Source organism: Herbaspirillum rhizosphaerae (assembly GCF_001189965.1).
GTDB lineage: Bacteria > Pseudomonadota > Gammaproteobacteria > Burkholderiales > Burkholderiaceae_D > Herbaspirillum > Herbaspirillum rhizosphaerae.
On record NZ_LFLU01000003.1, the window covers coordinates 56,445 to 113,417 of the forward strand.

Genomic DNA, 56,973 nt, shown 5'->3' on the forward strand with positions numbered 1-56,973 from the left:
TCGTCAGCGACCTGAGCGATGCGCAGAAGAAGGAATTGAAGGTTGAGAACGGCGTGCTGGTTGAATCGTCCGTCGGTGTCGCGGCAGCGGCAGGCTTGCGTGCCGGCGACGTTGTTCAGCGTCTCAACGACATCGATATCAAAGACGCCAAGCAATTCAACGGCCTGGTCGCCAAGCTGGATCCGAAGAAGCGCGCGGCCGTGTTGGTGCGTCGCGGCGATTCCTCGCAATTCGTTCCGCTGCGGCCCAGCACCAGCGGCAACTAAGCCGGGCAGCCAAGGCTGATCCAAGGTTTGTCTGGCAAAGGCTGCATGCTTCACGGCATGCAGCCTTTTATCTGTAATGTGCAGTGCAGATCGAGGCGTTTGATGTCACTCACTCATTTCGTTGTGTATTCCCGTTCCTACTGTCATTTGTGCGAAGACATGGTGCATGCGCTGGAGGTATTTCGCGCCGATCACGACTTTACCGTCGAGATGATTGATGTCGACGCCGACGAAGCATTGATCGCTCGCTATGACGAGCTGGTGCCGGTCCTGGTGGGGCAAAAGGACGGGAAACCGGCGAGGCAGCTTTGTCATTACTTCCTGGATGTGGCGGGCGTAAAACAATTCTTGCTTGAGGGAAATTAACAGCCTTGTGCGGATTTTTCATCGCCGCCCGGGGGGGGGGGGCTGTCATTGACGGATTTACGCCATAAGCCGCCCATCGACGGCAAACAGCCTCAGGTGAGGGAAAGAATCTGCACTGATGACAGCTCGTCAATGGGGATTCGGGTTTTGGCCCCTGAAATCCGGTAGAATGCTGGGTTGTACAAAAGCTGTTGTAAAGGCGCTCACTTGGGAGACGCTCCCATTCTGGAGCGCCTTTTTTCATCGTTTTCCGCAATTTAATGAACAATATCCGTAACTTCTCGATCATTGCCCATATTGACCACGGCAAATCCACGCTTGCTGATCGCATCATCCAGCTCTGCGGCGGCCTCTCCAATCGCGAGATGGAGGCTCAGGTGCTCGACTCGATGGACATCGAACGCGAGCGTGGCATTACGATCAAGGCGCAAACCGCCGCGCTGCAGTACAAGGCGCTTGACGGCAACATCTATAACCTCAACCTGATCGATACGCCGGGCCACGTCGACTTCAGCTATGAAGTCAGCCGCTCGCTGTCCGCCTGCGAAGGCGCGCTGCTGGTTGTGGATGCCTCGCAAGGCGTGGAAGCGCAGACCGTCGCCAACTGCTACACCGCGCTGGAACTGGGCGTCGAAGTGGTGCCGGTCCTGAACAAGATCGACTTGCCGTCGGCCGACCCCGACAACGCCAAGAGCGAGATTGAAGAAGTCATCGGCATCGACGCTTCCGACGCGACGCCGTGCTCGGCCAAGACCGGCCTGGGCGTGCAAGACGTCATCGAAGCCTTGATCGCCAAGGTGCCGCCGCCGAAGGGCGATCCCAACGCGCCGCTGCAGGCGCTGATCATCGACTCCTGGTTCGACAACTATGTCGGCGTGGTCATGCTGGTGCGCATCGTCAACGGCACCCTGCGTCCGAAGGAAAAGATTTTCCTGATGGCGACGGAATCCACCCACCTGACCGAAAGCATCGGCGTCTTTACGCCCAAGTCGCAATCGCGCGAGACGCTTTCGGCGGGGCAGGTCGGCTTCATCATCGCCGGCATCAAGGAATTGAAAGCAGCCAAGGTCGGCGACACCGTCACGCTGGCGGCGAACAAGGCAGCAGAGCCGCTGCCGGGCTTCAAGGAAGTCCAGCCGCAGGTGTTCGCCGGCTTGTTCCCGGTCGAGGCGAATCAGTACGACGCCTTGCGCGACTCGCTGGAAAAACTCAAGCTCAACGACGCCGCATTGCAGTACGAACCGGAAGTCTCGCAAGCGCTGGGCTTCGGCTTCCGCTGCGGTTTCCTCGGTTTGTTGCACATGGAAATCGTGCAGGAACGCCTTGAGCGCGAATTCGACATGGACCTGATCACGACGGCGCCGACCGTGGTGTATGAAGTCGTGTTGCGCGACGGCGAAGGCACCATCCTGATGGTCGACAATCCGTCGAAGATGCCGGAGCCGTCCCGGATCGAAGAGGTGCGCGAGCCTATCGTCACCGTCAATCTCTACATGCCGCAGGAATACGTCGGCTCGGTCATCACGCTGTGTACGCAAAAGCGCGGCGTGCAGATCAACATGAGCTACCACGGCAAGCAGGTGCAGCTGACCTACGAAATGCCGATGGCGGAAATCGTGCTGGACTTCTTCGATCGCCTGAAGTCGACCTCGCGCGGCTATGCGTCGATGGACTATGAGTTCAAGGAATATCGTTCGGCCGACGTGGTCAAGGTCGACATGCTGATCAACAGCGAAAAGGTCGATGCGCTGGCGATCATCGTGCACCGCGCCAACAGCCAGTTCCGCGGCCGCGCCGTGGCGGCCAAGATGCGCGAACTGATTCCGCGCCAGATGTTCGACGTGGCGATTCAGGCGGCCATCGGCGCCACTATCATCTCGCGTGAAAACGTCAAGGCGCTGCGCAAGAACGTGTTGGCCAAGTGCTACGGCGGCGACATCAGCCGCAAGCGCAAGCTGCTCGAAAAGCAGAAGGCCGGTAAGAAACGCATGAAGCAAGTCGGCTCGGTGGAAATTCCGCAGGAAGCCTTCCTGGCAATTTTACAAGTGGATGAAAAATGAACCTGCAGTCTCTCTTAGGCAATTTCGCACTGATTCTGTTTGTCCTGATGATCGTGACCGGCGTGATCTGGTTTCTCGATGTGTTCTTCTGGTCCAAGCAACGCCGCGCCAAGGCCGATGCTGCGCTGGCAGAGTTCGATGCACGCGTCGCCAAGCTGAGCGGCGAAGGCATCAAGAGCGACACCAACGGCCGCGCTGCGCTGGAAGCGAGCCTGTTGCGCCAGCCTACCTGGATTGAATATTCGGGCAGCTTCTTTCCGGTCATCGCGCTGGTGTTTTTCCTGCGTTCGTTCCTCTATGAGCCGTTCAAGATTCCGTCGAGCTCGATGGTGCCGACGCTGCTGGTCGGCGACCTGATCCTGGTGAACAAATACACCTACGGCATTCGCCTGCCGATCATTAACAAAAAAATCATCAACGTGAATGATCCGCAGCGCGGCGACGTCATGGTCTTCAAATATCCGGAAGATACCTCGGTCGACTACATCAAGCGCGTGGTAGGCGTGCCAGGTGATAAAATAGTCTATAAAAACAAGCGTCTAACGGTAAATGGTAATGAAGTTTCTTATAAAGCATTGCCAGATTATCTCGATGATGGGAATCTGACGTACTATAAGCAATGGCAGGAGAGCCTGACCGGCGTGGAGCACAACATACTGACCGACGAGCGGGCCCCGAATTTCGTGCCTGATCCGCATCAGTACCCCAAGCGAGACCTGTGCTCGTACAACGCAGAAGGGTTTGCCTGCACGGTGCCGACCGGTGAGTACTTCATGATGGGCGACAACCGCGACAACAGCCTGGACAGCCGCTATTGGGGCTTTGTACCGGATGAAAACATTGTCGGAAAAGCATTCTTTGTCTGGATGAATCTGGGTAATTTGAAGCGTATTGGCAGTTTTCATTAAGTTTCTGTCAGGCATCATCTTTTTGGAGCAAGGGAGAAAAAGCCTCTTCCCGGCATTTTTCTCCAGTCCAGGAAAATCCTACTGCCGGCTGGCCGTCGTGTTTTGGTAACGATATTGCGGTTGGTTGCAGATAACGGGCCGGGTGGCCTGAGAGGTCGGGCGCATGCGTTGCGGGCGGGTAGCCGGACGCATCCGGGTTCGGACTTCTAAGCGACGGATGAATAAATGGATCCATTAGTATTGCAAAATCGGCTGGGGCACACGTTCAAGGACGCTACGTTACTGCAGCAGGCCTTGACGCATCGTAGCCATAGCAGCTTGCATAACGAACGCCTGGAGTTCCTCGGCGACTCGATTCTTAACTGCGTCGTTGCCTCTCTGTTGTTTGACCGTTACAGCAAGATCGACGAAGGCGATTTGTCGCGCCTGCGCGCCAATCTCGTCAAACAGCAATCCCTTTACGAAATCGCCCAGCGCCTCGATCTGTCGCAGTTCCTGCGGCTCGGCGAGGGCGAATTGAAGTCCGGCGGATTCCGCCGTCCGTCGATCCTGGCCGATACGCTGGAAGCGCTGTTCGGCGCCATTTTCCTGGATGCGGGGTTCAACGCCGCGCGCGACGTGATTCGCTCGCTGTATATCCCGATTCTCGACACGGTCGATCCCAAGACGCTGGGCAAGGACGCGAAGACCTTGCTGCAGGAATATCTGCAAGGAAAGAAAATTCCCTTGCCGCAATACAACGTGGTCGCCACGCACGGCGCGGCGCATAATCAGGAATTCGAGATCGAATGCCTGGTGCCCAAGCTGGAGATCCAGGTCTTCGGCACCGGCGGCAGCCGGCGTGCAGGCGAACAGGCTGCCGCCAAGCTGGCGCTGGAAGCCGTGCAGGCTGCGCTGGTCAAGGCGCCGGCGTCTGCCCGCAAACCGCGCACGCGCACCACGCAGCTTAAACTGGCGGGTATCGCGACGATACAGCCGGATGCACCGAACGAGGAACTGCCCTTGCTGGCGGAGCCGGCTGCGCCTAAAGCGGAACACAAGGTGGAAAAGCCCGTCTCGATCAAGGCCGCCAAGACCGACGCCGCAAAAAGCGACGCCAAGGCCGACAGCAAGACCGATAGCAAAATCGACGGCAAAGCAGAAACAAAGCACGACAAGACCGAAGCAAAAAGCGACAGCAAGAGCGACCATAAAGCGCCACTGGCTGCCGCCGATCTGAACGACAACCGAAGCGAGGCTCCGGCCTCTGCACCACCCGTTACACAAAGTAAAACCGCATGACAGACACCACAGCTCCTTCCGACGCATCGAACGATTACCGATGCGGATACATCGCCATTGTCGGTCGCCCGAACGTCGGCAAATCGACATTGATGAATGTGCTGGTCGGCGCCAAAGTCAGCATCACTTCACGCAAGGCGCAAACCACGCGCCATCGCATCACCGGCATCCAGACGATCGAAAACACCCAGTATGTCTACATCGACACGCCGGGCTTCCAGACACGTCACAGCAACGCCCTGAACAAGACGCTCAACCGCACCGTCACCACTACGCTGACGGCAGTCGACGTGATCTTGTACGTGATCGAAGCCGGTACGTTCGGCCCGGCCGACAAGCAGGTCATGGCGCTGCTGCCGGCCAACGTGCCGTGCATACTGGTGATGAACAAGTCCGATCGCAACAAGGACAAATCGGTGCTGATGCCGTTCGCGCAGGAAGTCGCTTCGCAGCACAACTTCGCCGCCGTCGTTCCGGTCTCGGCCAAGCAACGCTTCCAGCTGGATCAGCTGCAGGAAGAAATCCGCAAGCTGCTGCCGAACAATCCGCCGATGTTCGACAAAGACGACATCACCGACCGCAGCGAGAAATTCCTGGCGTCGGAAATCGTCCGCGAAAAAGTCTTCCGTTTCGTCGGCGAAGAACTGCCCTACACCAGCACTGTCCTGATCGAAAAATTCGAGCAGGAAGGCGATTTGCGCCGCGTCTTCGCCGCCATCCTGGTGGAGCGCGACGGGCACAAGGCCATGGTGATCGGCAACAAGGGTGCGCGCCTCAAGGAAATTTCCACCCAGGCGCGGCTGGACATGGAGCGCCTGTTCGGCGGTCCGGTTTATCTCGAAATCTGGGTCAAGGTCAAATCCGGCTGGGCTGACAACGAAGCCGGGTTGCGTGCCTACGGCTACGAATAGACATATACACCACACATACACCTATGGCTGAGATCACCGCCGATACCGCAGTTGGTCAGACACTCGATGCAGAAGCACTGAGCGCTGCGGCGACGCAGTCTGCGCTGGACAATGCCAAGAATGCCGCCGCACCCAAGCGCGGTACGCGCGCATCGGCAACGCCGCGCCGCCCAAGGGCGCAGGAAAAAGAAACCCGCATCCAGGCCCAGCCCGGCTTCGTGCTGCACAGCTATCCCTATAAAGAAACCAGCCTGATCGTCGATGTGTTTTCACGCGATCACGGCCGCGTCGCACTGGTCGCCAAAGGCGCCAAGCGTCCGCATTCCGCATTGCGCGGCGTGCTGCAAACCTTTCAGCCCTTGTCGGTCAGCTGGGCCGGCAAGTCCGAAGTACGCACCCTGACCGTCGCCGAATGGGTCGGCGGCATGCTGCCGCTGGAAAAATCGGCGCTGCTGTGCGGCTTCTATCTCAACGAATTGCTGGTCAAGCTGCTGGCGCGCGACGATGCGCATCCGGCGCTGTTCGATCATTACGTGTCGACGCTGAATCAGCTCGCGCACGGCGAGTCCGCACCTATCGTGCTGCGCAAGTTCGAGCGCGCCTTGCTCAAGGAAACCGGCGTGGCCGGCGACTGGACCAGGTGCATCACCAACGGCAAAGCGGTTGCGCCGGAAGAGACCTATGTCGTCGATCCGGAGCAGGGCGTGCGCTTCCCGCGCCTGTCCGACGCGTGGCCCAAAGTCTCCGGCAAGACCTTGCTCGACATGGACAAGGAAGACTACAGCGACCTCAACACGCAGACGCAGAGCAAACTCCTGATGCGCTCCTTGCTGTCGCATCATCTGGGCGGCGCGCAATTGAATACGCGGCAGATTCTGATCGATCTGACGCAGCTCTGAGACGCCAGGGATTCCCGTGTTGAAAGATTTTTCCTGGTCGGGCATGGCGGCAGGCTTCGTCGCCGTCCTCATCGGCTTTACCAGTTCCGCCGCCATCATCTTCCAGGCCGCCGCCGCTGCCGGCGCGACGCCAACCCAGATCAGCTCATGGATTTTTGCGCTCGGCCTGGGCATGGGCGTGACCTGCATCGGTCTTTCGCTCTACTACCGCACACCCGTCGTCACCGCCTGGTCCACGCCCGGCGCGGCCTTGCTGATCACCGGACTGGCCGGCCTCTCGATGCCGCAGGCGATCGGCGTGTTCATGTTTTCGGCGGCGCTGGTCACCATTTGCGGCGTCACCGGCCTGTTCGCAAGGGCGATGAATCGTATCCCGATTTCGATTGCCGCCGCCATGCTGGCCGGCATCCTGGCGCGTTTCGGCATGGATGTCTTCGTCGCCATGAAGCTGGAGTTTGCGCTGGTGTTGCTGATGTTTGCGGTGTACCTGGTCGCCAAACGCTTCTCGCCGCGCTACGCCATCATCATCGTCCTGGCGCTCGGTACGGCCTTTGCCGGCGCGCAGGGATTGCTGAAATTTGAAAGCTTCCACGCAAGCCTCGCCACGCCGGAATTCGTCATGCCCGAATTCGCCTGGACCAGTCTGCTCGGCGTCGGCATACCGCTTTTCGTTGTGACCATGGCGTCGCAAAACGCGCCCGGCGTGGCGATCATGCGCGCCTCCGGCTACCAGACGCCGGTGTCGCCGCTGATGACCTGGACCGGGCTGACGACCCTGATGCTGGCGCCTTTCGGCTGCTTTTCGATTTGTCTTGCGGCCATTACTGCCGCCATCTGCATGGGCAAGGAAGCGCATGAAGACGCCTCCAAGCGCTACATGGCCAGCGTGGCGGCCGGCGTCTTTTACCTGGTGGCAGGCATCTTCGGCGCCACCGTGGTGGCGCTGTTCTCTGCGTTCCCCAAGGCGCTGATCATGGCAATTGCCGGGCTGGCGCTGTTCGGCACCATCGCCAACGGCCTGACTGTCGCCATGTCGAATGAAACGCAGCGCGAAGCGGCATTGATTACCTTTCTGGTCACCGCGTCGGGCGTTTCCCTGTTCGGCATCGGCGCCGCATTCTGGGGGCTGGTTGCCGGTGGTCTGGCGATGCTGGTCTTCAACGGGAAATGGAAAACTGCTTCCGCGACACAAGCGACGCCGGAAACAATGCACGATAAAATTCCAGCCTCGCATTCTCAATCACCTCACAGCGCACAGCGATAATGTCATGAGCTTTCTCAATCCTGTCGGTCCGGCCATCGAGCTGGGCATCAATATCGATCACGTCGCCACCTTGCGCAACGCGCGCGGCACGACTTATCCCGATCCTATCCAGGCTGCATTGCAGGCCGAAGAGGCGGGCGCCGATGCGATCACCTTGCACCTGCGCGAAGATCGCCGCCACATCCGCGACGCCGACGTCGAAGCGATCCGTCCCTTGCTGCGCACGCGCATGAATCTGGAAGCCGCCGTCACCAGCGAGATGATCGATTTTTCTTGCCGTATCAGGCCGCAGGATTCCTGCCTCGTGCCGGAGAAGCGTACCGAAATCACCACCGAAGGCGGCCTCGACGTCGTCACGCATTTTGCCCAAGTGCAGGCGGCGGTGAAGCAGTTGCAGGCCGAAGGCATCCGCGTGAGCCTGTTCATCGATCCGGACGACGAGCAGATCAAGGCTGCCGCCGAAACCGGTGCACCCGTGATCGAACTGCACACCGGCCGCTATGCCGAAGCGCACGACCAGGCCGAGCAGGAAAAAGAACTGGAACGCGTCAAGGCCAGCGTGCTGGAAGGCATCCGCCGCGGGCTCAAAGTCAACGCCGGCCACGGTTTGCACTACACCAACGTACAGGCGATCGCCGCTATCCCGCATATCGCCGAACTCAACATCGGCCATGCCATCGTCGCGCAAGCGGTGTTTGTCGGCTGGCAAAAAGCGGTCAGCGACATGAAGGCGATCATGCTCAAGGCGCGCCTGGACGCTGCCGGAAAACATTGATAACGAAAGCTTGACCATGATCTACGGCATCGGTACCGACATTCTCCAGATATCACGTCTCAAGGCCACGCTGGAACGGCGCGGCGACCGCTTTGCGGAAAAGATCCTGGGGCCGGAGGAAATGGTCAAATACCTCAGCCGCAAAGCCAAGGTCGAAGCGCGCGGCATCAGTTTCCTGGCGACGCGCTTTGCCGCCAAGGAAGCGTTTTCCAAGGCCATCGGGCTGGGCATGCGCATGCCGATGACCTGGCGCTCGATGCAAACGCTCAATGCGCCCAGCGGCAAACCGATCGTCGTGTGCAGCGGCAAACTGAAAACATGGATGGAAGAGCAGGGCCTGACCGCGCAAGTCTCGATCACCGATGAGGTGGAGTACGCGGTCGCATTTGTCATAGCGGAGAAAACATGAAGTCAGCAGCTCAATCGGATCAAGCGAAACAGGCCTTGGGCCCCGTCATGCTCGACGTGGTCGGCACCAGCCTGACGGCGGAAGACATCCGCCGCATCCGGCATCCGCTGACCGGCGGCGTGATCCTGTTCGCGCGCAACTATGAAAACCGCAAGCAGATCACGGCGCTGGCGCAAGCCATCCACGCGGCGCGCCCGGGCGTGCTGATCGCGGTCGACCATGAAGGCGGTCGCGTGCAACGCTTCAAGACCGACGGCTTCACGCATCTGCCCGCCATGCGCGTGCTGGGCGAGTTATGGGATCGCGACGTGTTGGAGGCAACCCGCCTGGCGACGGCGGTCGGCTACGTGCTGGCGGCCGAACTGCGCGCCTGCGGCATCGACCTCTCGTTCACACCGGTGCTGGACCTCGACTTCGGCGTATCGAGCGTGATCGGCACCCGTTCCTTCCATCGCGATCCGCGCGTCGTGACGCTGCTGGCAAAGAGCCTGAATCACGGTCTTGCGCTGGCCGGCATGGCCAATTGCGGCAAGCATTTTCCCGGCCACGGCTACGTGCAGGCCGATTCGCACATCGACACGCCGGTCGACGACCGCGCCTATCAGGACATCATCGGCGACGACGCCATGCCGTATGACTGGCTTGGCATGAGCCTGACGGCTGTGATGCCGGCGCACGTGATTTATCCGAAGGTGGACAAACACCCGGCCGGGTTCTCCAAAAAATGGCTGAACATCCTGCGCAAGGACATCGGTTTCCAGGGCGTGATCTTCAGCGACGACCTCAGCATGCAAGGCGCCAGCGTCGCCGGCAGCGTCCTTGACGGCGCGCAGGCGGCGTTGGATGCCGGTTGCGACATGGTGCTGATCTGCAATTCGCCCGACAAGGCGGACCAGTTGCTGAGCGGCCTGAAGACCAGGATTTCTCCTGCATCGGCGGCGCGCATCGCCGCGCTGGTGCCGCAAAGCGACTTCCTCGATTGGGACGGCCTGCAAAAGGATGAGCGTTACCTGGCCGCCAAAAAACTGGTGTTGACGCTGGCCTGAGCCGCACCCTGACCCTATCACGATATCAATAGCTGTCCACGAGACGAATTGCCCGAGCCAGCATGTCCGACACTTTGCCAACCGATCCGATCGATCCGGTCAATCCCCCGATTGATCCACGCGACGTCGTCCTTGAGACGGTAGCCAAGCTGCCGCATCTGCCGGGCGTGTATCGCTATTTCGATGCGGAAGACAACGTCCTGTACGTCGGCAAGGCGCGCGACCTGAAGAAGCGGGTGTCGAGCTATTTCCAGAAGACATTGAGCAGCCCGCGCATCGCCATGATGGTCGATCGCATCGCGCGCCTGGAGACGACCGTCACGCGCAGCGAGGCCGAAGCGCTGCTGCTGGAAAACAATCTGATCAAGACGCTGCGCCCGCGCTTCAATATCCTGTTTCGCGACGACAAGTCCTATCCCTACCTGAAGATCACCGGCCACGCGTTTCCGCGCATGGCCTACTACCGCGGCGCGGTCGACAAGAAGAGCCAGTATTTCGGTCCCTTTCCCAATGCCTGGGCGGTCAAGGAGTCGATCCAGATTCTGCAGAAGGTATTTCTGTTGCGCACCTGTGAAGACACGGTCTACGCCAACCGGACGCGGCCATGCCTGCTGCATCAGATCCATCGCTGCAGCGGCCCCTGCGTCAATCTGGTGACGCCGGAAGACTACGCCCTCGATGTCGAGAACGCCTCCAAATTCCTGCGCGGCCGCCAGACCGAAGTGCTCGACACGCTGGAAAAGAAGATGCACGCCTATGCCGGCGAACTCAAGTTCGAACAGGCGGCGGCGGTGCGCAATCAGATTACTTCGCTCTCCAGCGTGCTGCATCAGCAGACCATGGAAACCGGCAGCGACGCCGACATCGACATCATCGCCGTGATCGTGCAGGGCGGCCGCGCCTGTGTGAATCTGGCGATGGTGCGCGGCGGACGCCACCTAGGCGATCGCGCCTATTTTCCGACGCATGTGGATGGCGCCATTCCCGAGGGCGAAGAGTCGCTGGAAGCGGAAGTCATCAAGGCTTTCCTGGCGCAGCATTACATCGACAAATTCATCCCCGGCAATCTCATCCTCAATACGGAGTTCGACGACCCTGCGCTGATGCTGGCGCTCATGGAGCAGTGCGGCCACCGCATCACGCTCACGCTGCAGCCGCAAGGCCAGCGCCGCCAGTGGCTGGAGATGGCGCACAAGGGCGCAGAGATCGCGCTGGCGCGCCTGTTGTCCGAACAGGGTTCGCAACAGGCGCGCACGCGGGCGCTGGTCGAGGCGCTGGGCAGCGAAGTCGAAGACATCGAAAGCCTGCGTGTGGAGTGCTTCGACATCAGCCATACGCAAGGCGAGGCCACGCAGGCGTCGTGCGTGGTGTTCCATCACCACGCCATGCAAAACGGCGAATACCGCCGCTACAACATCAACGACATCACGCCGGGCGACGATTACGCCGCGATGCGCCAGGTGCTCATGCGCCGCTATGAAAAAGTCGCCAACGGCGAAGGCACCATGCCCGACATCGTCCTCATCGACGGCGGCAAAGGGCAGGTGGAAATGGCGCGCCAGGTGTTCACCGAACTGGGACTCGATATCAGCCTGATCGTCGGCGTGGCCAAGGGAGAAGGGCGCAAGGTCGGGCTGGAAACGCTGGTATTCGTCGACGGCAGGCCGGCGCAAGAGCTGGGCAAGGAATCCGCTGCGCTGATGCTGATCGCGCAGATCCGCGACGAGGCGCACCGCTTTGCGATCACCGGCATGCGCGCCAAACGAGCCAAGGCCAGGCAGACTTCGCGGCTGGAAGAGATCGAAGGCATCGGCGCCAAACGCCGCCAGAAGCTGCTGGCGCGCTTCGGCGGCCTGCGCGGCGTGGCCGACGCCAGCATCGACGAGCTGGCCTCGGTGGAAGGGATTTCGCACACGCTGGCGGAAGAAATCTACCGTCAGCTGCATTAACTCGCCGGCCGGTGCCTGCCTGCCATTGAATTTCACCCCGCTGCCTGCATGTAGCAGGGGGCCGCTCCAAACCGCGCAGACAACGCACCGATTTCCCTACTGATTTATCCCGGTAACAGGTTTTAAGAGGCGGCTCTGATACTATCTCGGTAAATTTCACTCAGCGCAGAAGTTCACGATAATAAATAAACGTATGCCATTCAATATTCCCATTTTGCTTACCTGGTTGCGTGTCGCCCTGATTCCACTGGTGGTCGGTGTGTTTTATGTGCCGGAGATCGGGCTGTCGCGTTACGAGCAAGGCATCGCGTCGACGATCATCTTCATCGTCGCCGCGGCGACCGACTGGTTCGACGGCTTCCTGGCGCGTCGCTGGGATCAGACGTCGGCGTTCGGCGCTTTCCTCGATCCGGTCGCGGACAAACTGATGGTCACCGGCGCCTTGCTGGTGCTGGTGCATCTGGATCGCGTGCATCCGATTATCGCCTTCATCATCATCGGCCGCGAGATCGCCATCTCGGCGCTGCGCGAATGGATGGCGCAGATCGGCGCATCGAAATCGGTGGCCGTCAGCTCGCTCGGAAAAATCAAAACCACGGCGCAGATGATCGCGATTCCGATGCTGCTGTTCTATGGCGATTTGTTCGGTTTCATCAATACGCAGGTATTGGGAAAATGGCTGTTGCTGATCGCAGCCGTGCTGACAGTGTGGTCCATGCTTTACTACTTGCAGAAGGCATGGCCGCTGATAAAAAAAGTACAAGAAAACAAAAGTGGCGCTTGACTTCCTCTATGGAAGCTCTATAATAGCGTTCTGTTGTTGATGCGGGAGTAGCTCAGTTGGTAGAGCGATACCTTGCCAAGGTATAGGTCGAGAGTTCGAGACTCTTCTCCCGCTCCAGAATTACTAAAGGAAGCGCCAAAACGCTTCCTTTTTTCATTGTGAGAGTTCTGCATCAGCCGAAAAAACTTCAGAAGATTGACGCTGAAGCCGGTTGAAAAGAAAGCCGCAATTAGCAACGAATAGACAGCAGTAGTTAATGTCCCCTGGCGGGGTAGCAAAGTGGTTATGCAGCGGCCTGCAAAGCCGTCTACGCCGGTTCGATCCCGACCCCCGCCTCCAAACGCTCCATGCGGGAGTAGCTCAGTTGGTAGAGCGATACCTTGCCAAGGTATAGGTCGAGAGTTCGAGACTCTTCTCCCGCTCCATATTAAAAAGGAAGCTCAGCAATGAGCTTCCTTTTTTCTTTTCCGATCCCGTTTTTCTTCCCTTCTCGGCCTTCCTTCAGACGGTTTTTCCTCAGCGATTTGTTGCACCAGCACAGGGCAACAAATATTGGATTTATGTCGTATTTTGTTCGATTCAATTGTTTTTTATGCAATTACACTCTACATTGACGTATCGCTTGAACGGGTAGTTTCAATCGCAATAGAAGATAACGACGGGGGTGTCGCAATGGATGCATTTCAAAAAGAGATCGACGAAAGAACCAATCTCACCAGCTCCAACAAATTTGAGTTGCTGCTTTTCCGTCTCGGCTCCGACCCGCATGGCGTGCGCTCGGAACTGTTCGGCATCAACGTCTTCAAGATTCGCGAAATTGTCCCCATGCCGGCCATCACAAAAGCAGCAGGGACGCAGTCGCCGATGCTGGGCATGGTCAACATCCGCGGCCAGATCATTTCGGTGATCGATTTGCCGGCGGTGGTCGGCTGTACACCCAAGACCGGTCTGAACATTTTGCTGGTGACGGAATACGCGCGCAGCACGCAGGCTTTTGCGGTGGAATCGGTCGACGAAATCGTGCGCCTTGAATGGAGCCAGGTGTTGTCCGCGGAATCCAAGGCCGGCGGCAACTTTGTGACCAGCATCGCGCGCCTCGACGACGAGATGCAGGGCAGCCGCCTGGCGCAAGTGCTGGACGTCGAGCAGATCCTGCACGAAATCATGCCGAAGGAGCGCGACATGGAAATCGCCGGCATGGAGCACATCAAGCTCAAGCCGGGCGCGGTGATCATTGCCGCCGACGATTCCAAGGTGGCGCGTTCGCTGGTGGAAAGCGGATTGACCGCAATGGGCTTGCCTTTCCTGATGCACAAAACCGGCAAGGAAGCCTGGGAAAAACTGCTTGAAATCAGCAAGGAAACGAAAGCGCAAGGCGTACCGATTACCGATCGCGTCGCGATGGTGCTGACTGATCTGGAAATGCCGGAAATGGACGGCTTCACGCTTACGCGCAATATTAAGCGCGACGAGGGGCTGAAGGCGATTCCTGTCGTGATCCACTCGTCCTTGTCCGGCTCCGCCAACGAAGACCACGTCAAGAACATCGGCGCCGACGGCTATGTCGCCAAATTCGTCATCGAAGACCTGACCAAGGCCATCGCCCACGCGCTCGGTAAATAGTTTCTGTCAGCGCATCGTCAGACGTACTTCCCGGTTAAAACGTAAAATGCCGCGATTCATTCAAACGGATGAATCGCGGCATTTTTGCCATGAAGCCTGTTGTGACTACAATGAATGACGGTCTCGCCGGAAGGCGATGCCTGTCGATGCCCAACGATGCCGATTAAAGGCGCCAGAATGTAAAGAACGCCCCCGCAGCACTGCACATTTGGTCGCAACGCGCGACTATCTCTTATACTGACGTCCTTTCGTCAATTCTGTTTTTCATTGATCAGAATCCATTTCGCGGCCAACGGCGTGTGATCCAGCTATGCTCATTCCACAATTATCTTCTACACAAGACGCCGCGCTGTCATCGGCTTTGCAAGGCCTGATCGACAACAAGACCAAGCCGCAGGGTAGCCTGGGCGTGCTGGAATTCATCGCGCATCGGATCGGGCTGATCCAGCAGACAGCCATCCCGCGCATCGATCGCGCCGCCATCGTCGTGTTTGCCGCCGATCACGGTATCGTCGCTGAAAACATCTCGGCTTATCCGCAAAGCGTGACCTGGCAGATGGTGGAAAACTTCCTGCAGCAAGGCGCCGCCATCAATGTGTTCGCACGCCAGAACGATTGCGCTTTGCACATCGTCGACGCCGGCGTGAATCATGACTTCGGCAATCGCGCCGAGCTGATCGACAGGAAGATCGGACCCGGCACGCGCAATTTTGCAAAAGAGCCGGCGATGACGTCCGAGCAATGCCGGCAGGCGATTCAGCGCGGCATGGATCTGGTCGCCGCAATGCCGGTCGACGTCATCGGCTTTGGCGAAATGGGCATCGGCAATACCACCGCCGCTGCGGCGCTCATGCACAAGATCACGGGCATTGCCGCCGCCGAATGCGTCGGCGCCGGCACCGGCCTGGCGGCAGAAGGGATACGCCACAAGCAGCAGGTCATCGAACAGGCTATCGCGCATCATGCCGGCGTCGATACGACTATGGAGGTATTGCAGACCTTCGGCGGTTTCGAAATTGCGATGATCGTCGGTGCCATGCTGAAAGCGGCGGAGCAGCGCATGGTGCTGCTGATCGACGGATTTATCGTCACATCGGCGCTGCTGGTGGCGGCGAAGTTGCAACCTGCGATTCTCGACTATTGCGTGTTTTCGCATTGTTCGGACGAGCATGGGCACCGGCGCATGCTCGATTATCTGGATGGACGCCCGTTGATGCAGCTCGATCTGCGTCTGGGCGAGGGGACCGGCAGCGCGTTGGCCTTGCCGCTGCTGCATGCCGCGGTGAATTTTTTGGCCCAGATGGCGACCTTCTCGTCGGCCCAGGTCAGTGAAAAAAGCGCCTGACATGTCGGTCGTGCCCAGCGCCGGCGCCGGCTTGCGTTATCAACTGCGGCTGTTTTTTACGGCGCTGCAGTTTTTTACGCGCTTGCCGGCGCCGCGCTGGGTCGGGTTTGATGCGGCATGGCTGCAGCATGCCGTGCGTTACTTTCCGGCGGTAGGCATTCTGGTCGGCCTGGTATGTGCAACCGTATATTGGCTGACGTCGCTGTTGCTGCCGCAAGTGGTGGCGGTGCTGTTGTCGACGGCGGCAGGGATTTATCTGACCGGCGCTTTTCACGAAGACGGCTTTGCCGACGTCTGCGACGGTTTCGGCGGGGGTATGCAGGCGTCGCGGGTTCTGGAAATCATGCGCGACTCGCGTGTCGGCGCTTACGGCGTGATCGGCATGCTGCTGCTGCTGGGCCTTAAAATCGCCGCGCTCGCCAGTCTGCCTGCATTGCAGGTGGCGCCGGCGTTGCTGCTGGCGCATCCGGTGTCGCGCTGTCTGGCGGCCGGCCTGATCTGGCGCATGGAGTATGTGCGGGAAGAAGGCAAGGTCAAGCCGCTGGCGCAGCAAATGAATACGTTTGAATTCGCTGTCGCGACGCTGACGGCATGTTTGCCGGTCGCGGCGTGCATGGCGATGGGATGGTTTGCATGGCAGGGAATGCTGCTGGCGCTGCTGCTGGGTCTGGCCGCCACGGTTTTTCTTGCGCATAAATTTCGGCGCCGCATCGGCGGTTACACCGGCGATTGCCTCGGCGCCGTACAACAACTTAGCGAAGTCGCGATTTACCTGGGCCTGCTGGCTGCGGTATCGGCGGCATCGTCCTTATAGACAGAAAGGTCCACCATGTTGCTGCACTTAATTCGTCATCCTCAGCCCGTTATCGGCAAGGGCCTCTGTTATGGCAGCAGTGATCTGGCCGTGACCGAAGAAGACTGCCGGGCGGTGCTCGAGCAAGTCCAGCCGGTGCTGCCGCCGCACGCGCCGCTGTATTCCAGCCCGTTGCAACGCTGCGTCTTCCTGGCCGAGCCGCTGGCGGCTGCACTCAACGCCGGACCTGTGCGCTATGACCCGCGCCTGATGGAAATGCATTTCGGCACCTGGGAACAATGTGCGTGGGACGACTTGCCGCGCGCGGAGATCGATCAATGGGCCGCCGACGTTGTCGGTTATCGCCCGGGCGGCGGCGAGAACGTGCTGCACGTGGCGCAGCGCATCGACGCTTTTTGCACCGACCTGCTGTCGCGCGGCCATGGGCAGGCCATCATCGTCTGCCACGCCGGCACGATCCGCATGCTGCAGGCGCGCGCACTGAATCTGTCCGTGCCAAAGATGGCCGAGCACGCCGCCATCAACGCGCATGCGATTGCGTTCGGTGAGGTCCTGACCTTGCAGCTATGAGCTTGAATGCGGGCGGTGTTGTTCAGCGCCCACATCAAAATCGGCATAGTTGTTGAAAAGGAAGCCTTTGCGCTTCCTTTTTTTACGCCCGTACGGAGGGCAAAGTGCGGCATCGCGGGGCACGCAGGGCAGTTACTTGCAGATCGCGGCAAGTCATTGTTTTAGCGCAAGATTTCTGCAAAAAAATGCCGGTTGCTTTTGCCTCTTTTTCTGCAACACTAGAAAAAACAAGGTGACTAAAATAGTAAAATGTAGAAAAAAAGACAATATTGTTATAAAGATAATGGCGGCCTATGTCAGCAAACACGTCTCCCAAGAAAATTCTGATTGTCGACGACAGCAAGGTGTCGCGGATGGTGATCAAGGCGCATATCCTCGCGGTCCACGCCGACTGGCTTATCCAGGAAGCTGCGAGCGGCAATGACGCCATCGCCATGGTCGACCAGGAGCAGCCCGATTACTGCACCATGGACATCAATATGCCCGGTATGCTCGGCACCGATGCCGCCGACATCATTCTGAGCAAGTATCCGGGCGTGCGCATCGTCATCTTCTCCGCCAACATCCAGGAAGCGGCGCAATCGCGCGCGCAGCAGCTTGGCGCGCTGTTCGTCGCCAAGCCGGTCACGGAAAAATCCATTGCCCAGGCAATCGGCTATTTCACGGGGGCTGCGTGAAGGTGCTTTCAGAGATTGAGCTCGATGCGCTTACCGAAGTATTCAACGTCGGCGCAGGGCGTGCCGCGCTGAGCCTGAGCGAAATCGTCGGCGAAGAAGTGCTGCTCTCGGTGCCGTCTGTCGAGATCCTCAAAGCCGCCGAGGTCAACAGCCGCGTGCTCACGCTCAAGGACAACAAGTTCGCCACGGTCAGCCAGCTGTTCACCGGCCCCTTCGATGCCGAAGCGGTGCTCTTGTTCACCGAGAACTACGCGCTGGAAATCGTGCGCGACATGATGGGTTCGCAGATGAGCATCGAGGACCTGGCGGAATTCGAACAGGAAGCCATGTGCGAACTCGGCAACATTATCCTCAATGCCTGTTTGTCGGCCATGGCCGACATGCTCAAGATCAGCCTCAGCAGCTCGCTGCCGACCTATAACATGTCCTCGCCGGAGGAAATCTCCGCGCGTCTGGCCGAGCAAGGCCGCGACGACAGCTACATCCTGGTCCTGCACATCGACCTGGTGCTGGAAAAGCACCACACCGAAGGCCATCTGATTTTCCTGCTCAGCTCAACATCGCTGAACAAGCTGATTTCGCATATTCAGCAGTATCTGAACAATATTCTCTGAACGGTATTTCCATGAGCAGCGCAGTTCCACTTGGTTTTTCGGCAGACGAGGTTGTCAACAACGTCAACCTGGGACTCGTCGTGGTCGATCATGATTTGAACATCCTGTTATGGAATGACTGGATGAACCGGCATGCCCGCGTCGGCCGCGAACAGGCGCTGACGCAAAGCATCATCGCGCTGTTCGGCGAACAACTGACGCCGGGTTTTTTGCGCGCCCTGAACAACGCCATCGGTTACGGCCTGCCGGCGATCCTGTCCAGCGCATTCCATCGCTCTCCCTTGCCGCTGTTCGTCGAGCAGGACAAAAGCGAGACGCCGGTGCGCATGCATCAGTCCATCATCATGACGCCGTTGCGATCGGCAGAAGGGCAGCCGACCTGCCTGATCCAGATCAGCGACTCCAGTACGTCGGTCAAGCGCGAAAAAATGCTCATGTCGCATTCCGACGCGCTCAAGCGGGAAGCCATTACCGACGGCCTGACCGGCATCTACAATCGCCGCTTCTTCGACGAAAGCTATGCGCTCGCCCTGCGCGACGCCAAGCGCAATCGCAACAGCCTGTCGCTGTTCATGATCGACATCGATTACTTCAAGCAATACAACGACCACTACGGTCACGGCGAAGGCGACCGGGCGCTGAAGCTGGTCGCCAATGTCTTGCGTGCGCAAATGCGACGCCCCAACGATATCTGCGCGCGTTACGGCGGGGAAGAGTTCATCATGCTGATCCCGGGCTTTACCGAGACTCAGGCGGAAAAATTTGCTGAACGTTTGCGCGCCAGCGTCAGCGATCTCGGCATTGCGCATGAGAAGTCCCAGTCCGGCGCGCACATGACCATCAGCGTCGGCGTCTGCACCATGACGCCGGATATCGGCAGCGACGGCGCGGCCTTGCTCGACAGCGCCGACGATGCGCTGTACCAGGCGAAAAAGCAGGGGCGCAACCAGGTCATCCGCGGAGCTTGAGCGCATGTTTGCCTGTTTTTGAACGAAACGTGAACAATCCCGGCAAAAGCTGAACGGACGCGGCCTGCGCATGGTCATAAACAAGTTATCAACAGGGTTGACCACATTTTCTGTGAGTAACTTTGGCTGTGCCCGGCTTGCCGCGATGGCGGCATCCGGCCGTTTGCCGATCTTGCGTATAATGCGCTCCTTGATGTTTTTGCCGTTTTCACCGCCTCGCTTATGCGCCGATTCTGCTTTTTGTTGCTGGCATTCCTGTTTCCCTTGCAATTGTTTGCAGGGACGCTTGAGCCTGCGGCAAAGCAACTGAGCGAAACGGCGGCGATCGTGCCGGTTGTTGAGGCGCGCTCGCAAGGCGGTGCGCAACAAGCCGCATGGCAGCTGACACATGACGTCGCTGACGCCGTAACAGGCGACGCGAGCACCCAGGTCGATGCGGCCAATGCTGCGGGCGGTGCAGGCGACCAGCCCGACGCCAAAAAACTGTCGGCGCAAGGCGATCTGGAAGACCAGACCTTGCCGGCTCCTTTCGCTACCTTGCCGCTGGATTGGCATCCTTTCCCTCATTTTTATCCCCTCGTGAACGACGGTACATCCGCGTTCATCGATCTGCAGCGTCCTCCGCCGCTAGCCTGAGCGCGCTTATAGGCCAGTTCCTCGGCCCGTTGCGACTGATCGTTTGCGATCGGCGCGCGACGCCGGGTATTGCGCGCATTTCCTTTCTTCACTGTCATCGCCCGGTAGCAGCCACATCGCTGCTGCAAGTTCTCGTCTTTTTATTTAGGAAGCACCATGAAACGCGTCATACTTTTTCTCGTCACCAATCTGGCCGTGATGCTGGTCCTGAGCGTGACCGCCAGCATCCTCGGCATCAATCGCTACATGACGGCCAACGGGCTCAACTTCGGCATGCTGCTGATGTTCTGCGCCCTGATGGGTTTCGGCGGTTCGTTCATTTCCCTGCTGATGTCCAAGACCATCGCCAAGTGGTCCACCGGCGCGCGCGTCATCGAACATCCGCAAAATTCCACCGAAATGTGGCTGGTCGATACCGTCAACCGCCTGGCCACGCGCGCAGGATTGAGCATGCCCGAAGTCGCCGTCTACGATGGTCCGCCCAACGCCTTCGCCACCGGCGCCAGCAAGAGCAGCTCGCTGGTGGCGGTGTCGACCGGCCTGCTGCAAGGTATGACCAGGGAAGAAGTGGAAGCCGTGCTGGCGCACGAAGTCGCGCACATCGCCAACGGCGACATGGTGACGCTGACGCTGATCCAGGGCGTGGTGAATACTTTCGTGATGTTCTTTGCGCGTATCGTCGGCTACTTCGTCGACTCGGCGTTGCGTCGCAATAACGAGCAGTCGTCCGGCCCCGGCATCGGCTACATGGTCACGGTGGTGGTCTGCGAAATCGTGTTCGGCATCCTCGCCAGCGTGATCGTCATGTACTTCTCGCGCCAGCGCGAATACCGTGCCGACGCCGGCGCTGCATCGCTGATGGGTTCGCCGACACCGATGATCGGCGCCTTGCGCCGTCTGGGCGGGATGGAGTCCGACGGCTTGCCGCAGAACCTGCAGGCATCCGGCATTGCCGGCCGCGCGTCGTGGATGGGTTTGCTCTCCAGTCATCCTTCCATCGAGTCGCGCATCGCATCCTTGCAACGCAATCCGCGCGGATAAGCTGGAGCGAGAAAAGCGCCGTGAAAACGCCCTGCCGGGTATCGCCGGGCAGGGCGTCCGATTGGTGCGGTTATTTCTCGCGCGGGCGCGTGGCTTCTTCCAGCGTCAGGATGGATTGCGCAATGTTTTCCGTTGTGGCCAGGGTGTTGATGACGCCTGTACGCAGCGCGCCGAGAACAGCCGTGGTTTTTGAACTTTCGCTGGCGACTGCGATGACGTCGGGAATGCGCCTCAAGTCGTCCAGCGTCAGGCCGATCACGCGCGCTTGCATGGAAGTCTTGGCCGGTTCTCCATTCATGTTGATGAAGTCGTAACCCATCATGTCGCCCACCGCGCCCATGTGCTTGACCTCAAGGATCTCTTGCGGTGAAAACCAGCCCATGCGGACCATGTTGCTGTCTTCGTTGATATCGCCAATGCCAATCAGTGCAATATGCGCCCGGCGCGCCTTATCCAGGGTTTGCTTCACAGTGTCATTGGCCAGCAGGCTGCTGCGCACCTGCGGGTCGCTGACCAGGGCCGGCGCATAGAGGGTTTCGCTTTCGCCGCCAAACCGCGTGGCCAGGCGACGGCAAATATGATCCGAATTCATCGTTTCGCCGCCGCGATAGGAGCCGCCGATGGCGCAGACAAAAGTCGGACTGCGCTGCATCGACGAAACCGCATGTTCCGACACCGCGCTGATATTGCGGCCCATGCCCACGGCCACGATCATGTCGTTGGCGAGAATGCGGTCCAGATGGCTGGCGACCAGGCCGGCCAGGAGTTCGCGCTGGCTTTCCTGATCCTTGTGGTTGATCGAGATGATGGCGCGCTCGATCCCGAAGCGCGCCATCAGTTCATGCTCGAGCTGGCTGGTGTCGCTGGGGTGATGGCGTACGCGAATTTCTACGATGCCTTCCTTCTGCGCGCGCTTGAGCATGCGTCCGATGGTCGGGCGTGAAATGGAAAACCGTTTGGATAATTCGTCCTGAGTCAGTCCGTCTACGTAGTAGAGCGTTGCAAGCCGCGTCAGCTCATCGGTCGACATGTGCAGGTTCCTTCATTTATCTCTCCCTGAAGTCCGGATCTTCGTGTCCGGATTATCGTTCACTTTTGTTTTTGCAGGCCGCTTTCGTATTCGCGGATACGATTGAGCTTCGATTCCGAACGCCCGCCGGAAAATTCGGACGACAGCCAGGTGTCCACAATCGACTTGGCCAGTTCGGTGCCCACCACGCGCGCCCCCAGCGTGATGATCTGGGCATTGTTGCTTTTGCTGGCACGTTCGGCCGAATACGTGTCGTGGCATTGGGCGGCGCGCATGCCGGGCACCTTATTGGCCGAGATCGCCATGCCGATGCCGGTGCCGCAAAGCAGGATGGCGCGGGAAAAACGCTCCTCCATGACGGCTTCGGCCACCGCGAAGGCGATATCGGGATAGATGACCGGTTGCGTGTCATAGGTGCCGAAGTCGGTGACCTCGAGGCCTTTGCCGGTCAGGTGCTGCTTGATGATTTCTTTCAGTTCGAACGCTGCTTCGTCGCAGCCGATGGCGATTTCCATGATCTTTTTCCTTTCTGGCCGCGTCGATGAATGTAATGAAAAAATGATCGCGGAAAATCAAATTTTCATTTTTGATCATGATGAAGTCAAGCGATATCCGTGTCTATTTTCTTCTTAATCATCGCCTATTGTTTTTATTTGTCGTTATATTCGTTTTTATTCTAAATTTTAGAAAGTTTTTTAAACACGATTGACAGTCAAAAATCTCGCTTGCTAACATGGGTTTTAATGAGAAAAAGATCTGTAAAGATCAAATGTTAATAGGTGGAGACAAATCGTGGCGACACTGCTTCTTGAGGCGAGCGGGGTAAAAAAATCCTTCCAGGGGATTCCCGCATTGACGGACGGGCGCCTGGCGCTGCGGCCGGGCAGTGTGCATGCCCTGTGCGGCGGCAACGGCGCCGGAAAATCTACCTTCCTGAATATCGTGATGGGCATGGTTCGTCGCGATGGCGGCGAGATTTTCATGCATGGCCGTCCGGTGGACTTTGCGACGCCGGCCGAGGCCTTGCAAAGCCGGATAGCCATGATTGCGCAAGAGCTTTCGCCGGTTCCGGGCATGACGGTTGCCGAAAATATCTACCTGGGGCGAGAGCCGCGAACAGGCGGAATCTGCGTCGATTTCAAGACCATGTTGCGGCAGGCGCAGGCCTTGCTGGAGCGTTTGCAGTTTCCCATCAACGCGCGCCTGCAGATGTCTTCCTTAAGCCTGGCGCAAATGCAACTGGTCGAAATCGCCAAGGCGTTCAGCCGCGATTGCGACGTCATGATCATGGACGAGCCGACCTCGGCGATCGGCGAGCGCGAGACGGAAGTGTTGTTCAACGCAATCCGCAGCCTTACTGCCCAGGGCACGGGAATTATCTATGTCTCCCATCGCTTGTCCGAGATATTCCAGATCGCCGATGACTACACGGTGTTTCGCGACGGCTGCTTTGTTGAAAGCGGACGCATCGCGGACATTGATCGCACCGCGCTGGTCGCCGCGATCGTCGGTCGCAAATTGCAGTCTTCTCCGCGCGCCTGCCGGACCGCGGGCAAGGCGATATTGGAAACCGAAAGCCTGAGCCGCAACGGCGAGTTCGCCGGCATTTCATTGCGCGTGCATGCCGGAGAAGTGTTGGGTATCTACGGTTTGATGGGGGCCGGGCGCAGTGAATATCTCAATTGCATCTACGGACTTACCAGGCCGGATGAGGGGACGGTCCGCTTGCAGGGGGCGCCGCTGCCGGTGGGCAATCCCGGCAGGAGCATCGCGTCGGGCATTTCGCTCGTCACCGAAGATCGCAAGGAAACCGGCCTGGTGCTCACGGCGTCGATACGCGACAACATCGCGTTGTCGGCTTACCGGCGCATGTCTCGTCTGGCCCTGATCGACCGGCAGCGCGTGAACCGTCTGGTCGGCGACATGGTGTGGCGCATCCGCATGAAAACCAGCTCCGTGAATCTGCCGGTGTCGTCAATGAGCGGCGGCAACCAGCAAAAGGTGGTGCTGGCGCGTTGCCTGTCGACCGAGCCCATATGCCTGATGTGCGATGAACCGACGCGCGGCATAGACGAGGGCGCCAAGCGCGAGGTCTATCAGCTCATCAACGAGTTTGCGGAAAACGGCGGCGCGGTGCTTCTGGTTTCGTCGGAGGCGCAGGAAATGCTGGACGTCAGCGACAGGATCGCCATTTTCAGGGCGGGCAGCGTGGTGGCCATGTTGGACGGACATACCTCAACCCAAGAAGAACTCTTACATTTGGCTTCGTGATGAATATCAAAACCTCTCCTGTCGTATTGCGCTCCTCGGCGCCGGCTTTCAATCTGCAGCAGTTTTATGCGCGCTACGGCATTCTGGCGGCGTTGATCGCACTGTGCATTTTCCTGTCGTTCAGCAACCAGTATTTCATGAGTTGGGGCAACTGGGCCGACATCCTTCGCCAGACTTCCATCAACGGTATTCTCGCCATCGGCATGACCTTTGTGGTGCTTACCGCCGGCATCGACCTGTCGGTGGGCGCAATACTCGCCATCGCCGGCATGGTAAGCGCCTGGATGATTGCCGGCGACGGCGCTCACGGTCTGACGGCGAGCTTGCTGGCAGGCCTCGGTGTCGGCGCATTGCTCGGCGCGGTCAATGGATTGTTGGTGGCGCGCCTGTCGGTGCCGCCGTTCGTCGCCACCCTGGGCATGCTCAGCGCCGCGCGCGGTTTGACCTACATCTACAACGACGGCATGCCGGTCTCGGACTTGCCCGACGATTTTCTGGCAATCGGCGCCGGCCATGTGTGGCAAGTCCCGGTACCCATCCTGATTTTTGCCGCAGTGATTGCGATCAGCTGGTTTGTCCTGCGCTACACCGTTTACGGTCGCTATATCTATGCTGTCGGCGGCAACCCCAAGAGCGCCAGGACCAGCGGCATCAGCACGCGCAAGGTGCTGTTCGCTGTGTATGTCGTCAGCGGCTTGCTGGCCGCTCTCGCCGGCATCTTATTGGCTGCGCGTACCACGGCTGCGTTGCCCCAGGCGGGAGTGTCCTATGAACTGGACGCTATCGCCGCAGTGGTGATCGGCGGCACCAGCCTGTCGGGCGGCACGGGGTCGCTGGGCGGCACGGTGGTGGGCGCCTTGCTCATCGGCGTGATCAACAACGGCCTCAACTTGCTCGGCGTTTCTTCCTACTACCAGCAAGTGATCAAGGGCGTGATCATTGTCGGCGCCGTATTGCTGGATGCCTCTCGCAAAAAACAGTAATTCGCCACAACATCTTTGGAGACCATCATGACTTCGTTCAAGAAAATTACCGTCCTGTGCGGACTGGGCCTGATCCTGTCCCAGTCCGTTCATGCGCAGGACAAGCCCTTGCGCATCGGCGCCGCCGTGTATGGCCTGAAGGGCGAGTTCATGCAGATGTGGAGTAACCAGCTCAAAGCGCATCCCTCAGTCAAAGACGGTTCGGTGCAGATCACCATCTTCGACGGCAACTACGATGCGCTCACGCAAAGCAATCAGTTCGACACCATGATCACGCAGAAATACGACGCCATCATTTTCGTGCCGATCGACCTTAAAGCCGGCGCCGCGCCTGTGCAAAAGGCGATCAAGGCCGGCATTCCGGTGATCGGATCCAATACCAGGGTGCTGGGCGATGTATTGACATCGTATGTCGGCAACGACGACGTGGTCGCCGGTCGCATGGAAGCCGAGACCTTGATGAAGGCGATCGGCGGCAAGGGCAATATCGTAATGATCGAAGGGCCCATCGGCCAGTCCGCGCAGATCGAGCGGGCTAAAGGCAATGATGAGGTTCTCGCCCAGTACAAGGACGTCAAGGTGCTGGCCCGCAAGACCGGAAATTGGTCGCGCGCCGAGTCCATGAGCCTGATGGAAAATTGGCTGACCGCCTATCCGGGCAAGATCAATGGCGTCATTGCCCAAAATGACGACGAAGCGCTGGGCGCCGTTCAGGCGATCAAATCCAAGGGTATCGACGTCAAAACCATTCCTGTCGTCGGCGTCGACGGTATTGCCGCGGCGATTCAGGCCGTCAAACGCGGCGAGATGACGACCAATTTCCAGGATGCTCAGGCGCAGGCGCAAGGCGCTTTGGACGTCGCGCTGCGCGCGCTCAAGGGCACGTCCTACCAACCGCGCTCGCCGATCTGGCGGGAATATGCTGCCATCATGCCGTGGGGCGACGGCACGGCCAAGTCGTACAGCGTGCCATGGACTGCAATCGTGCCGGCCAACGCCGACGCATTCCTGAAAAAAGTAAAGAAGTGATGATCCGGAAAGGTCTGCAATGAATGCATCAAAGCATGGATACGATTTCTCCGGACGCGTCGCCGTGGTGACCGGCGCCGCCGGCGGCATCGGGCTGGCGGCAAGCGAGTTGTTCGCGTCTTGCGGCGCACAGGTGGCGTTGCTGGATCGCCAGACGGAAGTGATGCAGGTAGCCGCGCGCCTGGCAGGTGGCGTCGACCGCCATCTTGGCTGCGTGCTTGACGTGACGGATGCCGACGCCATCGCCAAGGCCATCGGCCAGGTAAGGGCGCGCTACGGTCGCATCGACGTACTGGTCAATAACGCCGGCGTCGCCTTGCTGGAAGCGGCGGACAGTTTGTCGGAAGCCGCCTGGGACGCCACCATGGCGATCAATCTCAAAGCGCCATTCCTGCTGGCGCAGGCGGTGGCGCCGGTGATGCGGCGACAGGCTTATGGCCGCATTGTCAACCTCGCTTCTCAGGCCAGCGTGATCGGGCTCGAACGTCACGCAGCTTACTGTGCCAGCAAGGCCGGTCTGGTCGGCATGAGCAGGGTGTTGGCGCTGGAGTGGGCGAAAGACGGGATCACGGTCAATGCCGTATCGCCGACCGTGGTCGAAACGGCGCTCGGAAAACAAGCCTGGGCCGGCGCCGCGGGGCACGCGATGCGCGGGAAAATTCCCGTCGGCCGCTTCGCGCAGCCGGAGGAAATCGCGGCGCTGATCGCCTATCTCGCCAGCGAGCAGGCCGCCATGATCACCGGTGAAAACGTCGTCATCGACGGCGGTTATTCGGTGCAGTAGCAGTTGGCCTCGGGCCATGCTGTCAATTGTTATCGCCATCAGGGTCACAACCGTCGTCTCCGCCTCACGGTCTCACGGCAAGCATAAGGAAACGCAATGAATCGAGTCATCAATCATCCCGACATGGTGGTCGAGGATATGTTGCGCGGCATCGTCGCAGCGCACCCAGGATTATCGTTCTGTCCGCACAACCCGCGAGTGGTGCGTCATGGCGGAGCCGGCGCCAAGGGGCGTGTGGCGATCGTCACCGGCGGCGGCTCGGGTCATGAGCCCGCCTTCATCGGTTATGTCGGGCGCAACATGGTGGATGCGGTGGCGGTCGGCGAAGTTTTTTCTTCTCCGACGGCGAAGTCTTTCTTCGATGCGTTTCAGGCGGCCGACGGGGGCGCCGGCATTGCTTGTCTGTACGGGAATTACGCCGGCGACAACATGAACGTAAAAATGGCGATGAAAATGGCCGAGCGCGCCGACATCAATGTCAAGACCGTAGTCGCCAACGACGATGCCGCTTCGGCGCGTGCCGATGAAATGGGCAAACGCCGCGGCGTTGCCGGCGAGATATTGATGTGGAAGGTGGGCGGCGCCAAGGCGGCGCAGGCAGCCAGTCTGGACCAGGTCATCGCCGCGGCGCAAAAGGCCATCGACAACACGCGCTCGATCGGCATCGGTTTGTCTGCCTGCACCATTCCCGCCGTCGGCAAAGCCAACTTTGTCATCAAGCAAGGGGAAATGGAAGTCGGCATCGGGCACCATGGCGAGCCGGGCGTGCTGGTGCAAAGCGTGGTGCCCGCCAGAGACATGGCCAGGCTGATGCTGGATAAACTGCTGTTCGACCTGCCTTTCGCTCGCGGCGACAAGGTCGCGGTGCTGATTTCGGGGCTGGGTGCAACGCCGTTGATGGAGCAATATATTTTCTACGCGGACGTCGCCGATTATTTGCAGGAGGCCGGGATCGAAGTACGTCATTCGCTGGTCGGCAATCTGTTTACCTCGCTGGAGATGATGGGCATCACCTTGACGCTGATGCGCCTGGACGACGAGCTCGATCAATGCATGGCCTATCCCTGCGAATCCATCGGATTGACGATCGGAGCGCGACCATGAACGACAGCTTTGACATGACACAGGCGGATTGGGTAGTCGAAGACCTTGTGGGCGCGATTAACCGCAACCGCGAATATCTGAGCGAAATCGATGGCGCCATCGGCGATGGCGACCATGGAATCAACATGAGCAAGGGCTTCACCCAATGCGGTGAAAAACTGGCCCGGCACCGCGGCCGATCGCTGGCGAGCGCTTTCGAAGAGCTGTATCTGGTCTTGATGGAAGGTATAGGCGGTTCCATGGGACCCTTGTACGGCAGTTTCTTCATGGCCTTCGGCGAAGTTCTGGCGACGCGACAAATTCTGGACAAAGAACTTTTCTTTCGCGCCTTGTCGGATGCAATCGACGCGGTGCAAGCCATCGGCAATGCCAAAGTCGGCGACAAGACTTTGGTCGACACCCTGATTCCTGCGCGCGACGCCTATCGCCAGGCCTTGTCGCAGGGGCGCTCGTTTGCGCAATGTCTGAGGGCCATGACGGCGGCGGCGGAGGCCGGCATGCAATCCACCAAGGCGCTGCAGGCGCGCATCGGTCGCGCCAGTCGTCTGGGCGAACGTTCGATCGGCGTGCTGGATGCCGGCTCCTGTTCTTGCTTTCTGATCCTGCAAAGCATTGCCGGTTCTTTGCAAACGGAGTTGCCTGAAGCGCTTGACTGAACTTCTCCGTCCACCAGATCCGGACCGATGAAAGGGATCGCTTCGGCGACCGTTGTCGCCTTCATCGGCAAGGATGAGCGCGCAATTGTTGAATTGTTAAAGGGAAATCATGAGCCTCCATGAACAAGACATGTTGGCAGTCGTGTGCCATGCTCCGAAAGACTACCGGCTTCAACGCGTCAAGCGGCCAACTGCCGGCATCAATGAAGTGATCATCAAAATTGCCTCTTGCGGTATTTGCGCCGGCGACTGCAAATGCTACGCCGGGGCTGCCCGGTTCTGGGGCGACAAGGAAAAAAACAAACCGTCCTATGTCAAGCCGCCGGTGATTCCCGGGCATGAATTCTGGGGGCATGTGGTGGAACTCGGTCCCGGTGCAGAAACGTATCACGGCGTCGCACTGGGCGACCGGGTGATCGCCGAGCAAATCGTGCCTTGCCAGAAATGCCGCTATTGCAAAACCGGCTATCGATGGATGTGCGAAGTACATGACGTCTACGGCTTCCAGCGTCAGGTTGCGGAAGGCGGCATGGCCGACTATATGCGCTTGTCGGCACGCGCCGTGATTCATCAGATACCCACCCACATCGCATTTGAAGACGCCGCCATCACGGAGCCATTGTCTTGCGCCATTCATGCCGTCAATCGGGGCGACATACAGCTCGACGATGTGGTGGTTATTGCCGGCGCCGGTACGCTCGGACTATTGATGGTGCAAGTAGCTCGCCTGAAAACGCCGAAGAAGCTGATTGTTATCGATATGGTCGATGAGCGTCTTGAACTGGCCAGGATATTCGGCGCCGATGTCGTGATCAACCCGGCCCGGGAAGACGCGGAGAAAGTTGTGCGAAGTCTGACGGACAACTACGGTTGCGACGTCTACATCGAAACCACGGGCGCGCCGATCGGCGTCACACAAGGCCTGGACATGATTCGCAAGCTCGGACGTTTCGTCGAATTCAGCGTATTCGGCCGGGATACGACGGTCGACTGGTCCATCATCGGCGAGGAAAAGGAGCTGGACTTGCGAGGGGCGCACCTGAGCGCTGACTGTTATCCGATCGCGATTGATCTGCTGGCGCGCGGGCTGGTGACGTCCAAGGGAATTGTGACGCATAGTTTCACCTTGTCGGAGTGGGGCAAGGCCGTCAAGGTGGCCGATTCGATGGCGTCGATCAAGGTCTTGCTGAGACCTGAGGCCTGACGCGTTTGCGTGTCTGATAGAGATGCGAGAGAGCGACGGGATCGGATTGCCTTAGTTGTGGCCATAGATCGCAAAATTTATTCGGGATATTTTTTGTTTTTCACTTCAACACTCAGGAAGCAGAGGCGGGCAGGGCTGGAATCGTAGTGTGCTCTGCAGCATTTTCGCAATCGTGATAAATTTCCGTGTGGCGAAAATTTCGGAATTGTTTGAAATTTTCTGCACACGATGTTCTCGGGGCGGGGTGAAAATCCCCACCGGCGGTAATGTTGCAATGTTGTTGCGACGAGCCCGCGAGCGCTTGATGGACGCCAGTCCGTCAAGGTCAGCAGACCTGGTGCGATCCCAGGGCCGACGGTCATAGTCCGGATGAAAGAGAACGGAAACCTGCCGCGCGCATGCATGCTTGCATGCGCCTGCTCGTTCCCATGCGCCCTGTTTTTAGTCACCAAACAGGAGTCCTGAACAAATGCAACACGCAACAAACCATACCCATACCGCTCCCGCCAAAAATCGCATCGCCTTTATCCAGGCTTGCTGGCACAAGGAAATCGTCGATCAATGCCGCATCTCCTTCACGGCGGAAATCGCCAAGCTCGGTTTCCCGGAATCCAGCATCGATTTCTTCGAAGTCCCCGGGGCGTTTGAAATCCCTCTGCACGCCAAGCTGTTGGCCAAAACCGGCAAGTACGCCGGCATCGTCGCCTCCGGCCTGGTGGTTGACGGCGGCATCTACCGTCACGATTTCGTCGCCACGGCGGTGATCAATTCCTTGATGAACGTGCAGCTGGAAACCGAGGTGCCGGTGTTTTCCGCGGTGCTGACGCCGCATCATTTCCATTCGCATGGCGAGCATCAGCAGTTCTTCCATGAACATTTCGTGGTCAAGGGCCAGGAAGCCGCGCGCGCCTGCGCCGACACCGTCGGCAAGATCGCGCGTCTTGATGTAGGGCAAAACGTGACGCCAGTACTGAACGCGGCCTGATTGTTTCTTGAATGGCCGGGTAAGCGGCGGAGACGGGCATTGCGAAAGCAGTGCCCGTTTTTTTACGTCTGGAGCTTAAGCGAAGCTGGGAAATGTGAAGTCAGGTCAGGAATTTGTAGCATCTTGTTACAAGGCTTACCGGGTACTGACTGGTTATCGGGCTTGAATTGGATTTAAATAGAGTCAACAGTTTAACGAGTGTAGTTGGCCGCGCAGTCTGATCAGCGCGGATAGCTCGCTCACCACGAATACGCATCTTCAGATGCACCCAAGGAGCCATCGTGAAAAAATCCATTCTCTCCGTGACCGTCGTATCGGTTGGCATGCTCGCCGCAAGTTTGTTTGCGGCGCCGGCGATGGCCGCGCATGTCGGCGTCGGCATCAATATCGGCGTGCCGGTCTACGCACCGCCGCCGCCAGTCTATTACGCACCGGCTCCGGTCTATGCGCCACCGCCACCGGTTTATGTGCGTCCTGCACCGGTTTATGTCGCCCCTGCGCCCATCTATGTTGAGCGCGGCGGTTACTACCATCGTGGTTATGGCCCAGGCTATTACCGTCACGGTTATCGTCATCACGGCTATCATGACCGCCGTTGGTAATCAGGCTGATAATCAGACTGAGTTGCCCACACTTACCCACAAAAACTGTGGGTAAGTGTGTGAGCAAGTCGTGTGAAAGATGCTAAGTGATTGATTAAGTTGAACTTAGTTATCCCGCCTCAAAATCAGGCAGCAAGAGACAACATCGCGAAAGGAGTCCTATTTGGACTCCTTTTTTTCTGGCTGCGCGATGGGGCCATCCAATTGCGTCTTGGCAGCTTTGACCGCGTCGTCTTCTCCCGGATCCAGATAGCGTTCCACCGCGCCGAAGAAGCGATCATAGAAATGGCCGGAGCGGATGGTTTCGCTCGCAACCCGCACCAGCGAATCGTCGCTGGATCCGAATGGCATCGACACCGAACCCAGCACGCCAACGCCGAGACTGGCGGAGTTGTTGGTCTTTTTCAGCGCGTAGCGATCTTGCGTCGCACTGACAAACAGGGATGCATTGTGGTCCGCCTTGCCGTTGGGAGCGCAGACGATGTGGAAAGCGATTTCCACATGCTGGTCGGATTCCGGCTGGAAGCTCTTGGTGCCGTCGACGATATTGGCCTGCGCCTTGCTGATGATGTAGCCCTGACCCAGCAAGGCGCGGCGCGCGGCTTCGCAGACCGCATTGTCGCTGGCGCCGAAGCTGCGCGAATAAGTGTCGGTTTCGCTGAAGTCTTCCTGATGATAGAACGACGGTTTCGACGTCGAGCAGCCCGCCAGGCCGACGATCAGCAAAGCGGAAGCGGATAAGGAAGGAAGCAAGCGGTGCATGCCGGGAATCTCCACATGGTAGGTCAATGCTGCAATTGTAAATTATCGGCAAGGTCACAAGTCGAAGCAGAACGTAAGGATCGGTAACAAGTCAGCTCCTCGGCAACATCGTTTCGGACTCCCCGATATACTTGTCATTCGAATAGTGATGGCATGTGATGGCGTGACAACTTTCATTCGACGTGGCAAAGCGTACTTGAAAGACGCACTTAAGCGTTCTGAAACCTTCGTCATCACCTGTCCTCAGTATCCTCCCCACGAATAGACCGGAGAAGACATGGAATCGTTGCAGAAACTGCTAGGCATCAATTTACCGATCATTCAGGCGCCGATGGCCGGCGTGCAAGGGCATGCGCTGGTTACCGCGGTCTCCAACGCCGGCGGACTCGGTTCTCTGCCGTGCGCGATGCTCACTCCGGACGCCTTGCGCAAGGAGTTGACGCTGATCCACGCCGGCACCGACAAGCCGTACAACGTCAACTTCTTTGCCCATATCCCGCCTGAACCGGATGCCGTGCGCGAGGCCACCTGGCGCGCTGCACTGGCGCCGTATTACCGCGAGTTCGGCATCGATGCCGACGCCATTCCGACCGGTCCCGGCCGCGCACCATTCACCGAAGAAGCCGCCGAGCTGCTGAGCGAATTCAAGCCGGCGGTGGTCAGCTTCCATTTCGGCCTGCCCAATGCGGCGCTGCTGGCGCGCGTGCGCAGTTGGGGAGCGAAAGTCTTGTCCACCGCGACTACCGTGGCGGAAGCCCGTTGGCTGGAACAGCAGGGCGTCGACGCCATCATTGCGCAAGGTCTGGAGGCGGGCGGGCATCGCGGCTTTTTCCTGTCGCACGATATTTCCACGCAGCTCGGCACCTTTGCCTTGCTGCCGCAGATCGCGCGCTCGGTAAAGGTCCCGGTCATTGCGACCGGCGGCATTGTCGACGCTGAAGGCGTCGCTGCCGCCAAACTGCTGGGCGCGGCAGGCGTGCAAATCGGCACCGCCTACATGCTGACGCCTGAAGCGACCACCAGCGCCATTCATCGCGCGGTGCTCAAGAGCGATGCGGTGGAACACACCGCGCTGACCAATTTGTTCACCGGCGGGCCGGCGCGCGGCGTGGTCAATCGCCTCATGCGCGAGCTCGGTTCGCTGAGCCCGGCTGCACCGGCTTTTCCGCTGGCGACTTCCGCCATTGCGCCATTGCGCAGCAAGGCGGAGAGCCAGGGCAGCGGAGATTTTTCGCCCTTATGGTCGGGACAGAACGCACGCGGTTGTAAAGAGATTCCTGCTGCCGAGTTGACGCATGCCTTGATGGCCAGGTGGTAAAGCGCGGCGGCAGGCTGCATTCCTCGCTGAGGACCTGGACTTGCTGAATAAATTGACCGGGATCAGGCCGATGCAAGAAATTCCCTTGAAACTTCAAAATTATTCATTTCAGTTGCGGAATAAAGTGTAATGTTTATTGCGTGATATCAATATACTGTACTGAATGCGAGTCACAAGCTTGAAAGAATTGATGCATAGTATGCTGTCGGAGTCTCATGTTATATTTCCGCCTGGAAATTAATAATGCGCTCAGATGGCAGTCAGATTCAAACAACCGACGAGCTAAAAGATAGCGATGGACAAAATAAAGAAAGCGGAGCTGGAGCGGATCCGCAGGGAGTTGATCAATGCGCATAATCGTGCGGCCTGGCACATGGCGGCGACGATTATCAAGGCATCTCTGGTCAAAGGAGGGATGGATGAACCTCCGACTGCCAGAGAGTTGGCTGATCTGAACGCCACGATTACCAACTTGCGCAGCGTTGCCGAAGACGCCATTGAGCTGTTGAAGAAGTAGTTCTACTTCAGACCCTGTCCCGAGAACATCAGTACTTTATTGCCGGCGTATTGCACGCTGACGGAGCTGTCTTTGTCGCGCCATGTACAGCTCGACATGCCCAGTGCTCCAGAACAATCAGCGGGTTTTCCCAACAATTTTTCAACTTCCTCCTTGGGCATGCCTGCAGATAATTTCGAATAATTTTCTTGGTTAATTTTGCTGCACGCCGCTAGCAACAAACAGAAAGACAGTAAGACGGGAAACCGCAGCGACATGTGAAACTCCTGAAGTGAGAAGGGGATAACTGCCAACGAGAATTTTAGAAGAGTGCAGGTCTTTCTTGTTCCTCGCTAAAAAGCGATTCTTCAGCGCATACATGGGGTGTCATGTCAGCGGCTTTGCAGCCGCAGACGACAGCTCATTCGCCTCCGGTGCGAAGCGCAGGCATGAAGCTTGCGCTGGTTCATCAAGGAGAAGGTGTTTGATTCAGCGATGACGGATATTGCTATACAAAAATACTTTGGAAGTTTCGCTATATAACTTAGGAACGTCTCGCTAATTAGCGATGTCTTTAGAGCATAGGCGAGATATTCGTTATTTTTCTTATGATTGTCGGTATTTTTTATTAAAAACAATCTTTAAATTGTTGGTTTGCGGCAAAATATTGAAATAATTCGAGGTGCCTTAAAATACCAAGAATAGAAAAAATTAACTATTCGCTCTCACACTTAACTCGCAAGATACCCGATTACCCAAAATGGCAGATGACCAATATTTCCTGGTAGTGGATGACTTTTCCACAATGCGGCGCATTGTTACCGGTTTGCTCAAGGAGCTTGAGTTCACCAAGATGGCCGAAGCCGAAGACGGCTCGGCGGCGATGAAGATTCTGGAAGCCGGCGCGGCGTCGATCACTTTTGTGTTGACCGACTGGAACATGCCGGTGATGGACGGTCTGGCTTTGCTCAAGAAGATTCGCGCAACGCCATCGCTGGCGCATTTGCCGGTGCTGATGATCACTGCCGAAGCAAAGAAGGAAAATATCGTTGAAGCGGCGCAAGCCGGTGCGGACGGCTATATCGTCAAGCCGTTCAATGCGGCGACGCTGAAAGAAAAGATCGAGAAGATTTTGTCGCGACGTGCAAGTATGGCGGGCTGACCGCCATCCGGACGCGCCGGCAGGAAAGCGCGTCCCTGTTTTTCAGCAGGTGCTGCCGGAAAACCTGGTTGGACTCAGCTGGAAATGGAGAAGTAGGCGCGAATGTCGCCCGGCGTCCATGATTTGACAACGACGCCATCGAGCAGCACACGATATTCGCTGTGCTGCGCGCCACCCGCAACCTCGACCGTGCGGCTCTGAAGCAAATACTCAACATTGTTGATGATGGTCGGCAGTTCAACGCAATCGTGACCGTCAGGCATTCTGTAACTCTCCCTTGAATAACAAAATCGTAGCACGAAGCAGATGTCGGGCGCAGGTCAACTTGTGTAAATCGGGTGAAATATTTTCGTTTCGTTGCCGTGCTGCTTGAGACATCAACAACAAATGTGCAACCTGGCAACTGAATCTGCACATTTCATTGTCATTGAGATCATCTGCGGCATGGCTGGCGCTGCTCGGCTGTTCCGTCATCATGCCGACTCGGCGTAAAAATCAGAAGCGCAAAGTTTTCATCTGTGCAGAGGTTTTTTGAGGGCATGCCAAGCATGCGCTTGCGACTTCTTCCGGGTCATTTTCTTTGCAAAACTTTTCAGCGTTTTACGCCGCGCTGACGAACTTCTCCCGCGCTTCTTTTTATACTCGCTTCCATACACGAAACGTTGCGTCTCTCGACGCGATGAAGTCGTGTCGATCAGACGCGAGGAAGAGCATGATGACCTTCGATTGGCTCTTGCATGTGTTGGCGATATTGGCGGTGGGGGTGCTGCCGGCAGTCCTGTGGGTGGTGGCAAACCAGGATTTGAGCAGATAGGCGCTTGCGGCATCCGGATACGGAAAGACAAAGCGCAGCGCCGGGTGGGAAACGCGGCGTCATTTTTCAGCAGGAGCAGTCATGAAGCATTTTCAGCAAATCGCATTGACCGTTGTCGCAGGCATCGGCCTGATACTTGTGATGGGAACACTGTTGCTTATCGCCGCAACGGAACCGATCTATCCCTTCAGCACGTAAGGTTTGTTTGCCTCAGCCCGCCGGCAATCGGCAGGCTTGGTTTTCCGGGACATGGCGCCTCCGGGGAGCGGCAACAATGCCTGGCAGGGATCCTGCTTGTTGCCGGGGATCGCTGTAAGATGTGTGCCTGCATGCAATATGCTGACACCTCCCGGCCGCTCAGAAAACCGATCAAATCTCATGTCTCTTACTTCGTCACCTTCGTCCGGTCATTCGTCGTCACCGTCTTCAGTCCCTCGCCGCGTCGTCATCATCGGCGCCGGCGCCATCGGCGCGATGAGCGCATTGCACGCACTCGATCAGGGTTTGCAAGTCACCATCGTCGACCCGGGCAAGCCCGGCGGCGAGCATGCATCGAGCTACGGTAATGCCGGATGGCTGTCGTCGCATTCCATCTTGCCGCCATCCGAACCAGGCGTCTGGAAGAAGGTGCCGGGTTTCCTGCTCGATCCCTTGGGGCCGCTGTCGATACGCTGGCGCTATCTGCCGCGCACCTTGCCATGGCTGCTGCGCTATCTGATTGCCGGCTCGACGGAGGCGCGCATCACCGGGACGGCCAAGGCCTTGCGCACGCTGCTGGCCGGTGCTGCGCCCTTGCATCGGCAGATTGCGGACAAGGCCGGCGTCGGAGAACTGATTGAGCTCACCGGCTTGTTGCACGTCTACCGTTCGCGCCAGCACTTTGAAAGCGACGCGCGAGGCTGGCGCATCCGCCGTGAATTAGGCATAGGGTGGGAAGAGTTGGAGGCGAACGAGTTGCGTAGGCGCGAGCCTGACCTGGATCCCGGTTACGGATTCGGCGTCTTCATCCATGAAGCCGGACATTGCCGCAACCCCGGCGCGTATATCGCCGCCCTGGTCCAGCATGCCTGCGACCGCGGCGCACGCCTGCGCGCGGTCAAGGCGACGGGATTCCGTTTTGCCGGCGACCGTCTGGCCGCAGTGCAAACCGAAGAGGGCGAGATCGTCTGCGACGCCGCCGTGATCGCCGCCGGCGCGCAGGCAAAAATGCTGGCCGCACAAGCGGGCGACAAGGTGCCGCTGGAAACCGAACGCGGCTATCACGCCATGGTGGAAGATCCGGAAGGCCGTCCGCGCACGCCGATGATGATCATGGACCGCAAGGTGATCGCCACGCAGACTGAGCTCGGTTTGCGCGTGGCGGGGCAGGTCGAGATCGCCTCCTTCGAGGCTGAGCCCGATTGGCGTCGTGCCGAGATCATGCGCGACCTTGCCCTGCAACTCTTTCCTGCATTGCCGCGCGACCTGCCGGCCAGCCGCGTGCGCTACTGGCTGGGGCGGCGTCCCAGTATGCCCGACGGTTTGCCCTGCATCGGTCCGTCGACGCGCAGTACGGACGTGATCCACGCCTTCGGCCACGGCCATATCGGACTCGGCACATCGGCGAGAACCGGCCGCCTGGTCGCTCAGTTATTGACAGGGCAGGCTGCAGAAATCGATCTGGCGCCGTTCAGCGCGCAGCGCTTCCAGATGAAGAAGTGAATCAGCAGGCCGGCCCCGATGATGCTCATCCGGGGCCGGCAGCTGCTTAGTGGTTATGACGCGGCAAGACCTTCGCCACGCCCTGATACTTGACCGCCAGTTCCATGCACGCGCCGGTTTCCAACTGGCCGACGGTGCTGCGATAAATCTCCTGCCACGGCGTCTGGCTTGGCGGCACGGCAGGGATGCCTTCCGCCTTGCGCTTGGTCAGCTCATCATCACTGATCAGCATGTCGCAACGTCCGCTGTTGAGGTCGATACGCACCTTGTCGCCATCGCGCAAATACGCCAGACCGCCACCGACGGCGCTTTCCGGCGATGCATTGAGGATGGATGGGCTATCCGAAGTGCCTGACTGGCGACCGTCGCCCAGCGTCGGCAGCGTGGTGATGCCACGGCGCAGCAGCGCATCAGGCGGTTGCATGTTGACCACTTCTGCCGATCCCGGCCAGCCGACCGGACCCGCGCCGCGAATCACCAGGATGGTGTTTTCATCGATGCCCAATGCCGGATCGTTGATGCGCGCATGGTAATCGTCGGAACCGTCGAACACCGCCGCCTTGCATTCGAAGATGCCTTCGCTGCCCGGCGTGTTCAGGTAGCGCTCGCGGAAGGTATCCGAGATGACGCTGGTTTTCATGATCGCGAAATCGAACAGATTGCCCTTCAACACCAGGAAGCCGGCGCGTTCGCGCAGCGGCGCTTCAAAACGGAACACCACTTCACGGTCGTGGCTCTCGCGGCCTTCCAGGTTTTGCACCATGGTCTTGCCGGTGACGGTGAGGCGGTCGGAACGCAGCTTGCCGGCCTGTTGCAATTCCCACATGATGGCCGGCACGCCGCCGGCGCGGTGGAAACGCTCGCCCAGATATTTGCCGGCCGGCTGCATGTTGAGCAGTAGCGGCACGTCGTAGCCGTATTCCATCCAGTCGTCGGAATGCAGCTCCACACCCGCGTGGCGCGCCATCGCCATGATATGCGGCTGCGCGTTGGTCGAGCCGCCGATGGCGGCATTGACCACGATCGCATCGAGGAAGGCCTCGCGCGTCAGGATCGCCGACGGACGCAGGTCTTCGTGCGCCATGCCGACGATGCGGCGACCGGTTTCGTAGGCCATCTGGCCGCGCTCGCGATACGGCGCAGGAATCGCGGAGCAACCGGTCAGCGACATGCCGAGCGCTTCGGCCATGGCGTTCATGGTGGAGGCCGTGCCCATGGTGTTGCAGTGGCCGGAAGAAGGGGCCGACGCCGCCGCGATCTCCAGGAATTTTTCATTGTCGATGAGGCCTGCCGACAACTGGCGGCGGCCCTTCCAGATCGCCGCGCCGGAGCCGACCAGTTCGCCGTCCATCCAGCCGTCGAGCATCGGTCCGCCCGACAGCACGATGGCAGGGATGTCCACGGTGGACGCCGCCATGATCTGCGCCGGCGTGGTCTTGTCGCAGCCGGTCGTCAGGACCACCGCATCGATAGGGTAGCCGTGCAGGATTTCCACCAGGCCGAGATAAGACAGATTGCGGTCGATCGCTGCAGTGGGGCGGCGGCAGTTTTCAAAAATCGGATGCAGCGGGAACTCCATCGGGATGCCGCCCGCATCGCGGATGCCGTCGCGCACGCGGCGCGCCAGTTCGAGGTGGATGCGGTTGCACGGGCTGATGTCGCTGCCGCTCTGCGCGATGCCGATGATCGGCCGGCCGGAACGCAATTCTTCGGCGGTGATGCCGTAGTTCATGAAGCGCTCGAGGTAGAGCGCGGTCATGTCGATATGGTCGGGATTGTCGAACCAGTCCTGGGAGCGGAACCGGCGGGGTGTCTGTTGATTCTTCACTTCTTTGCCTCTGTTGATAGGTGATGTTGAGCCAGGCCCGGCGTGTCGGCGATGAAGGAAAACAGTCCTCCTGCAAGCGGCTGCCTTCTCCGCTCTTCAGGCGACAATCCTTTCCATGCCGTTGTGACATGGACCGTCCGCAAATCGTTGCCGCCAAAGACCAGTTTGGTCACATTGGCGCAAGGGAAGGGGATCACTCCCGCCAGCTCTCCGGCAGGCGAGAAGCGCTCAATGCGCCACCCGCCGAACAAGGCGACCCAGAGAAAACCCTCGGCATCGACCGCCATGCCATCGGGATAGCCGCTGCCTTCGATATGTACGAACGGACGCTTGCGTGACAATGTTCCTGCAGCGTCGACATCGAAAGCATATACCGTTCGCTGCAATGTGTCCGTGTGATAGAGCGTTTTCCCATCGGGACTCATGGCCGGGCCGTTGGTGATGACGTAGCCGCGATCCTGCGCCTGCGGCGCGAGCGATCGTTCCCAGCGATACAGCACGCCGCTAGGGCGACGCTCGTCATTGTCCATCGTGCCGAACCAGAGCCGTCCCCGGCTGTCGACGAAACCGTCGTTGAGGCGATTGCCGGGCAAGTGTTGTTCAACCGGCTGGATCAGCGAGAAGTCGCCGCTGTCCGGGTTGAACCGATAGAGACCGCCTTGCAGTCCGCAGACAAAACCGCCGTCGTCGCCGGGCACGATGAAGCCCGGCGCATGCGGCGTCTCCCAGCTTTGGCGCCGGGTGCCGTCGGCGGCACAGCGATGGATCGCCTTGCCCTTGATGTCGACGAAGTAGAGCGCCTGGTCCCGGGCATGCCAGATCGGGCCTTCGCCCAGTTCGGCGCCGGCCAGCCAGATGCAGACGGGGGCCGCGTCAGTCATGCGCCATACCAGCCGGCATCGACGAAGTAGTCGCGGCCGGAACATTTCGCCGCGCTGTCGGAGGCCAGGAACAGCGCCAGCGCAGCGACGTCGTGCGGCTCCACGCGCTCGTACAGGCATTGCGCCGCGAGGATCTTGGCTTCTTCTTCCGGGCTGTGCCACAGGCGCATCTGGCGCGGCGTACGGACCGCGCCGGGGATGATGCAGTTGACCCGGATGCCGTGCGGGCCGAGGTCGCGTGCCAGGCCGCGCGTGAGGCCTTCGATCGCCGCCTTGGCCGTCATGTACAAGGTCAGGCTGGGCAAGGCCAGATGCCAGGAAATCGAACCGAAGTTGAGGATCACGCCGCGGCCTTGCTCGCGCATGCCCGGCGTCACCGCCTGCGCGCAGAAGAACTGATGGCGCAGGTTGACCGCCATGCGCTCGTCCCAATACGCCGGGCTGACGTCGGCGATCTTGTGGCGGTCGTCGTTGGCGGCGTTGTTGATCAGGATGTCGACCGTGCCGGCCATTTTTTCGATGCCGATGAAGGTTGCTGCCAGCGCATCCAGATCGAGCAGGTCGCAATGCAGGAAGGTCGGCGGCAGTGCAGAATGCTTCAGCGATTCTTCCAGCGCGCGCGATTCTTCCAGCGCAATATCGAGGAAGAACACCTGCGCCCCTTGTCCGGCGAAGGCTTCCACCAGCGCGGCGCCGATGCCGGTGCCGCCGCCGGTGATGACGACCCGTTTGCCGGCCAGGCTACGATAAATGGCGTGCTCGAAGGGGGCCGATGCGCCAGATGCTGTCGGCGCGGTCGCGAGGGCGGCCGATGGTGATGCTGTCATGCTGCTGTTCTCCTTGAGGATGGCACTGAATCTGTCAGGCCGCGGCCGGCCAGATAACGATAGAGCGAGCGAATGCCGAAGGTCCAGGGGGCGATGGCATCGCTGCGTTGCACGTGATTGACGAGCGCGCCCAGCGCCGGGCTGGCGATGGTGACGCGGTCGCCCAGATGATGGGTAAAGCCGGCGCCGGGAGCGTCGCGGTCCTTGATCGGCGAAAACATGGTGCCGAGGAACAGCATGAAGCCGTCCGGATACTGATGATGGGCGCCGCAGGTCTGCCGCACCAGGTCGAGCGGGTCGCGGCTGATCTCGCGCATGAAGCTGACGCCGTCGAGACGGAAGCCGTCATCGCCTTCGATGCGCAAGGAGACTTCGGCCTGGCGCACCGTATCGATCGTGAAGCCCTCGTCGAACAGGCGGATGAAGGGACCGACGGCGCACGAGCCGTTGTTGTCCTTGGCCTTGCCCAGCAGCAGCGCACTGCGACCTTCGATGTCGCGCAGGTTGACGTCGTTGCCCAGCGTCGCACCGACCGCTTCGCCGCAGCTGTTGACGGCCAGCACGATTTCGGGTTCGGGGTTGTTCCATTGCGAAGCCGGATGCAGGCCAATGTCGGCGCCCAGTCCCAGCGCCGACATTGCCTGCGCTTTCGAGAACACTTCCGCATCGGGGCCGATGCCGACTTCCATGTATTGCGACCAGGCATCGCGTTTGACGAGTTCCTGCTTCAGCCTGGCAGCGGCTTCCGAACCGGGACGGATGGAAGACAGATCGGCGCCGATGCTGGCCTGCAATTCCTTGCGCAAGGTCTCGGCGCGCGTGGCATCGCCGGCAGCTTTTTCTTCGATCACGCGTTCCAGCATGCTGACCGCGAAGGTCACGCCACAGGCCTTGATGGGCTGGATGTCGCAGGGCGCGAGCAGCAGCGGCCGGCTGGTGTCGTGCTGGGTGTGGAGCGCATGATGAACCAGATCAAGCGCGCTGCCCAGCGCTTCACCGGGAGCGTGGCGCGCGATGTGCAGCAGGTCTTCTGCATCGAGCAGGTCGGCTACCGTCGGCGCGGCGGCGGTAATATCGAATACCTGGCCGCGGCGCACGGCGACCACGCAGGGACCGTTGATCTTGCTGTTTCTCCAGACGCGGCCGATCAGCAGTGCGTCGGCCAGATCGGCGGGCAAGGCGGCGTGGGCTGGTATTGCTTGCATGATCGCTTGCATGAGCTTCCTCTTTTCAGAATGGATTGGAAACAGGTCGCTCAACGGCCCGAACGGGTGCTGACGTCGACCCACACCGCCAGCATCAGGATGCTGCCCTTGACGATCATCTGCCAGTAGGTGCCGACGTCGAGCATCGACATGCCGTTGTCCAGGCTCGCCATCACCAGCGCGCCGATCAGTGCGCCGTAGATGGTGCCCGAGCCGCCGCGCATGGAAGTGCCGCCGATGAAACAGGCCGCGATGGCGTCGAGTTCGCCCATGCTGCCCGACGACGGCGAGCCCGCCGCCAGGCGCGCCGTATTCACGAGGCCGGCGAGCGCGCACATCACGCCCATGATGCCGAACACCCACAGCTTCACCGACTGCACGTTGACGCCCGACAGCCGCGTCGCCTCCATGTTGCTGCCGACCGAATAAATGCGGCGGCCGAACACCGTCTGCGTTGTGATGTAGCTGAACAAACCGAGCAAGGCCAGCAGCAGCAAGACCGGCACCGGGATGCCGTCATAGCTGTTGAGCGTGCGCACGAAGGCCAGCAGCACGGCGCCGATGATCAGCACCTTCACCGCGTCGCGCCACAGCGCATGCACCGGCAGTGAGTGACGGATGCGATTGGCGCGCTGACGCCAGGTCAAGGCCAGGGCAAGGACGAACAGCACGATCACCAGCGCCACGCCCAGTTGCTGCGGCAGATAGCCTTGTCCCAGATAGACCAGTTCGCTGGACACCGGCGCAATTGTCAGGCCGCCCGTCACGCCCAGCAGCACGCCGCGAAACGCCAGCATGCCGCCCAGGCCGACAATGAAAGAGGGGATGCGCATGTATGCCGTCAGGTAGCCGTTGAACAACCCCAGCGCGAGGCCGCACAGCAAGACCAGCGCCAGATTGATCGGCAGCGGCAGGTGATAGGTGACGTCCATGATTGCAGCGATGCCGCCCAGCAGGCCGAGCAGGGAGCCGACCGACAGATCGATCTCGCCGGCGATGATCACCAGCACCATGCCGCAGGCGAGGATGCCGGTCACCGACATCTGGCGCAGCAGATTGGAGAGATTGCGCGGCGTCACGAATCCGCCTTCGGTCTTCCAGCTGAAGAAGGCCCAGATGATGGCGATGGCGATGAGCAGCGCCATGATTTTGTAGCGGCTGAAGAGCTGCTTGATGTTGGTCGAGTTGATCGAACTGATCGAGTTAAGCGAGTTCATACGAATTGATTCCAGGTTGTTTTGCTTATGCAGAGGCTTGCAATGTGCGCTGCTGCGGCGATTGGTTGATGGCCGCCGCCAGCACCGTCTCCTGCGTCAGATCCTGATTGACGAAGTCGCCGCGCAGCTTGCCTTCGCCGATGACCAGCACGCGGTCGGATACGCCCAGCACCTCCGCCAGTTCGGACGACACCATGATCACCGCCACGCCTTGCCTGGCCAGTTCCGCAATGAGCCGGTAGATCTCTGCCTTGGCGCCGACGTCGACGCCGCGTGTCGGCTCGTCGAGGATCAGCACCTTGGGGCGCGCCAGCAGCATCTTGGCCAGCACGGCCTTTTGCTGATTGCCGCCCGACAGTCCGGTGATCGGCAGGAAAGGGCTGGCGGTCTTGAGCTGCATGCGCACGATCTCGTCCTGCACGGTCTTCAGTTCCGATTCGGCATCGATGCGGGTGCGGTGCGAGAAGTCGTTGAGCACCGTCAGCGTGATGTTCTGGCCGACGCTGAGGTCCGGTACGATGCCGTGCTGCTTGCGGTCTTCCGGCACCATGCACAGGCCGAGGCGGATCGACTTGAGCGGTGTTGCGGTATCGACCTTTGCACCGTGCATGAACACTTCGCCTTCATGGCGTCCCGCATAGGCGCCGAACAAAGCCGACACCAGTTCCGTCCGCCCGGCGCCGACCAGCCCGGCAATGCCGAGGATTTCACCGCGGCGCACCGAGAACGACACATCGTCGACGCGCTTGCGTCTGGGATTGTCGGCGTCGAAGCAGGTGACGTGGCGCGCCTCGAAAATCACTTCGCCGATCTCATGGTCGCGCGTCGGATACATGGTCGTGATTTCGCGGCCGACCATCTGCGTGATGATCCGGTCGACGTCCAGCGCCTGCATCGGCGTGGTGGCGATATGCTTGCCGTCGCGGATCACGGAAATGGTGTCGCACACCTCCGCCACTTCATCGAGCTTGTGCGAGATGTAGACGCAGGCCACGCCCTTGGCCTTGAGGTCTTTGATGATCTTGAGCAGGACCGCGATTTCCGACGAGGTCAGCGACGAAGAGGGTTCATCGAGGATCAGCAGGCGCGCCTTTTTGTTGAGCGCCTTGGCGATTTCCACCAGCTGCTGATGGCCGCCGCCGTATTGCATCACCGGCAGGGCGACGTTGATGTCGGGCATGTTCAGCTCGCGCATGAGTTCTTCCGCGCGGCGATACATCGCCGGATAATTCATGCGGCCGCCGCGCAGCGTCAGTTCGTGGCCCATGAAAATATTTTCCGCCACCGACAGCTCGGGCACCAGCATCAGCTCCTGGTGGATGATGACGATGCCGGCCGCCTCGGTGTCGCGCACCGATTGCGCCGCCAGCGGCTTGCCGTCCCACAGGATTTCGCCGTCCCATGTGCCGTGAGGATAGACGCCGGAAAGAATTTTCATCAGCGTCGATTTACCGGCGCCGTTTTCGCCGCACAGGCCGACGCATTCGCCGGCCTTGATCTTGATGTCGATGCCATCCAGGGCACGGACACCGCCAAACGTCTTGACGATGCCCTTCATTTCTAACAGGTACTCAGACATGCATGCTCTCGTGGAGTAGAAACTGCGGAATACGTGGCGAAATCGACGCTGCAACATCGCCGCGCCGTCACGCTTTCACGTGTCGCCGTCAACCGCAATTGAACAAAGCGACAATGCCGGCCAGGCGCAATGCCTGTCCGGATTGTTTTTTTTGTTGTTATTTGCCGCCGATTTGCGCTTGTGTGTAGAAGCCGTCGTCCACCAGCACGTTGACATTGGTCTTGGTCAGCGGAATCGGCTTGAGCAGCACGGTGTCGACTTTCTTGAAGCCGTTGTCGTATTGCGAGTTGTAAGCCGGCTTCTCGTTGCGGGCCAGGTGCACCGACAGGTTGGCTGCTTCGGTGGCGATCAGCTTGAGGGGTTTGTACACCGTCATGGTCTGGGTGCCGGCGACCACACGCTTGACCGCGGCCAGGTCGGCGTCTTGTCCGGAGACCGGCACTTTGCCAGCCAGCTTTTGCGCAGCCAGCGCCTGGATCGCGCCGCCGGCGGTGCCGTCGTTGGAGGCGACGATGGCGTCGATCTTGTTGTTATTGGCGGTCAGCGCGTTTTCAACGATGGACAAGGCTTCGGTCGGGTTCCAGTCCTTCACCCATTGCTGGCCGACGATCTTGATGTCGCCCTTGTCGATGTAAGGCTTGAGCACCTTCATCTGGCCTTCGCGCAGCATCTTGGCGTTGTTGTCGGTGGGCGAACCGCCCAGCAGATAGAAGTTGCCTTTGGACTGCGCCTTGACCACGCCCTCGGCCTGCATCTCGCCGACCTTCTCGTTGTCGAAGGAGATGTAGGCATCCACATCCGCATTGAGGATCAGGCGGTCATACGACAGCACCTTGATGCCGGCCTTCTTGGCTTCCTTGATGGTGTTGGTCAGCACGGTCGCGTTGAAAGGGACGATCACGATCACGTCGACGCCGCGCGAGATCAGGTTTTCGATTTGCGAAATCTGGCGCGCTTCGCTGGCGTCAGCCGACTGGACGAACACTTTCGCCCCCAGCTTTTCTGCTGCTGCGGTAAAGAAATCGCGATCGCGCGCCCAGCGCTCAACCCGCAGGTCATCGATGGAAAAACCGATTTTCGGATTCTTGGCATCTGCCATGGCGCTTGTGCTGACCAGCGAAATCGTGGTCACCGCCATCAATGCCAGTACACTTTTTTTCAGGATTGCGTTCATTGCCTGGTCTCCAGTTTCATTATGATTTTTAAGGGGGATGCTCCCGCGCATGGTCGGCATCAGTCTTTTTTTAACGGCGACTTTTGGTAGGTTGATTTGTCGTTCGCCGCCATGCCGGGAGGATGAACCGGTTCGCTGTCCCGCCCCGCAAACTCAGGTGGTAAGGCGCTCCGCTCATCTGCTGCTCGTTTGCTCTCATTTGCTGCTCTGCCATCATTTCCCGGCAGAAGATCCCTGCCGGGTTTGATGTGGGGCCATACTAGCAATCAGCGACAGGCGTCTACAATTACGAAATTCACCAACCGGGATAGTGATTCTTTCTATTGCAGTTGCACAAAGGGGGATTTGGCCTGACGCAGCGCTGACGCCTCGGTACAATCACCGGAGCGGAATGAAAAGGCTCGGTGCAGTAGCAATGCAGAGCGAGACAAGACAAGTACGAATAAGACAAGCACGGATACATACCGGCGAGTACGCAAAACGGCAGGTGGCATGTTGTCATCGCCAACAAACCAATAACTCCGATGCCTGGAGGAGACCACAGAGTGACAAGAGTACCGACCGTGCATCGCATTGCGCTGCTGTTCAACGGCAACAAGATATTCGATCGCGACATCATCGCCGGCATCGGCGAATACCTCACCAGCACGCGCGCCTCGTGGGACTTGTACCTGGAGGAGGATTTTCGTTGCCGCCTGCAAGGCATTGAGCGCTGGCAGGGGCACGGCATCATTGCCGACTTCGACGACCCGGCCACTTGCGAAGCCCTGGCGGGAGTGCATCTGCCGGTGGTGGCGGTCGGCGGATCCTATGCCGATGATGCCGACTATCCGCGAGATACTCCCTACGTGGCGACCGATAATTTCAAACTGGTGAAGCTGGCCTACGATCATCTGATCGAAGCCGGCCTGCAGAATTTCGCCTGCTTCAGCCTGCCCAAGGCCGATGTCAACCGCTGGGCGCAGGAGCGCGAAAAAGCTTTCGAAACGCTGATGCAGCGCGACGGCATCCAGGGACATATCTACCGCGGCGTCGGCACCAGCGCGCCGTCCTGGGATACCGCCGTCGAGCAGCAGATCGCCTGGGTGCGCAGCCTGCCCAAGCCCATCGGCATCATCGCCGTGACCGATGCGCGCGCCCGCCAGCTGCTGCAGGCTTGCTTGTGCGCCGGCATTGCGGTGCCCGAGCAAGTGGCGCTGATCGGCATCGACAACGACCCGCTGGCGCGCATCCTCACGCGCGTGCCGCTGAGTTCGGTGATTCAGGGAACGGTGGAGATGGGGCGCACGGCGGCGCACCTGCTGCACCAGATGCTGCACGGCGCGCGCTTCGCCGACACGCGCATCCTGGTGCCGCCGGCCGGCATCAACGTGCTGGCGTCGAGCCGCCATGAAGCGCGCAATCATCCGCACGTGATGCAGGCCATGCATTTCATTCGCCAATACGCCTGCCAGGGCATCAAGACCGAGCAGGTGGCCGACTATGTCGGCATCTCGCGCTCTTCGCTGGAGTGGTACTTCCGCCGCGAACTGGGGCGCAGCGTGCATGACGAGATCCTGCGTTTCAAACTGGATGCCGCCAAACGCCTGCTGCAACAGGCCGACAGCAACGTCGCCGATATCGCCGTCAGCTGCGGCTTTACCTCCGTGCAATACATGCACGCCGTGTTCAAGCGCGAACTCGGATGCACGCCGCGGGAATACCAGGAGCAGATGGCAGGCGATGCACCGCCACCGGTTGCAATCCCTCGGAAGAAATCGCCCGCGGCAATATCGATACAAGCTGCAGATAACGTGCGGGCACGCACGAACGCATAGATGAACCAACGAATGGATTGACGGATTCAATCCATCGCCAATTTTCCAGACGATGACACATTTCACAATCACCAGCGCCCCCGCCGACCATGGCATCACTTTCTACACCTTGCGCAATGCACACGACATGCGCGTCGTCATCAGCGACCGCGGCGCCACGCTGATTTCGTGGTGGGCGCCTGACCGTTATGGTCGCGAAGCCGACGTCCTGCTTGGTTATGCCGGATGCGATGGGTATGTCGCCAATCCGGCCTTCTTCGGCGGCGTGATCGGACGCTGGGGCAATCGCATCGCCAACGGCCGCTTCACGCTGGACGGCGTTGATTATCAGATCGACCGCAACGAAGGCGACAATCATCTGCACGGTGGAAAGGGCGGATTTCACCTGATGCCATGGCAGGTGCAGAGCGATCCCGAGGGCCTGAGGATGACGCTGGCGTCGCCGCATGGGGCGGCGGGATTTCCCGGCAACGTGCTGGCTTCGGTGCTGTACCGGCTGGACGACGACGGCCGGTTGCGCATCGACTACACCGCCACGACGGACGCGCCCACGCCGATCAACCTGACCTCGCACGGCTACTTCAACCTCAACGGCGGCGCCGGCGACATCTGCGATCACATCCTGTCCATCGACGCCGACGCTTATTTGCAAGTCGACTGCAAACTGATACCCGAAAAAGTCGCCGGGGTGGCCGGCAGCGCCTTCGACTTCCGGCAGCCGGCGCCGATCGGCCCGCGTCTGGCATGGCCCGACGAACAGCTCAGGGTGGCCGGCGGTTTCGATCATTGCTATTGCCTGCGCCGGGAAAGCGATGAGGTCGCCGAACCGGGCCGCAGCGTCCAGCCGCTGCGCGACGTGGCGACGGTCTACGATCCGGGCTCCGGACGCGAACTGACCGTCTCGACCACCGAGAATGGGCTGCAGTTTTATAGCGGCAACTTTCTGAACGGTGTGCAGGGACGGGCCATCCAGCCTTACGCCATGCATGACGGCTTCTGCCTGGAGGCGCAAGCCTATCCGGACCAGGTCAACAGCCCGGAGCGGGAAGCGGTTATCCTGCGGCCGGGCCAGGTCTACCGCCAGACCACGGCCTACCGGCTGGGTGTCAGGAAATAATTTTTGAAGGGCGGTCAGTCCAAAAGCAGCCTGTATCGCCCGTCCCGCCTGGGTGCGGAGGCCGTCATATCGCTGTCACACTAGTTAACTAAAATTGCTGGTTAAACAATAATTTTATGTTTTGCAGTTAACTGGGATTGGGACCAAGTGGACACCGATTTTAGCCTTGCGCCGATGGCAGGGCGTCATTTGCAGCAACCGACGGCCAGTGCGCTGGCGGTGAGCGTACCCTCCGTCACCTTTGAAGAAAACAATGCCAGGGTGCTGGAGGTATTCGGACGCCATCGCGAACTGATCAGCCTGCCGGTGCTGGAGAACGGTCATCCGATCGGGCTCATCAGCCGCAATATCTTCATGTCGCAGATGTCCAAACCTTACCATCGCGAGCTCTACGAAAAGAAGAGCTGCATCGCCTTCATGGACAAGGATCCGCTCATCGTCGAAGTCGACACCTCCATCGAGACGCTCGGCGCCCTGGCGGTCGAGTCCGGCGACAAGACGCTGGCCGACGGCTTCATGATCGTCGAGCAGGGCAAGTTCACCGGCCTCGGCTCCGGGCTGGACCTGATGCGCATGATGGTGTCGCTGCAGGCGGAAAAAAATCGCCAGGTCATGCAGAGCATCGACTACGCCAGCGTCATCCAGCGCGCCATGCTGAGCGCCTCGCGCACGGCCATGTCGCAAGCGCTGGCCGACGCCTGCCTGATCTGGGAGCCGCGCGACGTCGTCGGCGGCGACTTCTATCATTTCGAACGCTATGCCGACGGCTGGTTCGCCGCCGTGGCCGATTGCACCGGGCACGGCGTGCCCGGCGCCTTCCTCACGCTGATCGCCTCGTCGTCGCTCAAGCAAGCGCTGGAGCAGCATGGCCCGCACGATCCGGCGCGCGTCATGGGCGAGGTCAACCGCAGCATGAAGCGCGTGCTCGGCCAGCACGCCACGGCCGAGCAGCGTTCCGAATCCGACGACGGCATGGACGCCTGCTTCTTCTGGTTTGAAGCCGCCACCGACAGCCTGACCTACGCCAGCGCCAAGATGCCTTTGCTGGTGCTCTTGCCCGGCGCAGAAGAAGTGCAGACCTTCGATGGCTCGCGCACCGGTCTCGGCTATATCGATACGCCCGACGACATGAAGTGGAGCAACCGCAGCGTGCAGTTGAGCGAGGGCGCGGTCGTCATGACCGCCACCGACGGCATCATCGACCAGATCGGCGGCCCCAAGAACATCGCCTTCGGCAAGCAGCGCCTGCGTAACGCCATGCTCGCCAGCCGCGATCTGCCGATGTCCGAGTTCGGCAAGAAGATCATGGAAGAGCAAAAGAACTACCAGGGGCAGCAGCGTCGCCGCGACGACCTGACCTTTTTCAGTTTCCGCCTGCGCGGATCGATTAACAGCAAGTAGAAGTCAAGTGCAGATAGCTATGAACGGGATTCAACAGCAGTGGGATGATTTTCACCGGTGCGTCGAGCGGCGCGACGTGATCTTTTATTACGTCGGCTATTTTTCGCAAACGATCATTGCCGCGATGGCCGATGCCGTCAAACTGCGCGCCGAACACACCGGCGCCGTTTCGGTGACGCGCCGCAAACTGTTTTCGTCGTTCATTGAAATGACGCAGAACATCGTGCACTATTCGGCCGACTCGTATGAGAAAAAAGGCATTTCGGAAGCCGGGATGCGTCACGGGGCAGTCTTCATCTCGCTGACCAACGAGCGCTACTACCTGCATTGCTCCAACCCGGTCAACGCCGTCGTCGCCGAAAAGCTGCGCGAAAAGCTGGAACATTTGCGCTCGCTCACCATCGACGAAATCAAATTGGAGTATAAGGAGATGCTGCGCGCCGAGACGCCGCCGGACAGCAAAGGCGCCGGACTCGGTTTCCTGACGATGGCGCGCGACGCCAGCGAGCCGCTGGAGTTTGAATTCTCGCCGCCGGCTGCCGACGGCACCTCAATGTTTTATTTAAGAGCGACAATCTGACCCGCCATATCGTGTGACCTTGTTTGATGGCGGGAGAAGTGTTCCTCGTGGTTTGTTTGAATAAAGAATGTAAATATGGATAACTTATTTATCGCGGCCAGTCCGAGTTCCCCTGAAGTCGATTTCCGTTTCGACGAGCGCAAGCTCTCGCTGAAAGGGGAGTCCTATCCGGAAAACGCAGCGCAATTCTGGGGCGACATCATCGCCGTGCTGCGCCAGTTCCTGGAACAGGATACGGAAGGCGCCAGCATCACCGTCAACGTGGCGCTGGCCTACTTCAACAGCTCCAGCACCAAGATGCTGTTCTCGCTGTTCGGCACGCTGAATGAAAAAGCCAAGACCGGCACCGAAGTCGTCCTCAACTGGTACCACGACGAAGAAGACGACACCATCTTCGAGTTCGGCCAGGAACTGAGCGAAGACTTCCCTAATCTCGTTTTCCACGACCAGGCAGTAAAAAGCGAATGAGCGACGTCGACCTTTTTGAAGCCGAGACCGCAGTTCTCACCCGCGCCACGCAAGTCGTGGCAAGTGGCGCTGAAGAGCCCGAACAATATCGGCAGGCGCTGGAAGAGCTGGTCAAAAGCTACGGACGCCTCATGCGCGAAAGCCGCCGCCTGATCGCCCGCAGCGACCGCACCGAGCGCGAACTCAACCAGCTCAACTCCAAACTGCAGCAACTCAGCGACGAGCTGGACTACAAAGCCAAGCACGACAACCTCACCGGCGCGCTCAATCGCGGCGCCATCTTCGAGCGCGCACATCATTTCCTCAAGAGCACCTCGTTGTCCCTGGTGGTGCTCGACATCGACTTCTTTAAACGCATCAACGACGAATTCGGCCACCCGACCGGCGACGCCGTCATCCGCGAACTGGTGAACCGCCTGCGCAGAACGCTCAACGGCGAAGGCGAAATCGGCCGCGTCGGCGGCGAAGAATTCACCATCCTGCTGCCCGGCGTATCGCTCGATGCAGCCGTCGTCATCGCAGAAGAAATCCGGCTCGCCATCGTGCAGGAAACTTTCCCCTGCCTGCCGTCACGCCCGGTGACATCCAGCTTCGGCATCTCCTGGAGCGACGTCGGCGCCGATTTTGAAGACGCCTATGCGCGCGCCGATGCCGCGCTGTACAAAGCCAAGCACGGCGGCCGCAATCGCGTGGAGCGGGACGCCTGATTGTTGATTGCAAGTCTTGCTGTAAATGTTGAATGCAGGGAACGGGGAGGGGATTCGTTCCTGAGTGAAAGCGGCTTTGGATGTAGCTCTCTCAAAGACCGCCTCTGATGGCGTTTTTGCGTCATCGCCGGCAGCGTAGACCGCTGCCATATCTGCAGTAAATCTAATCCTTCACCTTCTTCACCGACTTCGACTTTGCAGCCAATTTGCCGGCGCTGTTGAGGGCTATCGCCTCGCGAATCAGCGCCTTGAACGCCGCCGCATCAATCTCTTCCCCTTCATGAATATCGATCGCGCGCCGCACCTTGCCGTCGAGACTTGAATTGAACAGCGACCCAGGATCCTGCAACGACGCGCCCTTGGCAAAGGTCAGCTTGACCACCTTCTTGTAGGATTCGCCGGTGCAGACGATACCGTCGTGCGACCACACGGGGATGTCGCCCCATTTCATTTCTTCGATGACTTCCGGATCTTCTTGCTGGATCAGCTCGCGCATTCTTGTGAGGGTTGCGCTGCGCCAGTCTGCGAGACTGGCGATTTTTTGGGAGATCAGGTCTGATGCGGATGGGGTTTTTGTCGTGTCCTGTTTTGTCATGATCTCCTCCTGAAAGTTTCTCAAATTTACGATGCGCTAAGGCAATTTTATTTCGCAAATTAAAACATACTTGGATGTATGTGTTTCGAAATCAAATATATGCAGAATAAAGTGCTGCCCGGCTATTGCTTACCAGTTTGATATCCAAGTAATCTTAAAGCTTGAATATCAATTACTCGAAAACAAACGAACATCAAACAATAACCGGGGGAAGCATGGAAGTCTTTTGGATAGTGGTTGTTCTTGGCATTGCCGCAGTGATTTGGAATGCAATTAAAAAAGAACGAGAACTGAAAGCGGCAAAAGCCAGTTACATGAACAGCCTGGAAGAGTTGAAGCAGCATCCAGCGAATCCCGAACTCCGGCAAGCCACTCTGGCTAAGGGCCGCTATTACTCCAATCTGACGAGAAATAAAAAAGGCGTCACGATGTTCGACGAGGTTGCGTTGATGAATGACATCAATGCTGCTTGCGCGGGTGCCGCTACTTTCAAATCCTCGTTCGCAGAGCCTTCCTCTGATTCGATTGAGGAGCGCCTTAAAAAACTCACCAAGCTCAAAGAGTCGAATTTGATTACGGAGCAGGAGTACAACGATAAGCGCGTGGCTATTCTTACTGAAATATGAGGCTCATACATCTTGGCTGGGATGATGGGATTTCGTGCAAAGACATCTGCAAAGATTTCACGGTGAGCGATTAAAAGACTGAAAACTCAGAATTTTTTATACCGTTCTAAGCAAAAATGCATTCGCGGTGAACGCCAAAGTTCGATTAGAGTAATAGCAGCTAATCAACAAGCATAACAGTGGCTATCTTATACCTATGGGCGTCGAGGGTATGTCGAACGACTAGTTTGATTTTCAAATCGTAGATTCCTTATTTTTAATCAGCATAAAGATATTTTTATATGACGATGATTGCAAAAATACTCGACGAACGTGAGGAAAGAGAGGGGATTTGTTTTCTTGCCCAGATCACTCTAGAGGAATATGTGGCTGGCTTACCTGCAACCTATAAAGCCTATGATGTGCAACGAGAAATTGTTTCAAATGTTTATCTAGATCATCTGGTAAATACGGTGCTAGAACGCAGACATATCCCTCCAATCGTACTGGTTGTTGATTCCAATAAGTTTGTTCGTAATGGTCAGGAATTACGGATTGAAACTTTTAAGATACTTGATGGATTGCAAAGAACTTTTCGTCTGAAAAGTATACGCGAGACAATTGAATATGCGCTCTTACCGCGAGATCACTCTCCAGAAGAATGTTTGTCATGGAGTCGTTTCAAATTTTCAAGACACTTTTCCTCGGATCTACGCGCGCGAGACTCCAACACAGAAGTTTTAAGAGTAGTTTTTGAGGCGCTACTGAACGTTGGATCGAATCGCTTACTTGAAGCATATACCCAAAACATTCAATGGTTTGAAATATGGACGGGACTAAGTTCAGAGGCCGAAGTCCAAAAGATGCTGATTTTGAATGCCGGACACAAACCGGTAAAAGCAAGGCATCAATTAGAGCTCTTATTTTTGAATCTTCTTCCAATGCTAAGTCAAGGGAGCGCTGGAGCGTTCCAGCTTGTTCGAGAGAAAGAAGTTGGTGCTACGCAGTTTAGTAAAGGCCGTCAATGCGGGGCTTTTCATTTTGCGCATATCATCACTGCTCTTCTTTCTTTATACGAGTGTAAGCCCGTTGCGCCGACCACGGATTTGATACAAGAAATTCAAAATGGAGAAGGTAGATTCGACGTTTATTTTGAATTTATGAGTGCGAAATTTCTTCAGAATTTCGTGGCGTTCTTACTTCAACTTGACCAAATTTTTACGCAAAATTATGGGGAAGTTGGCACGCGATGGATGGGGCGAGAGGTTTCCTTGGCGGGACTTTGTGCAGGCATTGGAGCGTATTCAGTAACTAGCAATACTCCAAGGGAGGAGACGATGGATAGGCTGCTTGTATTGGTACGAGCCGATCCTCAAGTATTCAACTTAGAACAATTTGAGGTTGTAAGAAATTCAGTAGAACTGAGTAAAGTGAACATCGGTAGCATCAATCGAAATGCTGTGTTCAATGCTACGACAGAGATTTTGAGTAGTGCCTACAGCAGGCCAATTGATTGGCGTAATTTTTTCGGAGCGAGTGCTCAATGAGAAAAAATCACGTACTCTTTAACTGGCCTATCTCTGAAGTTGACCGCCTTTCTGACTCGCAGGAAGCTGAAAATTTCGTGGGAACGTTATCCGCTGATGCCTCTTTGGAAGCTATTTTTATTTCCTTGACTGAAGAGATGAGAGGAATAAGGGCTGACTTGGTAGAGGCTCGTGTGAACAACACTACATATTCAAACTGGCCGACTTTACTTCAGAATGTCAAAACGTTTGAGACTCATTTTCCTCATTTCCCAAATGCGGCATATCGCAAGCTTAAAGTATTCATTTTGCTCGCTAGCATGCTTTATTCAACTGGGGCTGTGCTTGATCAGATAACCATCGATGAGTCGTTGTTCGAAACGAGAGATCTGGCCATTGCATTGCCTCTACGTTGGTTTGGACGAGAAAATGTTCAATCGCTTGAAAAATCACTTCTAGTTATAGGATGTGATGACTTTAGCCTTTTAGAGCAGGAATTCCAGGCAGCTACAACGAGTCTTTCTCCAGACCTTGTATTTCATGTATTGGGTGCAATTGCTCAAGGAGGAGAATTTTCTTCTTCGCATATTTGTGTGATAAAGCGGTCGCAGGGGCTTATTTCAGACGATATGGTGAGGGCATTCGTTTCTTTACATGTGCTGGCGCAAGGGAAAAAAGTTCATATTCCACGTCGGTATGTAGCTGCTCCACAAACTGGGAATTTAGATTCGATTGACCCGTTGGTGCCCTATCATCAGTGGGGTGACGTGTTAGAGGTATTGAGTGAATACAATAGCCGGGATGAGCCACTGCTCAAATTCTTAACGATATATCACGTCGTGGAGAATTTCATGTTCAAGCGTCCAATCGTTCAATTGGAGCGTCAGCAAGGTGGTCAAATGTTTTCCATTCGTGACTTCCGCAGGTTATACGATCATGTGGACATGTATGAAGGCCCCGCATTGACGAAAATGTTTGCAGCGGTTTTTCCGATCCCTGCATCAGGTGCAACGATCGAAAGTCGAATACTTACACGTTGGCAGGCACTTCCTACTCAGGCACCAGTCGCAGATATAGAGCATGCACTGTATGAGATGGGTATCAATAAGTCACATTCCGCATTTGTTTCAGGACAGGCGGCGCCAGGTTTTTTCAGCGATCTCGTTTATAAAATGCGATGTGCGATTGTGCACAACAAAGAGACCGAGTTTCATATGACCTATGCATCGTTAACGACGGGCTTTATTGCATTGATTGAGTCATTTTTGCTGCCGTCTCTAGAAGAACTTTGTTTCACTCTTATCGGAACCCCAAATGCGCAACTTTGGTATAGCAACCA

57 protein-coding genes, 3 tRNA genes and 1 riboswitch (2 of these 61 running past the window's edge) are annotated in these 56,973 nt (G+C 58.4%); of the genes, 47 read left to right on the forward strand and 13 right to left on the reverse strand.

The window, feature by feature from the left end:
* The 25 genes from AKL25_RS05670 to htpX all read left to right on the forward strand — a co-directional run.
* Positions 1 to 266, forward strand: the 3' portion of a protein-coding gene (locus AKL25_RS05670) for a DegQ family serine endoprotease (RefSeq protein WP_050476963.1). 1,240 nt of this gene lie to the left of the window's left edge; the window shows 266 of its 1,506 coding nt (coding positions 1,241–1,506); the start codon falls outside the window, past its left edge; its stop codon occupies positions 264 to 266.
* 102 nt (positions 267 to 368) lie between these two features.
* Complete coding sequence (locus AKL25_RS05675; protein WP_050476964.1) at positions 369 to 632, forward strand: glutaredoxin family protein; 264 nt, start codon at positions 369 to 371, stop codon at positions 630 to 632.
* A 260-nt stretch (positions 633 to 892) separates the two neighbouring features.
* The gene (lepA, locus tag AKL25_RS05680) at positions 893 to 2,692 is read left to right on the forward strand and encodes a translation elongation factor 4 (protein ID WP_050476686.1); all 1,800 of its coding nucleotides are present in this window, start codon (positions 893 to 895) and stop codon (positions 2,690 to 2,692) included.
* Positions 2,689 to 3,600 carry a signal peptidase I gene (gene lepB, locus AKL25_RS05685; RefSeq protein ID WP_050476687.1) on the forward strand — a complete coding sequence of 304 codons (912 nt, stop codon included), beginning with the start codon at positions 2,689 to 2,691 and terminating at the stop codon, positions 3,598 to 3,600. The genes lepA and lepB overlap by 4 nt, the downstream gene beginning before the upstream one ends.
* 225 nt (positions 3,601 to 3,825) lie before the next feature.
* Positions 3,826 to 4,881, forward strand: a complete 1,056-nt coding sequence (gene rnc, locus AKL25_RS05690; protein WP_050476688.1) for a ribonuclease III — start codon at positions 3,826 to 3,828, stop codon at positions 4,879 to 4,881.
* A complete protein-coding gene (gene era, locus AKL25_RS05695; RefSeq protein ID WP_050476689.1) occupies positions 4,878 to 5,792 on the forward strand; it encodes a GTPase Era in 915 nt (304 codons plus the stop codon). Before rnc ends, era begins: the two co-directional genes overlap by 4 nt.
* Before the next feature lie 23 nt (positions 5,793 to 5,815).
* Positions 5,816 to 6,691, forward strand: a complete 876-nt coding sequence (gene recO / locus AKL25_RS05700) for a DNA repair protein RecO (RefSeq protein WP_205627218.1) — start codon at positions 5,816 to 5,818, stop codon at positions 6,689 to 6,691.
* A gap of 16 nt (positions 6,692 to 6,707) precedes the next feature.
* A complete protein-coding gene (locus AKL25_RS05705) occupies positions 6,708 to 7,955 on the forward strand; it encodes a benzoate/H(+) symporter BenE family transporter (RefSeq protein WP_050476690.1) in 1,248 nt (415 codons plus the stop codon).
* 4 nt (positions 7,956 to 7,959) lie between these two features.
* Positions 7,960 to 8,730, forward strand: coding sequence for a pyridoxine 5'-phosphate synthase (gene pdxJ, locus AKL25_RS05710; RefSeq protein WP_050476691.1), 771 nt, complete (start codon positions 7,960 to 7,962; stop codon positions 8,728 to 8,730).
* Between the two features lie 16 nt (positions 8,731 to 8,746).
* Positions 8,747 to 9,139 (forward strand): holo-ACP synthase, encoded by a 393-nt coding sequence (gene acpS, locus AKL25_RS05715; RefSeq protein ID WP_050476692.1) that lies wholly within the window; start codon positions 8,747 to 8,749, stop codon positions 9,137 to 9,139.
* Positions 9,136 to 10,185: a beta-N-acetylhexosaminidase gene (gene nagZ, locus AKL25_RS05720; protein ID WP_050476693.1), complete on the forward strand. Its 1,050-nt coding sequence runs from the start codon at positions 9,136 to 9,138 to the stop codon at positions 10,183 to 10,185. Before acpS ends, nagZ begins: the two co-directional genes overlap by 4 nt.
* Positions 10,186 to 10,247: 62 nt before the next feature.
* Positions 10,248 to 12,134 (forward strand): excinuclease ABC subunit UvrC, encoded by a 1,887-nt coding sequence (gene uvrC, locus AKL25_RS05725; RefSeq protein WP_050476694.1) that lies wholly within the window; start codon positions 10,248 to 10,250, stop codon positions 12,132 to 12,134.
* A 193-nt stretch (positions 12,135 to 12,327) separates the two neighbouring features.
* The gene (gene pgsA / locus AKL25_RS05730; protein ID WP_050476695.1) at positions 12,328 to 12,918 is read left to right on the forward strand and encodes a CDP-diacylglycerol--glycerol-3-phosphate 3-phosphatidyltransferase; all 591 of its coding nucleotides are present in this window, start codon (positions 12,328 to 12,330) and stop codon (positions 12,916 to 12,918) included.
* Positions 12,919 to 12,959: 41 nt separating this feature from the next.
* A tRNA-Gly gene (locus AKL25_RS05735) sits at positions 12,960 to 13,035 on the forward strand.
* Between the two features lie 148 nt (positions 13,036 to 13,183).
* Positions 13,184 to 13,257 (forward strand) — tRNA-Cys (locus tag AKL25_RS05740).
* A 10-nt stretch (positions 13,258 to 13,267) separates the two neighbouring features.
* A tRNA-Gly gene (locus AKL25_RS05745) sits at positions 13,268 to 13,343 on the forward strand.
* Between the two features lie 247 nt (positions 13,344 to 13,590).
* Complete coding sequence (locus tag AKL25_RS05750; RefSeq protein ID WP_050476696.1) at positions 13,591 to 14,541, forward strand: chemotaxis protein; 951 nt, start codon at positions 13,591 to 13,593, stop codon at positions 14,539 to 14,541.
* A gap of 310 nt (positions 14,542 to 14,851) precedes the next feature.
* Entirely contained in the window at positions 14,852 to 15,886 is a 1,035-nt protein-coding gene (gene cobT, locus AKL25_RS05755) for a nicotinate-nucleotide--dimethylbenzimidazole phosphoribosyltransferase (protein WP_050476697.1), read from the forward strand.
* Between the two features lies 1 nt (position 15,887).
* Positions 15,888 to 16,700 (forward strand): adenosylcobinamide-GDP ribazoletransferase, encoded by an 813-nt coding sequence (locus tag AKL25_RS05760; protein ID WP_050476698.1) that lies wholly within the window; start codon positions 15,888 to 15,890, stop codon positions 16,698 to 16,700.
* Between the two features lie 15 nt (positions 16,701 to 16,715).
* Positions 16,716 to 17,270, forward strand: a complete 555-nt coding sequence (locus AKL25_RS05765; RefSeq protein WP_050476699.1) for a histidine phosphatase family protein — start codon at positions 16,716 to 16,718, stop codon at positions 17,268 to 17,270.
* Positions 17,271 to 17,563: 293 nt separating this feature from the next.
* Positions 17,564 to 17,947 carry a response regulator gene (locus tag AKL25_RS05770; RefSeq protein WP_050476700.1) on the forward strand — a complete coding sequence of 128 codons (384 nt, stop codon included), beginning with the start codon at positions 17,564 to 17,566 and terminating at the stop codon, positions 17,945 to 17,947.
* The gene (locus AKL25_RS05775) at positions 17,944 to 18,561 is read left to right on the forward strand and encodes a chemotaxis protein CheX (protein ID WP_050476701.1); all 618 of its coding nucleotides are present in this window, start codon (positions 17,944 to 17,946) and stop codon (positions 18,559 to 18,561) included. Before AKL25_RS05770 ends, AKL25_RS05775 begins: the two co-directional genes overlap by 4 nt.
* An 11-nt stretch (positions 18,562 to 18,572) precedes the next feature.
* Complete coding sequence (locus tag AKL25_RS05780; protein WP_050476702.1) at positions 18,573 to 19,529, forward strand: diguanylate cyclase domain-containing protein; 957 nt, start codon at positions 18,573 to 18,575, stop codon at positions 19,527 to 19,529.
* Between the two features lie 240 nt (positions 19,530 to 19,769).
* Positions 19,770 to 20,165, forward strand: a complete 396-nt coding sequence (locus AKL25_RS05785) for a hypothetical protein (RefSeq protein ID WP_240475652.1) — start codon at positions 19,770 to 19,772, stop codon at positions 20,163 to 20,165.
* A 156-nt stretch (positions 20,166 to 20,321) separates the two neighbouring features.
* Positions 20,322 to 21,206 (forward strand): protease HtpX, encoded by an 885-nt coding sequence (htpX, locus tag AKL25_RS05790; RefSeq protein WP_050476704.1) that lies wholly within the window; start codon positions 20,322 to 20,324, stop codon positions 21,204 to 21,206.
* A gap of 70 nt (positions 21,207 to 21,276) precedes the next feature.
* Here htpX and AKL25_RS05795 read toward each other — a convergent pair whose 3' ends face one another.
* Positions 21,277 to 22,236, reverse strand: coding sequence for a sugar-binding transcriptional regulator (locus tag AKL25_RS05795; RefSeq protein ID WP_050476705.1), 960 nt, complete (start codon positions 22,234 to 22,236; stop codon positions 21,277 to 21,279).
* 59 nt (positions 22,237 to 22,295) lie between these two features.
* Positions 22,296 to 22,751, reverse strand: a complete 456-nt coding sequence (gene rpiB, locus AKL25_RS05800) for a ribose 5-phosphate isomerase B (protein ID WP_050476706.1) — start codon at positions 22,749 to 22,751, stop codon at positions 22,296 to 22,298.
* A 277-nt stretch (positions 22,752 to 23,028) separates the two neighbouring features.
* On the opposite strand from rpiB, the gene AKL25_RS05805 reads away from it, so the two are divergent.
* From AKL25_RS05805 to AKL25_RS05845, 9 genes are all read left to right on the forward strand, one after another.
* A complete protein-coding gene (locus AKL25_RS05805; protein ID WP_050476707.1) occupies positions 23,029 to 24,507 on the forward strand; it encodes a sugar ABC transporter ATP-binding protein in 1,479 nt (492 codons plus the stop codon).
* Positions 24,507 to 25,490, forward strand: a complete 984-nt coding sequence (locus tag AKL25_RS05810; protein ID WP_050476708.1) for an ABC transporter permease — start codon at positions 24,507 to 24,509, stop codon at positions 25,488 to 25,490. Before AKL25_RS05805 ends, AKL25_RS05810 begins: the two co-directional genes overlap by 1 nt.
* Positions 25,491 to 25,505: 15 nt before the next feature.
* On the forward strand, positions 25,506 to 26,519 hold the full coding sequence (locus tag AKL25_RS05815; RefSeq protein ID WP_476729719.1) for a substrate-binding domain-containing protein: 1,014 nt from the start codon (positions 25,506 to 25,508) through the stop codon (positions 26,517 to 26,519).
* A gap of 19 nt (positions 26,520 to 26,538) precedes the next feature.
* Positions 26,539 to 27,303 (forward strand): GolD/DthD family dehydrogenase, encoded by a 765-nt coding sequence (locus AKL25_RS05820; protein WP_050476710.1) that lies wholly within the window; start codon positions 26,539 to 26,541, stop codon positions 27,301 to 27,303.
* A 96-nt stretch (positions 27,304 to 27,399) separates the two neighbouring features.
* Positions 27,400 to 28,407, forward strand: a complete 1,008-nt coding sequence (locus AKL25_RS05825; RefSeq protein ID WP_050476711.1) for a dihydroxyacetone kinase subunit DhaK — start codon at positions 27,400 to 27,402, stop codon at positions 28,405 to 28,407.
* Positions 28,404 to 29,063 carry a dihydroxyacetone kinase subunit DhaL gene (gene dhaL, locus AKL25_RS05830; protein WP_050476712.1) on the forward strand — a complete coding sequence of 220 codons (660 nt, stop codon included), beginning with the start codon at positions 28,404 to 28,406 and terminating at the stop codon, positions 29,061 to 29,063. Before AKL25_RS05825 ends, dhaL begins: the two co-directional genes overlap by 4 nt.
* A 109-nt stretch (positions 29,064 to 29,172) precedes the next feature.
* A complete protein-coding gene (locus AKL25_RS05835; protein WP_050476713.1) occupies positions 29,173 to 30,267 on the forward strand; it encodes an alcohol dehydrogenase catalytic domain-containing protein in 1,095 nt (364 codons plus the stop codon).
* Between the two features lie 226 nt (positions 30,268 to 30,493).
* A riboswitch (FMN riboswitch) is annotated at positions 30,494 to 30,652 on the forward strand.
* Between the two features lie 84 nt (positions 30,653 to 30,736).
* Positions 30,737 to 31,252 carry a 6,7-dimethyl-8-ribityllumazine synthase gene (locus AKL25_RS05840; protein ID WP_050476714.1) on the forward strand — a complete coding sequence of 172 codons (516 nt, stop codon included), beginning with the start codon at positions 30,737 to 30,739 and terminating at the stop codon, positions 31,250 to 31,252.
* Between the two features lie 281 nt (positions 31,253 to 31,533).
* Complete coding sequence (locus tag AKL25_RS05845; protein ID WP_050476715.1) at positions 31,534 to 31,854, forward strand: hypothetical protein; 321 nt, start codon at positions 31,534 to 31,536, stop codon at positions 31,852 to 31,854.
* A gap of 159 nt (positions 31,855 to 32,013) precedes the next feature.
* Here the strand turns inward: AKL25_RS05845 and AKL25_RS05850 are convergent, their stop codons facing one another.
* A complete protein-coding gene (locus AKL25_RS05850; RefSeq protein ID WP_050476716.1) occupies positions 32,014 to 32,616 on the reverse strand; it encodes a DUF2242 domain-containing protein in 603 nt (200 codons plus the stop codon).
* Positions 32,617 to 32,893: 277 nt separating this feature from the next.
* On the opposite strand from AKL25_RS05850, the gene AKL25_RS05855 reads away from it, so the two are divergent.
* Together AKL25_RS05855 and AKL25_RS05860 are read left to right on the forward strand one after the other, a co-directional pair.
* Positions 32,894 to 33,934, forward strand: coding sequence for an NAD(P)H-dependent flavin oxidoreductase (locus AKL25_RS05855; protein ID WP_050476717.1), 1,041 nt, complete (start codon positions 32,894 to 32,896; stop codon positions 33,932 to 33,934).
* A 295-nt stretch (positions 33,935 to 34,229) separates the two neighbouring features.
* Entirely contained in the window at positions 34,230 to 34,451 is a 222-nt protein-coding gene (locus tag AKL25_RS05860) for a hypothetical protein (protein ID WP_050476718.1), read from the forward strand.
* Positions 34,452 to 34,453: 2 nt separating this feature from the next.
* On the opposite strand, the gene AKL25_RS05865 is transcribed toward AKL25_RS05860, so the two are convergent.
* Entirely contained in the window at positions 34,454 to 34,708 is a 255-nt protein-coding gene (locus AKL25_RS05865; RefSeq protein WP_050476966.1) for a hypothetical protein, read from the reverse strand.
* A 482-nt stretch (positions 34,709 to 35,190) separates the two neighbouring features.
* On the opposite strand from AKL25_RS05865, the gene AKL25_RS05870 reads away from it, so the two are divergent.
* Complete coding sequence (locus tag AKL25_RS05870) at positions 35,191 to 35,592, forward strand: response regulator (protein WP_050476719.1); 402 nt, start codon at positions 35,191 to 35,193, stop codon at positions 35,590 to 35,592.
* 74 nt (positions 35,593 to 35,666) lie between these two features.
* On the opposite strand, the gene AKL25_RS05875 is transcribed toward AKL25_RS05870, so the two are convergent.
* On the reverse strand, positions 35,667 to 35,855 hold the full coding sequence (locus AKL25_RS05875; RefSeq protein WP_050476720.1) for a hypothetical protein: 189 nt from the start codon (positions 35,853 to 35,855) through the stop codon (positions 35,667 to 35,669).
* 1,025 nt (positions 35,856 to 36,880) lie between these two features.
* On the opposite strand from AKL25_RS05875, the gene AKL25_RS05880 reads away from it, so the two are divergent.
* Entirely contained in the window at positions 36,881 to 38,107 is a 1,227-nt protein-coding gene (locus AKL25_RS05880; RefSeq protein ID WP_420840702.1) for an NAD(P)/FAD-dependent oxidoreductase, read from the forward strand.
* A gap of 46 nt (positions 38,108 to 38,153) precedes the next feature.
* Here the strand turns inward: AKL25_RS05880 and AKL25_RS05885 are convergent, their stop codons facing one another.
* The 7 genes from AKL25_RS05885 to xylF all read right to left on the reverse strand — a co-directional run bounded on the left by AKL25_RS05885 (position 38,154) and on the right by xylF (position 46,782).
* A complete protein-coding gene (locus AKL25_RS05885; RefSeq protein WP_050476722.1) occupies positions 38,154 to 39,935 on the reverse strand; it encodes an IlvD/Edd family dehydratase in 1,782 nt (593 codons plus the stop codon).
* Positions 39,932 to 40,816 (reverse strand): SMP-30/gluconolactonase/LRE family protein, encoded by an 885-nt coding sequence (locus AKL25_RS05890; RefSeq protein ID WP_050476723.1) that lies wholly within the window; start codon positions 40,814 to 40,816, stop codon positions 39,932 to 39,934. The genes AKL25_RS05885 and AKL25_RS05890 overlap by 4 nt, the downstream gene beginning before the upstream one ends.
* Entirely contained in the window at positions 40,813 to 41,643 is an 831-nt protein-coding gene (xylB, locus tag AKL25_RS05895) for a D-xylose 1-dehydrogenase (protein ID WP_240475653.1), read from the reverse strand. The genes AKL25_RS05890 and xylB overlap by 4 nt, the downstream gene beginning before the upstream one ends.
* The gene (locus AKL25_RS05900; protein WP_050476968.1) at positions 41,640 to 42,848 is read right to left on the reverse strand and encodes a fumarylacetoacetate hydrolase family protein; all 1,209 of its coding nucleotides are present in this window, start codon (positions 42,846 to 42,848) and stop codon (positions 41,640 to 41,642) included. Before AKL25_RS05900 ends, xylB begins: the two co-directional genes overlap by 4 nt.
* Before the next feature lie 50 nt (positions 42,849 to 42,898).
* Entirely contained in the window at positions 42,899 to 44,065 is a 1,167-nt protein-coding gene (locus AKL25_RS05905) for a sugar ABC transporter permease (RefSeq protein ID WP_050476724.1), read from the reverse strand.
* A gap of 25 nt (positions 44,066 to 44,090) precedes the next feature.
* Positions 44,091 to 45,644, reverse strand: coding sequence for a D-xylose ABC transporter ATP-binding protein (xylG, locus tag AKL25_RS05910; protein ID WP_050476725.1), 1,554 nt, complete (start codon positions 45,642 to 45,644; stop codon positions 44,091 to 44,093).
* Positions 45,645 to 45,801: 157 nt separating this feature from the next.
* Entirely contained in the window at positions 45,802 to 46,782 is a 981-nt protein-coding gene (gene xylF / locus AKL25_RS05915; RefSeq protein ID WP_420840703.1) for a D-xylose ABC transporter substrate-binding protein, read from the reverse strand.
* A gap of 581 nt (positions 46,783 to 47,363) precedes the next feature.
* Between xylF and AKL25_RS05920 the strand changes: the two genes are divergently transcribed.
* From AKL25_RS05920 to AKL25_RS05945, 6 genes are all read left to right on the forward strand, one after another.
* A complete protein-coding gene (locus tag AKL25_RS05920) occupies positions 47,364 to 48,635 on the forward strand; it encodes a XylR family transcriptional regulator (protein WP_240475654.1) in 1,272 nt (423 codons plus the stop codon).
* A 52-nt stretch (positions 48,636 to 48,687) separates the two neighbouring features.
* Complete coding sequence (locus AKL25_RS05925; RefSeq protein ID WP_050476728.1) at positions 48,688 to 49,752, forward strand: aldose epimerase family protein; 1,065 nt, start codon at positions 48,688 to 48,690, stop codon at positions 49,750 to 49,752.
* A gap of 147 nt (positions 49,753 to 49,899) precedes the next feature.
* Positions 49,900 to 51,153: a SpoIIE family protein phosphatase gene (locus tag AKL25_RS05930; RefSeq protein WP_050476729.1), complete on the forward strand. Its 1,254-nt coding sequence runs from the start codon at positions 49,900 to 49,902 to the stop codon at positions 51,151 to 51,153.
* 19 nt (positions 51,154 to 51,172) lie between these two features.
* Positions 51,173 to 51,733 carry a SiaB family protein kinase gene (locus AKL25_RS05935; protein ID WP_050476730.1) on the forward strand — a complete coding sequence of 187 codons (561 nt, stop codon included), beginning with the start codon at positions 51,173 to 51,175 and terminating at the stop codon, positions 51,731 to 51,733.
* A 75-nt stretch (positions 51,734 to 51,808) separates the two neighbouring features.
* Entirely contained in the window at positions 51,809 to 52,201 is a 393-nt protein-coding gene (locus AKL25_RS05940) for a DUF1987 domain-containing protein (RefSeq protein ID WP_050476731.1), read from the forward strand.
* A complete protein-coding gene (locus AKL25_RS05945; protein WP_050476732.1) occupies positions 52,198 to 52,908 on the forward strand; it encodes a GGDEF domain-containing protein in 711 nt (236 codons plus the stop codon). Before AKL25_RS05940 ends, AKL25_RS05945 begins: the two co-directional genes overlap by 4 nt.
* Before the next feature lie 163 nt (positions 52,909 to 53,071).
* On the opposite strand, the gene AKL25_RS05950 is transcribed toward AKL25_RS05945, so the two are convergent.
* Entirely contained in the window at positions 53,072 to 53,503 is a 432-nt protein-coding gene (locus tag AKL25_RS05950) for a DUF1801 domain-containing protein (protein WP_050476733.1), read from the reverse strand.
* 215 nt (positions 53,504 to 53,718) lie between these two features.
* On the opposite strand from AKL25_RS05950, the gene AKL25_RS05955 reads away from it, so the two are divergent.
* The 3 genes from AKL25_RS05955 to AKL25_RS05965 all read left to right on the forward strand — a co-directional run.
* Positions 53,719 to 54,129, forward strand: a complete 411-nt coding sequence (locus AKL25_RS05955) for a hypothetical protein (protein WP_050476734.1) — start codon at positions 53,719 to 53,721, stop codon at positions 54,127 to 54,129.
* Between the two features lie 281 nt (positions 54,130 to 54,410).
* On the forward strand, positions 54,411 to 55,655 hold the full coding sequence (locus tag AKL25_RS24110; RefSeq protein WP_157050505.1) for a hypothetical protein: 1,245 nt from the start codon (positions 54,411 to 54,413) through the stop codon (positions 55,653 to 55,655).
* Positions 55,652 to 56,973 carry the 5' portion of a hypothetical protein gene (locus AKL25_RS05965; RefSeq protein WP_050476736.1) on the forward strand. Its footprint extends 19 nt past the window's final position, so only the first 1,322 of its 1,341 coding nucleotides appear in the window; it begins with the start codon at positions 55,652 to 55,654; its stop codon lies beyond the right edge, outside the window. Before AKL25_RS24110 ends, AKL25_RS05965 begins: the two co-directional genes overlap by 4 nt.

Coding starts and splice junctions, on each gene's coding strand:
- AKL25_RS05675 (WP_050476964.1), top strand. CDS start 369: ATGTCACTCACTCATTTCGTTGTGTATTCCCGTTCCTACTGTCATTTG.
- lepA (WP_050476686.1), top strand. CDS start 893: ATGAACAATATCCGTAACTTCTCGATCATTGCCCATATTGACCACGGC.
- lepB (WP_050476687.1), top strand. CDS start 2,689: ATGAACCTGCAGTCTCTCTTAGGCAATTTCGCACTGATTCTGTTTGTC.
- rnc (WP_050476688.1), top strand. CDS start 3,826: ATGGATCCATTAGTATTGCAAAATCGGCTGGGGCACACGTTCAAGGAC.
- era (WP_050476689.1), top strand. CDS start 4,878: ATGACAGACACCACAGCTCCTTCCGACGCATCGAACGATTACCGATGC.
- recO (WP_205627218.1), top strand. CDS start 5,816: ATGGCTGAGATCACCGCCGATACCGCAGTTGGTCAGACACTCGATGCA.
- pdxJ (WP_050476691.1), top strand. CDS start 7,960: ATGAGCTTTCTCAATCCTGTCGGTCCGGCCATCGAGCTGGGCATCAAT.
- acpS (WP_050476692.1), top strand. CDS start 8,747: ATGATCTACGGCATCGGTACCGACATTCTCCAGATATCACGTCTCAAG.
- nagZ (WP_050476693.1), top strand. CDS start 9,136: ATGAAGTCAGCAGCTCAATCGGATCAAGCGAAACAGGCCTTGGGCCCC.
- uvrC (WP_050476694.1), top strand. CDS start 10,248: ATGTCCGACACTTTGCCAACCGATCCGATCGATCCGGTCAATCCCCCG.
- pgsA (WP_050476695.1), top strand. CDS start 12,328: ATGCCATTCAATATTCCCATTTTGCTTACCTGGTTGCGTGTCGCCCTG.
- AKL25_RS05750 (WP_050476696.1), top strand. CDS start 13,591: ATGGATGCATTTCAAAAAGAGATCGACGAAAGAACCAATCTCACCAGC.
- cobT (WP_050476697.1), top strand. CDS start 14,852: ATGCTCATTCCACAATTATCTTCTACACAAGACGCCGCGCTGTCATCG.
- AKL25_RS05760 (WP_050476698.1), top strand. CDS start 15,888: ATGTCGGTCGTGCCCAGCGCCGGCGCCGGCTTGCGTTATCAACTGCGG.
- AKL25_RS05765 (WP_050476699.1), top strand. CDS start 16,716: ATGTTGCTGCACTTAATTCGTCATCCTCAGCCCGTTATCGGCAAGGGC.
- AKL25_RS05770 (WP_050476700.1), top strand. CDS start 17,564: ATGTCAGCAAACACGTCTCCCAAGAAAATTCTGATTGTCGACGACAGC.
- AKL25_RS05780 (WP_050476702.1), top strand. CDS start 18,573: ATGAGCAGCGCAGTTCCACTTGGTTTTTCGGCAGACGAGGTTGTCAAC.
- htpX (WP_050476704.1), top strand. CDS start 20,322: ATGAAACGCGTCATACTTTTTCTCGTCACCAATCTGGCCGTGATGCTG.
- AKL25_RS05795 (WP_050476705.1), bottom strand. CDS start 22,236: ATGTCGACCGATGAGCTGACGCGGCTTGCAACGCTCTACTACGTAGAC.
- rpiB (WP_050476706.1), bottom strand. CDS start 22,751: ATGGAAATCGCCATCGGCTGCGACGAAGCAGCGTTCGAACTGAAAGAA.
- AKL25_RS05810 (WP_050476708.1), top strand. CDS start 24,507: ATGAATATCAAAACCTCTCCTGTCGTATTGCGCTCCTCGGCGCCGGCT.
- AKL25_RS05820 (WP_050476710.1), top strand. CDS start 26,539: ATGAATGCATCAAAGCATGGATACGATTTCTCCGGACGCGTCGCCGTG.
- AKL25_RS05825 (WP_050476711.1), top strand. CDS start 27,400: ATGAATCGAGTCATCAATCATCCCGACATGGTGGTCGAGGATATGTTG.
- dhaL (WP_050476712.1), top strand. CDS start 28,404: ATGAACGACAGCTTTGACATGACACAGGCGGATTGGGTAGTCGAAGAC.
- AKL25_RS05835 (WP_050476713.1), top strand. CDS start 29,173: ATGAGCCTCCATGAACAAGACATGTTGGCAGTCGTGTGCCATGCTCCG.
- AKL25_RS05840 (WP_050476714.1), top strand. CDS start 30,737: ATGCAACACGCAACAAACCATACCCATACCGCTCCCGCCAAAAATCGC.
- AKL25_RS05850 (WP_050476716.1), bottom strand. CDS start 32,616: ATGCACCGCTTGCTTCCTTCCTTATCCGCTTCCGCTTTGCTGATCGTC.
- AKL25_RS05855 (WP_050476717.1), top strand. CDS start 32,894: ATGGAATCGTTGCAGAAACTGCTAGGCATCAATTTACCGATCATTCAG.
- AKL25_RS05860 (WP_050476718.1), top strand. CDS start 34,230: ATGGACAAAATAAAGAAAGCGGAGCTGGAGCGGATCCGCAGGGAGTTG.
- AKL25_RS05865 (WP_050476966.1), bottom strand. CDS start 34,708: ATGTCGCTGCGGTTTCCCGTCTTACTGTCTTTCTGTTTGTTGCTAGCG.
- AKL25_RS05870 (WP_050476719.1), top strand. CDS start 35,191: ATGGCAGATGACCAATATTTCCTGGTAGTGGATGACTTTTCCACAATG.
- AKL25_RS05875 (WP_050476720.1), bottom strand. CDS start 35,855: ATGCCTGACGGTCACGATTGCGTTGAACTGCCGACCATCATCAACAAT.
- AKL25_RS05880 (WP_420840702.1), top strand. CDS start 36,881: ATGAGCGCATTGCACGCACTCGATCAGGGTTTGCAAGTCACCATCGTC.
- AKL25_RS05890 (WP_050476723.1), bottom strand. CDS start 40,816: ATGACTGACGCGGCCCCCGTCTGCATCTGGCTGGCCGGCGCCGAACTG.
- xylB (WP_240475653.1), bottom strand. CDS start 41,643: ATGACAGCATCACCATCGGCCGCCCTCGCGACCGCGCCGACAGCATCT.
- AKL25_RS05900 (WP_050476968.1), bottom strand. CDS start 42,848: ATGCAAGCAATACCAGCCCACGCCGCCTTGCCCGCCGATCTGGCCGAC.
- AKL25_RS05905 (WP_050476724.1), bottom strand. CDS start 44,065: ATGAACTCGCTTAACTCGATCAGTTCGATCAACTCGACCAACATCAAG.
- xylG (WP_050476725.1), bottom strand. CDS start 45,644: ATGTCTGAGTACCTGTTAGAAATGAAGGGCATCGTCAAGACGTTTGGC.
- xylF (WP_420840703.1), bottom strand. CDS start 46,782: ATGGCGGTGACCACGATTTCGCTGGTCAGCACAAGCGCCATGGCAGAT.
- AKL25_RS05925 (WP_050476728.1), top strand. CDS start 48,688: ATGACACATTTCACAATCACCAGCGCCCCCGCCGACCATGGCATCACT.
- AKL25_RS05935 (WP_050476730.1), top strand. CDS start 51,173: ATGAACGGGATTCAACAGCAGTGGGATGATTTTCACCGGTGCGTCGAG.
- AKL25_RS05940 (WP_050476731.1), top strand. CDS start 51,809: ATGGATAACTTATTTATCGCGGCCAGTCCGAGTTCCCCTGAAGTCGAT.
- AKL25_RS05945 (WP_050476732.1), top strand. CDS start 52,198: ATGAGCGACGTCGACCTTTTTGAAGCCGAGACCGCAGTTCTCACCCGC.
- AKL25_RS05950 (WP_050476733.1), bottom strand. CDS start 53,503: ATGACAAAACAGGACACGACAAAAACCCCATCCGCATCAGACCTGATC.
- AKL25_RS05955 (WP_050476734.1), top strand. CDS start 53,719: ATGGAAGTCTTTTGGATAGTGGTTGTTCTTGGCATTGCCGCAGTGATT.
- AKL25_RS24110 (WP_157050505.1), top strand. CDS start 54,411: ATGACGATGATTGCAAAAATACTCGACGAACGTGAGGAAAGAGAGGGG.